This is a genomic window from Congregibacter sp., assembly GCF_965660375.1.
Taxonomy (GTDB): domain Bacteria; phylum Pseudomonadota; class Gammaproteobacteria; order Pseudomonadales; family Halieaceae; genus Congregibacter.
Genome location: NZ_CBFHZO010000032.1, coordinates 1 through 55873, shown reverse-complemented (window position 1 = coordinate 55873; position 55873 = coordinate 1). Strand labels below are relative to the sequence as shown.

General features: G+C 57.9%; 56 protein-coding genes (1 of these 56 cut by a window edge). 31 read left to right on the top strand and 25 right to left on the bottom strand.

The genetic code is table 11. The features are described from left to right. On the top strand, nt 1-114 hold the 3' portion of the coding sequence (locus ACTG3T_RS02940) for a hypothetical protein (RefSeq protein ID WP_439100775.1). It extends 234 nt beyond the left edge of the window; the window shows 114 of its 348 coding nt (coding positions 235-348); its start codon lies beyond the left edge, outside the window; the stop codon is at nt 112-114. A 13-nt stretch (nt 115-127) separates the two neighbouring features. Here ACTG3T_RS02940 and ACTG3T_RS02935 read toward each other — a convergent pair whose 3' ends face one another. After that, nucleotides 128-850, bottom strand: a complete 723-nt coding sequence (locus tag ACTG3T_RS02935) for a TetR/AcrR family transcriptional regulator (protein ID WP_439100774.1) — start codon at nt 848-850, stop codon at nt 128-130. 125 nt (nt 851-975) lie between these two features. On the opposite strand from ACTG3T_RS02935, the gene ACTG3T_RS02930 reads away from it, so the two are divergent. From ACTG3T_RS02930 to ACTG3T_RS02915, 4 genes are read left to right on the top strand one after another with little or no spacing between them, the layout of a single operon-like run. Then, on the top strand, nt 976-2796 hold the full coding sequence (locus ACTG3T_RS02930; RefSeq protein WP_439100773.1) for an acyclic terpene utilization AtuA family protein: 1821 nt from the start codon (nt 976-978) through the stop codon (nt 2794-2796). A gap of 18 nt (nt 2797-2814) precedes the next feature. Further along, entirely contained in the window at nt 2815-4449 is a 1635-nt protein-coding gene (locus ACTG3T_RS02925; protein WP_439100772.1) for an acyl-CoA carboxylase subunit beta, read from the top strand. 29 nt (nt 4450-4478) lie between these two features. Then, nucleotides 4479-5297, top strand: a complete 819-nt coding sequence (locus ACTG3T_RS02920; protein ID WP_439100771.1) for an enoyl-CoA hydratase/isomerase family protein — start codon at nt 4479-4481, stop codon at nt 5295-5297. Beyond that, the gene (locus tag ACTG3T_RS02915; RefSeq protein WP_439100770.1) at nt 5294-7291 is read left to right on the top strand and encodes an acetyl/propionyl/methylcrotonyl-CoA carboxylase subunit alpha; all 1998 of its coding nucleotides are present in this window, start codon (nt 5294-5296) and stop codon (nt 7289-7291) included. The genes ACTG3T_RS02920 and ACTG3T_RS02915 overlap by 4 nt, the downstream gene beginning before the upstream one ends. A gap of 46 nt (nt 7292-7337) precedes the next feature. Here ACTG3T_RS02915 and ACTG3T_RS02910 read toward each other — a convergent pair whose 3' ends face one another. Next, nucleotides 7338-7871 (bottom strand): homospermidine synthase, encoded by a 534-nt coding sequence (locus tag ACTG3T_RS02910; RefSeq protein WP_439100769.1) that lies wholly within the window; start codon nt 7869-7871, stop codon nt 7338-7340. A 146-nt stretch (nt 7872-8017) separates the two neighbouring features. On the opposite strand from ACTG3T_RS02910, the gene iscR reads away from it, so the two are divergent. From iscR to ACTG3T_RS02870, 8 genes are all read left to right on the top strand, one after another. Continuing rightward, nucleotides 8018-8500 carry a Fe-S cluster assembly transcriptional regulator IscR gene (gene iscR / locus ACTG3T_RS02905; RefSeq protein ID WP_439100768.1) on the top strand — a complete coding sequence of 161 codons (483 nt, stop codon included), beginning with the start codon at nt 8018-8020 and terminating at the stop codon, nt 8498-8500. Between the two features lie 31 nt (nt 8501-8531). Then, nucleotides 8532-9971: a Fe-S cluster assembly protein SufB gene (gene sufB / locus ACTG3T_RS02900; RefSeq protein ID WP_439100767.1), complete on the top strand. Its 1440-nt coding sequence runs from the start codon at nt 8532-8534 to the stop codon at nt 9969-9971. A gap of 38 nt (nt 9972-10009) precedes the next feature. Further along, a complete protein-coding gene (gene sufC / locus ACTG3T_RS02895) occupies nt 10010-10759 on the top strand; it encodes a Fe-S cluster assembly ATPase SufC (RefSeq protein WP_439100766.1) in 750 nt (249 codons plus the stop codon). After that, on the top strand, nt 10759-12063 hold the full coding sequence (sufD, locus tag ACTG3T_RS02890; protein WP_439100765.1) for a Fe-S cluster assembly protein SufD: 1305 nt from the start codon (nt 10759-10761) through the stop codon (nt 12061-12063). The genes sufC and sufD overlap by 1 nt, the downstream gene beginning before the upstream one ends. Further along, nucleotides 12060-13313 carry an aminotransferase class V-fold PLP-dependent enzyme gene (locus ACTG3T_RS02885; protein WP_439100764.1) on the top strand — a complete coding sequence of 418 codons (1254 nt, stop codon included), beginning with the start codon at nt 12060-12062 and terminating at the stop codon, nt 13311-13313. The genes sufD and ACTG3T_RS02885 overlap by 4 nt, the downstream gene beginning before the upstream one ends. Nucleotides 13314-13390: 77 nt before the next feature. After that, entirely contained in the window at nt 13391-13744 is a 354-nt protein-coding gene (locus ACTG3T_RS02880) for a HesB/IscA family protein (protein WP_439100763.1), read from the top strand. Between the two features lie 3 nt (nt 13745-13747). Continuing rightward, a complete protein-coding gene (gene sufT, locus ACTG3T_RS02875; RefSeq protein WP_439100762.1) occupies nt 13748-14290 on the top strand; it encodes a putative Fe-S cluster assembly protein SufT in 543 nt (180 codons plus the stop codon). Between the two features lie 40 nt (nt 14291-14330). Then, nucleotides 14331-14774 carry a SufE family protein gene (locus tag ACTG3T_RS02870; protein ID WP_439100761.1) on the top strand — a complete coding sequence of 148 codons (444 nt, stop codon included), beginning with the start codon at nt 14331-14333 and terminating at the stop codon, nt 14772-14774. Between the two features lie 110 nt (nt 14775-14884). On the opposite strand, the gene ACTG3T_RS02865 is transcribed toward ACTG3T_RS02870, so the two are convergent. The 4 genes from ACTG3T_RS02865 to ACTG3T_RS02850 all read right to left on the bottom strand — a co-directional run bounded on the left by ACTG3T_RS02865 (nt 14885) and on the right by ACTG3T_RS02850 (nt 18767). Continuing rightward, the gene (locus tag ACTG3T_RS02865) at nt 14885-15802 is read right to left on the bottom strand and encodes an HDOD domain-containing protein (protein WP_439100760.1); all 918 of its coding nucleotides are present in this window, start codon (nt 15800-15802) and stop codon (nt 14885-14887) included. A 327-nt stretch (nt 15803-16129) separates the two neighbouring features. Then, entirely contained in the window at nt 16130-16585 is a 456-nt protein-coding gene (locus ACTG3T_RS02860) for an Hsp20 family protein (protein ID WP_439100759.1), read from the bottom strand. 114 nt (nt 16586-16699) lie between these two features. After that, on the bottom strand, nt 16700-17881 hold the full coding sequence (purT, locus tag ACTG3T_RS02855) for a formate-dependent phosphoribosylglycinamide formyltransferase (protein ID WP_439100758.1): 1182 nt from the start codon (nt 17879-17881) through the stop codon (nt 16700-16702). 34 nt (nt 17882-17915) lie between these two features. Further along, entirely contained in the window at nt 17916-18767 is an 852-nt protein-coding gene (locus ACTG3T_RS02850) for a class I SAM-dependent methyltransferase (RefSeq protein WP_439100757.1), read from the bottom strand. A 110-nt stretch (nt 18768-18877) separates the two neighbouring features. On the opposite strand from ACTG3T_RS02850, the gene ACTG3T_RS02845 reads away from it, so the two are divergent. Beyond that, a complete protein-coding gene (locus ACTG3T_RS02845) occupies nt 18878-20641 on the top strand; it encodes a DUF885 domain-containing protein (protein ID WP_439100756.1) in 1764 nt (587 codons plus the stop codon). A gap of 26 nt (nt 20642-20667) precedes the next feature. On the opposite strand, the gene ACTG3T_RS02840 is transcribed toward ACTG3T_RS02845, so the two are convergent. The 8 genes from ACTG3T_RS02840 to ACTG3T_RS02805 all read right to left on the bottom strand — a co-directional run bounded on the left by ACTG3T_RS02840 (nt 20668) and on the right by ACTG3T_RS02805 (nt 28392). After that, the gene (locus tag ACTG3T_RS02840) at nt 20668-22251 is read right to left on the bottom strand and encodes an ABC transporter ATP-binding protein (protein ID WP_439100755.1); all 1584 of its coding nucleotides are present in this window, start codon (nt 22249-22251) and stop codon (nt 20668-20670) included. A gap of 5 nt (nt 22252-22256) precedes the next feature. Next, nucleotides 22257-23144: an ABC transporter permease gene (locus ACTG3T_RS02835; protein WP_439100754.1), complete on the bottom strand. Its 888-nt coding sequence runs from the start codon at nt 23142-23144 to the stop codon at nt 22257-22259. Beyond that, the gene (locus ACTG3T_RS02830) at nt 23141-24076 is read right to left on the bottom strand and encodes an ABC transporter permease (RefSeq protein ID WP_439100753.1); all 936 of its coding nucleotides are present in this window, start codon (nt 24074-24076) and stop codon (nt 23141-23143) included. The genes ACTG3T_RS02835 and ACTG3T_RS02830 overlap by 4 nt, the downstream gene beginning before the upstream one ends. Nucleotides 24077-24114: 38 nt before the next feature. Continuing rightward, a complete protein-coding gene (locus tag ACTG3T_RS02825; protein ID WP_439100798.1) occupies nt 24115-25770 on the bottom strand; it encodes a peptide ABC transporter substrate-binding protein in 1656 nt (551 codons plus the stop codon). A 163-nt stretch (nt 25771-25933) separates the two neighbouring features. Then, the gene (locus tag ACTG3T_RS02820; RefSeq protein ID WP_439100752.1) at nt 25934-26575 is read right to left on the bottom strand and encodes a hypothetical protein; all 642 of its coding nucleotides are present in this window, start codon (nt 26573-26575) and stop codon (nt 25934-25936) included. 9 nt (nt 26576-26584) lie between these two features. Further along, complete coding sequence (locus ACTG3T_RS02815; RefSeq protein ID WP_439100751.1) at nt 26585-27091, bottom strand: bactofilin family protein; 507 nt, start codon at nt 27089-27091, stop codon at nt 26585-26587. A 101-nt stretch (nt 27092-27192) separates the two neighbouring features. Beyond that, complete coding sequence (locus ACTG3T_RS02810; RefSeq protein WP_439100750.1) at nt 27193-27750, bottom strand: hypothetical protein; 558 nt, start codon at nt 27748-27750, stop codon at nt 27193-27195. Between the two features lie 9 nt (nt 27751-27759). Beyond that, entirely contained in the window at nt 27760-28392 is a 633-nt protein-coding gene (locus ACTG3T_RS02805) for a class D sortase (protein WP_439100749.1), read from the bottom strand. A 129-nt stretch (nt 28393-28521) separates the two neighbouring features. On the opposite strand from ACTG3T_RS02805, the gene ACTG3T_RS02800 reads away from it, so the two are divergent. The 4 genes from ACTG3T_RS02800 to ACTG3T_RS02785 are packed head-to-tail and all read left to right on the top strand — an operon-like array spanning nt 28522 to nt 30420. Then, nucleotides 28522-28983 carry an EF-hand domain-containing protein gene (locus ACTG3T_RS02800; protein WP_439100748.1) on the top strand — a complete coding sequence of 154 codons (462 nt, stop codon included), beginning with the start codon at nt 28522-28524 and terminating at the stop codon, nt 28981-28983. Nucleotides 28984-29011: 28 nt separating this feature from the next. Beyond that, complete coding sequence (locus ACTG3T_RS02795) at nt 29012-29560, top strand: sigma-70 family RNA polymerase sigma factor (RefSeq protein WP_439100747.1); 549 nt, start codon at nt 29012-29014, stop codon at nt 29558-29560. Continuing rightward, nucleotides 29547-29969 (top strand): hypothetical protein, encoded by a 423-nt coding sequence (locus ACTG3T_RS02790; protein WP_439100746.1) that lies wholly within the window; start codon nt 29547-29549, stop codon nt 29967-29969. The genes ACTG3T_RS02795 and ACTG3T_RS02790 overlap by 14 nt, the downstream gene beginning before the upstream one ends. Further along, nucleotides 29962-30420, top strand: a complete 459-nt coding sequence (locus ACTG3T_RS02785; protein ID WP_439100745.1) for a periplasmic heavy metal sensor — start codon at nt 29962-29964, stop codon at nt 30418-30420. Before ACTG3T_RS02790 ends, ACTG3T_RS02785 begins: the two co-directional genes overlap by 8 nt. 75 nt (nt 30421-30495) lie before the next feature. Here the strand turns inward: ACTG3T_RS02785 and ACTG3T_RS02780 are convergent, their stop codons facing one another. Continuing rightward, nucleotides 30496-31224: a TorF family putative porin gene (locus ACTG3T_RS02780; protein WP_439100744.1), complete on the bottom strand. Its 729-nt coding sequence runs from the start codon at nt 31222-31224 to the stop codon at nt 30496-30498. 306 nt (nt 31225-31530) lie between these two features. Here ACTG3T_RS02780 and ACTG3T_RS02775 point away from each other — a divergent pair, with 306 nt between their 5' ends. After that, complete coding sequence (locus tag ACTG3T_RS02775) at nt 31531-32001, top strand: hypothetical protein (protein WP_439100743.1); 471 nt, start codon at nt 31531-31533, stop codon at nt 31999-32001. Nucleotides 32002-32081: 80 nt separating this feature from the next. Here ACTG3T_RS02775 and ACTG3T_RS02770 read toward each other — a convergent pair whose 3' ends face one another. Next, nucleotides 32082-32675, bottom strand: a complete 594-nt coding sequence (locus tag ACTG3T_RS02770) for a DUF4136 domain-containing protein (RefSeq protein ID WP_439100742.1) — start codon at nt 32673-32675, stop codon at nt 32082-32084. A gap of 158 nt (nt 32676-32833) precedes the next feature. Between ACTG3T_RS02770 and ACTG3T_RS02765 the strand changes: the two genes are divergently transcribed. The 5 genes from ACTG3T_RS02765 (at nt 32834) to ACTG3T_RS02745 (ending at nt 37397) form a co-directional block, all read left to right on the top strand. Continuing rightward, the gene (locus tag ACTG3T_RS02765; RefSeq protein ID WP_439100741.1) at nt 32834-34381 is read left to right on the top strand and encodes a long-chain-fatty-acid--CoA ligase; all 1548 of its coding nucleotides are present in this window, start codon (nt 32834-32836) and stop codon (nt 34379-34381) included. Nucleotides 34382-34397: 16 nt separating this feature from the next. Continuing rightward, complete coding sequence (locus ACTG3T_RS02760) at nt 34398-35012, top strand: DNA-3-methyladenine glycosylase family protein (protein WP_439100740.1); 615 nt, start codon at nt 34398-34400, stop codon at nt 35010-35012. A gap of 69 nt (nt 35013-35081) precedes the next feature. After that, entirely contained in the window at nt 35082-35573 is a 492-nt protein-coding gene (locus ACTG3T_RS02755) for a DUF2269 family protein (protein ID WP_439100739.1), read from the top strand. Continuing rightward, entirely contained in the window at nt 35570-36820 is a 1251-nt protein-coding gene (locus tag ACTG3T_RS02750) for a TAXI family TRAP transporter solute-binding subunit (protein ID WP_439100738.1), read from the top strand. Before ACTG3T_RS02755 ends, ACTG3T_RS02750 begins: the two co-directional genes overlap by 4 nt. A 22-nt stretch (nt 36821-36842) precedes the next feature. After that, a complete protein-coding gene (locus tag ACTG3T_RS02745) occupies nt 36843-37397 on the top strand; it encodes a GNAT family N-acetyltransferase (RefSeq protein ID WP_439100737.1) in 555 nt (184 codons plus the stop codon). Here ACTG3T_RS02745 and ACTG3T_RS02740 read toward each other — a convergent pair. Then, nucleotides 37366-37779, bottom strand: coding sequence for a nuclear transport factor 2 family protein (locus tag ACTG3T_RS02740; protein ID WP_439100736.1), 414 nt, complete (start codon nt 37777-37779; stop codon nt 37366-37368). The two genes, ACTG3T_RS02745 and ACTG3T_RS02740, sit on opposite strands and share 32 nt — an antisense overlap. A 162-nt stretch (nt 37780-37941) precedes the next feature. Between ACTG3T_RS02740 and ACTG3T_RS02735 the strand changes: the two genes are divergently transcribed. Further along, on the top strand, nt 37942-39897 hold the full coding sequence (locus tag ACTG3T_RS02735) for a putative bifunctional diguanylate cyclase/phosphodiesterase (RefSeq protein ID WP_439100735.1): 1956 nt from the start codon (nt 37942-37944) through the stop codon (nt 39895-39897). A 16-nt stretch (nt 39898-39913) separates the two neighbouring features. Here the strand turns inward: ACTG3T_RS02735 and ACTG3T_RS02730 are convergent, their stop codons facing one another. Both ACTG3T_RS02730 and ACTG3T_RS02725 read right to left on the bottom strand, forming a co-directional pair. Next, on the bottom strand, nt 39914-40825 hold the full coding sequence (locus tag ACTG3T_RS02730) for a hypothetical protein (RefSeq protein WP_439100734.1): 912 nt from the start codon (nt 40823-40825) through the stop codon (nt 39914-39916). A gap of 165 nt (nt 40826-40990) precedes the next feature. Continuing rightward, nucleotides 40991-42079: an HDOD domain-containing protein gene (locus ACTG3T_RS02725; protein WP_439100733.1), complete on the bottom strand. Its 1089-nt coding sequence runs from the start codon at nt 42077-42079 to the stop codon at nt 40991-40993. A gap of 251 nt (nt 42080-42330) precedes the next feature. Between ACTG3T_RS02725 and fusA the strand changes: the two genes are divergently transcribed. Continuing rightward, nucleotides 42331-44415, top strand: a complete 2085-nt coding sequence (fusA, locus tag ACTG3T_RS02720; RefSeq protein ID WP_439100732.1) for an elongation factor G — start codon at nt 42331-42333, stop codon at nt 44413-44415. 54 nt (nt 44416-44469) lie between these two features. Here fusA and ACTG3T_RS02715 read toward each other — a convergent pair whose 3' ends face one another. Further along, nucleotides 44470-45285: a VOC family protein gene (locus ACTG3T_RS02715; protein WP_439100731.1), complete on the bottom strand. Its 816-nt coding sequence runs from the start codon at nt 45283-45285 to the stop codon at nt 44470-44472. Nucleotides 45286-45432: 147 nt separating this feature from the next. On the opposite strand from ACTG3T_RS02715, the gene ACTG3T_RS02710 reads away from it, so the two are divergent. After that, nucleotides 45433-46911, top strand: coding sequence for an SLC13 family permease (locus ACTG3T_RS02710; protein ID WP_439100730.1), 1479 nt, complete (start codon nt 45433-45435; stop codon nt 46909-46911). Between the two features lie 11 nt (nt 46912-46922). After that, nucleotides 46923-47825 (top strand): phytanoyl-CoA dioxygenase family protein, encoded by a 903-nt coding sequence (locus ACTG3T_RS02705; RefSeq protein ID WP_439100729.1) that lies wholly within the window; start codon nt 46923-46925, stop codon nt 47823-47825. A gap of 13 nt (nt 47826-47838) precedes the next feature. Here the strand turns inward: ACTG3T_RS02705 and ACTG3T_RS02700 are convergent, their stop codons facing one another. From ACTG3T_RS02700 to ACTG3T_RS02690, 3 genes are read right to left on the bottom strand one after another with little or no spacing between them, the layout of a single operon-like run. Then, entirely contained in the window at nt 47839-49146 is a 1308-nt protein-coding gene (locus ACTG3T_RS02700) for a DUF3422 family protein (RefSeq protein WP_439100728.1), read from the bottom strand. A gap of 59 nt (nt 49147-49205) precedes the next feature. Further along, on the bottom strand, nt 49206-50246 hold the full coding sequence (locus ACTG3T_RS02695; protein WP_439100727.1) for a DUF3080 family protein: 1041 nt from the start codon (nt 50244-50246) through the stop codon (nt 49206-49208). A 23-nt stretch (nt 50247-50269) separates the two neighbouring features. Then, entirely contained in the window at nt 50270-50890 is a 621-nt protein-coding gene (locus ACTG3T_RS02690) for a glutathione S-transferase family protein (RefSeq protein WP_439100726.1), read from the bottom strand. A 152-nt stretch (nt 50891-51042) separates the two neighbouring features. Between ACTG3T_RS02690 and ACTG3T_RS02685 the strand changes: the two genes are divergently transcribed. Then, nucleotides 51043-51495 (top strand): c-type cytochrome, encoded by a 453-nt coding sequence (locus tag ACTG3T_RS02685; RefSeq protein WP_439100725.1) that lies wholly within the window; start codon nt 51043-51045, stop codon nt 51493-51495. 106 nt (nt 51496-51601) lie between these two features. On the opposite strand, the gene ACTG3T_RS02680 is transcribed toward ACTG3T_RS02685, so the two are convergent. Together ACTG3T_RS02680 and ACTG3T_RS02675 are read right to left on the bottom strand one after the other, a co-directional pair. Continuing rightward, nucleotides 51602-53095, bottom strand: a complete 1494-nt coding sequence (locus tag ACTG3T_RS02680; RefSeq protein ID WP_439100724.1) for a YifB family Mg chelatase-like AAA ATPase — start codon at nt 53093-53095, stop codon at nt 51602-51604. A 181-nt stretch (nt 53096-53276) separates the two neighbouring features. Beyond that, the gene (locus ACTG3T_RS02675; protein ID WP_439100723.1) at nt 53277-53543 is read right to left on the bottom strand and encodes an accessory factor UbiK family protein; all 267 of its coding nucleotides are present in this window, start codon (nt 53541-53543) and stop codon (nt 53277-53279) included. Between the two features lie 313 nt (nt 53544-53856). On the opposite strand from ACTG3T_RS02675, the gene glnK reads away from it, so the two are divergent. Together glnK and ACTG3T_RS02665 are read left to right on the top strand one after the other, a co-directional pair. Then, nucleotides 53857-54195 carry a P-II family nitrogen regulator gene (gene glnK / locus ACTG3T_RS02670; protein WP_439100722.1) on the top strand — a complete coding sequence of 113 codons (339 nt, stop codon included), beginning with the start codon at nt 53857-53859 and terminating at the stop codon, nt 54193-54195. 59 nt (nt 54196-54254) lie between these two features. Next, nucleotides 54255-55496 carry an ammonium transporter gene (locus ACTG3T_RS02665; RefSeq protein ID WP_439100721.1) on the top strand — a complete coding sequence of 414 codons (1242 nt, stop codon included), beginning with the start codon at nt 54255-54257 and terminating at the stop codon, nt 55494-55496. Nucleotides 55497-55873 lie beyond the last annotated feature (377 nt).

The window sequence follows — 55873 nt, the reverse complement described above, 5'->3', positions numbered from 1 at the left end:
GCCAGCGGCGGATTTTTCTGGACTCAGGTGCAGGAACAACCGCGGGGGACCAAGGTGTATGGTACCCAGAGCGTCGCGGCGGAGTCCCTGTTTTTACTGGTGGAACCTCGCTGAGTTTTTCTTCGGGCTAACGCCCCTCCAGAGCCTCGGCGCTGCGCTCCAGGCGCAGGCTTACCGCCTCTAAACGCTCCGCGATTAGCGTTGCGTCGCTGCCTTTTTGATCCGTCTCCCGCAGCCCTTCCCACAAGGGATCCAGAAGGGTGTCCACGTAGTCAGCGAGGCCTTCGGTGCCGCGGTGGTACATATGCGTGCGCAGGCCATATTCCAGGGTGCCAAAGAACAGATCACGAAGGGGACGTATTTGCAGATTGTCGCGCAGGTCGCCGCGCTCCATACCTTCGCGGACAGCGCGGTCGAGGTGCCCTACATAGTCGCGATTGAGGCTGCGCAGCGGTGATTGTTCGCTCTGTCCCAGAAACTCCAGATCCACACCGACGTAAACCTGGAGGAGACGCATCATCAGGGCACTGTCTGCCGCCAGGGATGAAACATGGTGCAGGGCGAGGGCGCGCAGACGCCCCCGGGTATCCATCACGGTATCCAGTACCTCCGCCGCCTTTGGGTTGAGCACCTCGTTGTAGAAGCGGTCCAGAATGCCCAGCATCAGCTCATTCTTGCTGCCGAAGTAGTGAAATACCGTACCTTCAGACACACCGGCCGCCGAGGCGATCTTGCGTGTGGACGTGGCGTGAAACCCCGCGGTGGCAAAGAGCCTGGTAGCTGCATCAAGGATGACGCGCTCCCGCTCCTCAAGGCGTTCCCGGGATCGTTTTCGGGCAGTATCAGTCATGGTTTTTCCAGCGGTTTCTCACAGACCGCATTATAAGCCGTGAAATGAAATATTGAGCAACACTTGATAATTGTTGAGTGTTGCATAATTATTCTTCTCTGGTCTCGCAGGGGTAGACAATAACGATGACAGTTAAAGCACAGATACGCATCGGTGGTGCCTCGGGCTACTGGGGTGATGCCGCCCCGGCGACCCCGCAGCTGCTCGCGACGGGAGACCTCGACTACATTGTTTACGATTACCTAGCTGAGGTCACCATGTCCATCATGGCCCGCGCCCGCGCCGCCGATGCCAGTAAAGGCTACGCCACGGACTTTGTGACCGCCGCCATGGGACCAAACCTTCGCGCCATAGCTGAGCAGGGCGTAAAGGTCCTCGCCAATGCCGGCGGCGTTAACCCCCGGGCCTGCGCCGAGGCCCTGAGAGGACTCATTGCCGAGCAGGGATTGAATCTTCGGGTCGCGGTGGTGCTGGGTGATGATCTTGCAGACCGTGCGGATGAGTTCAGCGATGCGAAAGAAATGTTCTCCGGCGAGAATTTCCCTGACCCGTCGCGTATTGCCAGCATTAATGCCTATCTGGGCGCTTTCCCTATTGCCGCGGCACTGGATGCCGGTGCCGATATCGTCGTCACCGGTCGCTGCGTCGACAGTGCGGTGACCCTTGGGGCAGCGATTCATGCCTTCGGCTGGCAGCCCAGCGACTATGACAAGCTGGCACAGGGCAGCCTTGCCGGACATATTCTCGAGTGCGGTACCCAGGCGACGGGGGGCAACTTTACCGATTGGGAGTCCATCGTCGACTCTCTGGGTTCTGCCGGTTATCCCATTGCATCGCTGTCTGCCGATGGCAGCTTTACCGTGGGCAAGGCTGCCCATACCGGCGGTTTGGTCAGCGTGGGTACCGTGGGAGAGCAGATGCTTTACGAGATCGGCGACCCCGGTGCCTATGTGCTCCCCGATGTGATCTGCGACTTCACCCGGGTGGAGCTGTCCCAGCTGGGCCCCGATCTTGTGGGCGTAAGCGGCGCCCGGGGCCATGGGGCGCCCCCGGAGTACAAGGTGAGTGCGACCTGGACCGATGGTTTTCGGGCCGGGCAGATCTGGACCATGATTGGCCGGGACGCGCCCAAGAAGGCACAGCACCTGGCCCAGAGTGTTTTTGCCCGCACCGAGCAGATGCTCGCGCAGGCCGGCCTCGAACCGCTGCAGGAAACCAGTGTCGAGGTACTGGGGGTGGAATCCCACTTCGGCGCGGCGGTGCGTTATTTCCGAAGCCGTGAGGTGGACGTCAAGCTGGCGGTAAAACACGCCAGTCCCAAAGGGGTGGGTATTTTTCTTAAGGAAATGGTGGGTCTCGCCCTCACAGCCCCTCCCGGCCTTGCCAGCTTTGCCGGGGCCAGGCCCAAGCCCACGCCGGTGGTGCGTCTGTTTTCCCTGCTGATTCCCAAGGATCAAGTGGAGATTACTGTGGAGCTGGAGGGTGAGGCGCTACCCCAGCCCGCTTTAGAAGCGGGAACCCCGAAAGATCTGCCCGCGCCCATCGCGCCCCCGCAGGCCGAGGAGGCGCCGGAAGACCGCGTTGCGGTACCGCTGGAACTGCTGGCCTTTGGGCGCAGTGGTGACAAGGGCGATAAAGCCAATATCGGCGTCATAGCGCGACATCCGGACTACCTGCCGTGGATTGCCGCCGCGCTGACTCCGGAAAAACTCGCAAGCTACTTTGCGCACTTCCTGAAGCCCGGCCAGTCCGAGCCGGTGGAGCGTTTTTATCTTCCCGGTACCCACGCCTTAAACTTTCTGCTCCATGAGGTACTGGGAGGCGGAGGGGTTGCCAGCCTGCGCGCCGATCCTCAGGGCAAAGCCTATGCCCAGCTATTGCTGACGGAGCGCATCGAGCTACCCCGAAGCCTGGCGGAACTGCATCAACTACCCATTAGCGAATAACGCCGAGAGAGTAATTCCATGGCCTATCAGTCACAGCCTTTTCGCTCATCCATCAGCACCGCGGCGGATAGCTTTGCGCGCAACGAAGAGGACCACCTTGCGCTCATCGAAAAGATGAACAGCATTTTGGAACGCTCCCGTACCCTGTCTGATGCGGCGCGGCCCCGCTTTGAAAAACGCGGTCAGCTTCTGCCCCGGGAGCGCTTAAGCCGGCTTTTGGATCCCGGTTCGCCTTTTCTGGAAATCGGCAATATGGCGGGTTATCTCCTGGATGATACAAATCCGGAAACCTCTGTACCCGGTGCCACACAGATCGCCGGCATCGGCTACGTATCCGGCACGCGGTGCATGATTCAGGTGGACGACTCAGGCATCAATGCCGGCTCCATGACACGCACCTCCACCCGTAAGGGTTGTCGGGTTATGGATATTGCCATTGAGCAGAAGCTGCCCTTTGTGCATCTTGTGGAAAGCGCCGGGGCAAACCTTCTCGAGTACGAAGTGGAAATGTGGATGGCCGGTGGCGGGATCTTCGCCCGCCTGGCGCGGCTCTCCGCTGCGGGGCTTCCTGTCATCACCGTGCTCCATGGTGCGTCGGCCGCCGGCGGTGCCTACATGCCCGGCCTCAGCGACTATGTTGTCGGGGTGAAGGATAACGGCAAGGCCTATCTTGCCGGTCCCGCTTTGCTCAAGGCCGCCACCGGCGAAGTGGCGGATGATGCACAGCTTGGCGGCGCGGCAATGCATTCTCAGGTCACGGGGCTGGTGGAGTATCTGGCGGAGGATGACGCCCATGGGGTTCAGCTCTGCCGGGAAGTTCTGGCGCGCATCAACTGGAACAAACGCTGCCCTTCGCCACCGGCAAGTGACTTTGAGGAGCCCCTGTATCCACCGGAGGAGCTTCTCGGCGTTGTCCCCGTGGACTATCGCCAGCCCTACGACGCTCGGGAGGTCATTGCACGCTTGGTGGATGGCTCGAGCTTTCTTGAATTCAAACCGGCTTACGGTATTACGCTGCTGTGTATGCAGGCCAGTATCCATGGCATGCCGGTGGGGATCTTGTGCAATAACGGACCCATCGATCCTGACGGCGCCACCAAGGCGGCTCAGTTTATTCAGCTCTGCGATCAGTCTGATACGCCGCTCCTGTTTGTGCAGAACATCACCGGTTACATGGTGGGCACGCAATATGAGCACGCGGGCATGATCAAACACGGTGCCAAAATGATTCAGGCGGTGACCAATGCGCGGGTGCCGCGTTTAACGCTGATGATTGGTGCCAGCTTTGGCGCAGGAAATTACGGCATGTGCGGCCAGGGCTACGATCCGGATTTTGTTTTTTCCTGGCCAAATATTCAGATCGGCGTTATGGGTGGCGAACAGGCGGCAAAGACCATGTCGGAAGTTTTTCGGGCGGGCGCTGCGCGCAAGGGCCGGGAAGTTGACGAGGCCATGCTCAGTGCCCAGGAAGAAAAAGTCATTGCGCACTATGACCGTCAGTCAGACGCTTTTTATACCTCCGGCCGCATGCTCGATGATGGCCTCATTGATCCCAGGGACAGTCGCCGGGTAATCGCCATGGCGCTGCAGACCTGCTGGGAAGGTCGCCACCGGATCGTCAGCCCCAATGCCTTTGGCGTGGCGCGGATGTGATATCCGCCTTACAACAATAAGGAATGCCCATGTTACCCGCTGTTGAAAACCTGATCCTCGAACCCCGGGGCGATACCCTTGTTATCTGGTTCAATCGCCCCGAAACCCGCAATGCTCTGTCCAGCGCTATGGCTGATGAGTTGGCCGCGGTGCTCGAGGCACTCCCCGGCGCGCCCTATCGCTTTGTTGTATTGCGTGGCAAGGGTGGCGCGTTCTGCTCCGGGGGTGATTTAAAGATGTTCCGGAACGTTTTCCAGGCGGGTATGCCCCGGGATGAGATTGTCGCGTTCAATGCGGACTTCGGTCGCATGATGGTCGCCATCCGCCAGTTGCCTCAGCTGTTTATTGTGGCTATCGAGGGCGCGGCCATGGCCGGAGGTCTGGGCATTGCCTGTCTCGCCGACGTGGTGGTCACCACTGCCGATGCCAAGTTCGCGCTCACGGAAGTCACTCTGGGGATTCCCCCTGCACAGATCACCCCGGTGGTGATCGCCCGCATCGGTGCATCCCAGGCGCGGAGGCTGCTCCTTACCGCTCAGCGCTTCGACGGCGTGGAGGCGCATCGCTTGGGCTTTGCGCATTTCGTGGAACCGGACCATGAAGCATTGGAGTCCCGCTTGCGCTCGGTGCTCAGTGATGCCCACCGGGGAGCACCGGGTGCCATTGCCCTGACCAAACAGATCATCTCTGCCACGGAGCAACTGGAAGGGCCCGAGCTGGTGCAGTTTGCGGCGGAACGATTTGCCGATGCCATGTTGGGTGACGAGGCGCGGGAAGGTATGCAGGCCTTTGCGGAAAAACGAAAGCCGGAGTGGGTGGCCACAAAAAACAGCGGGAGCGGCTCATGAGTCATCACTTCGATAGTGTTTTGGTAGCAAATCGCGGGGAGATCGCGGTTCGCGTCATTCGCAGCGCCCAGGCGGCAGGCTATCGCACCATTGCCGTGTACTCCGAGGCCGACGCAGATGCACCGCATGTGGCCCTTGCCGATGAGGCGGTGCTTATCGGTCCGTCATCGGCAAAAGAGTCCTATCTGGATCCCCAGCGGATTCTCGATGCCGCCGCTCGAAGCGGTGCCCAGGCTATTCATCCGGGCTACGGCTTCTTGTCGGAAAACGCGTCCTTTGCTGCGGCCTGTGTTGATGCCGGTCTGGTGTTTATCGGCCCCTCCGCAGAAGCCATCGAGCTCATGGGTAACAAGGCGGCCGCGAAGCGACGGATGCTGGATGCCCGGGTGCCCTGTATCCCGGGCTATCAATCACAAGACCAGTCGGATGATGCGCTTACCGCGGCTGCCGAGGACATGGGCATGCCCATCATGGTCAAGGCCGCGGCGGGCGGTGGTGGCCGGGGTATGCGTCTCGTGACTGCGATGGCAGATTTTCCCGCGGCCCTGGCATCCGCGCGCTCCGAAGCACAGAACGCCTTCGGCAGTGGCGAGCTAATTCTGGAAAAAGCTGTGACGCAACCTCGGCATGTCGAGGTGCAGGTGTTCGGCGATGCCCACGGCAACGTGATTCATCTGGGAGAGCGGGACTGCTCCGTGCAGCGGCGACATCAAAAGGTGGTAGAGGAGGCTCCCTGTCCGGTGATGAATCCGGAATTGCGCGCCGCCATGGGCGCAGCCGCCGTGGCCGCTGCAAAGAGTATCGATTATGTTGGTGCGGGCACCGTGGAGTTTCTTCTCGACAGTGATGAGCAGTTTTATTTTCTCGAAATGAACACCCGGCTGCAGGTGGAGCACCCCGTGACCGAACTGGTTACCGATCTGGATCTGGTGGATCTGCAGCTCCATGTGGCCCAGGGAGGGCGGCTCCCCTGTGCCCAGGAAGATGTGCATCTCAGCGGCCACGCCATGGAGGTGCGCCTCTACGCGGAAGACACCGTGAACGACTTCTTACCCGCCAGCGGCCAGGCGCTTGCCTGGGAGCCACCGGAGGGCGTCGGCATCCGGGTAGATCATGGTTTGTTCCCGGGGCAGATGGTGTCGCCGTTTTACGATCCCATGATCGCCAAGATCATTGCCTTTGGGGATGATCGAGATACTGCGCGTCGCCGCCTGCTCCGCGCCCTGAGGGAAACCGTGCTCTTTGGCATTACCAGCAATCGGGAGTTTCTTATTGAGGTGCTGGAGCGGGAAAGCTTTGCCCGGGGGGAGGCAACCACAGCCTTTATCGAGGAGGAGTTTCCCGAGGGTGTTCAGGCGAATACGCCTGACGAGGAGGGCCTCTGTCTCGCTGCGCTTCTTCACTACCTGCAGGCAGAGGAGGGCGGTCTGGAAGAGCGGGTTTTTGACGATGCCCTGCTCAATGGCACCACCGGTGTCCGCACCATGGCCAGCAGCTACGCCTACGCGGTGAACGATGAGTCTCAATTACTGAACGTGGTGTCCCTCGGAGACGATCGCTTTGCCGTTGTCTTGGGTGACGCGCGGCGGGAACTGCTGTTGATCGACAGCGATGAGGACGGGTGGCTGCGCGTGGCCATTGACGGTTTGCAGCGCGACGTCGCCTACTGTTTTGTGGATCAGAACACCGTTGCGCTGCAGTCCCGGGGTCGCATGTTTCTCCTTGCGAACGAACTTGCGCTTTCTGCGGGGGATCGGGATGCCGAGGGCTCCGGTGCAGTCCTGGCCCCCATGCACGGCAACCTTTTAACGCTGCGTGTTGCGGTGGGTGACACGGTGTCCAGGGGGGAGGAGCTGGCGGTAATGGAAGCCATGAAGATGGAACACCGCTTGCTGGCTCAGATCGACGGTGTGGTCACCGCTGTGCACGGCGTGGAGGGTGAGCAGATGGCTGCGGGCGCCGTGGTGCTCGATATCGAAGCTGCGGAAGGCTAAGGAAAGTTAAGGAAAGTTAAGGAAAGCTTAGGCCATGCGTCGTTAGCTAGTCGTTAGTTTCCGAACGCCAGTGCTCGTCGCTGGTATCACCCAGGAGGTTCTCCAGAAAGTCCACCGCGGAGGTGATGCTCGCATCAACACCGGGGGCGATATCCCCCGTCGACTCCTCGCTGGGCATGGGCAGAGTGAGACGGAAACTGTTGGGCAGAGTCCGCTTTCGACTCAGGGTGGTCAACGCGTGCAAAACATCACCGGGAATCACTGCGTCAGCGACGGGCAGTATGGGCGCTTCGCCCTCACCGGTGATTTCCGTGAACTCAAAAGGGGCTTTCCCGTGGAGCTGCGTATCGATGAAGATCGCGAGATCGTTGGGCTGCAGATCCAACGCATGCTCCAACCTGAGGGCGTCATCCTCAATCAGGGTTAGCCACCAACTGTCGGAGATGGTGCGTTCACGAAGCCTTTCCAGAAGCGTGGTGGCGACCCGCGAGTCGGCATCAGCGGCTCTTCCATAGGCAATGATAAGTATGCGGCGCAACTGCTTATTAGCGTTATGTGCTGCGTCGTTGCCTGCACTCATGCGGCAGTCCCCTAACAACAACGAACGCAGAGTATAGACCAAGAAAGACCCGTAAAAACCCAGTAATGCAAAGGGTCTTATACTTGACTAAATTAGTAGGGAATGAAACACTTTGCGTCCCTCGCAGAGCACCCGAGACCTGACCTATGCGCCTGACAACAAAAGGACGATATGCCGTTACAGCCATGCTGGATCTGGCCTTGAACGAAGCACGAGGCCCCATCCGTTTAGCCGCTATTTCGGAGCGTCAGGGTATCTCGCTGTCCTATCTGGAGCAGCTTTTTGCACATTTGCGGCGTCAGGATCTGGTGCGCAGTGTGCGTGGCCCCGGCGGTGGATACCGACTCAAGCGTGGCGCAGAAGACATCAGTGTTGCCGACGTGATTGCGGCGGTCAACGAAGATACCGACGCAACCCGCTGTCGCGGTAAGGGGGACTGTCAGGAGGGCGATACCTGCCTGACCCATCACCTCTGGATGGACCTGTCTGATCGCATCAAAGAGTTTCTTTCCGATATCAGCCTGGCGGATCTCGTTGCCCGCCGTGAAATTCAGGATATTTCCGACCAGCAGGTGCGACGTAATCCGGCTTCAGACCAACTCGCCGGTATTCTCGTAAGAACCGCCTGACGTCGGCGTTAGCCCAGAAAAGGAACACAGCATGTCTCAGGAAGTAATCGACAGCCGCATTGAAAAAGAGTACTCGGCGGGTTTTATCAGTGATATCGAGTCCGATACGCTGGCGCCGGGCCTTGATGAGGACGTCATCCGTTTTATCTCGGCGAAGAAGGGCGAGCCCGAGTGGTTGTTGGAGTGGCGTCTCGAAGCCTTCCGGGGCTGGCAGGAAATGGAAACGCCGGAGTGGGCCCATGTTCATTACCCGCAGATAGATTACCAGGCGCTGTCTTACTACTCCGCACCCAAGAGCATGGAAGATGGCCCTCAAAGTCTCGATGAGGTGGACCCGGAGCTGCTGGAGATTTACAACAAGCTGGGTATTCCCCTCCACGAACAGGAGATGCTGGCGGGGGTTGCCGTAGACGCCGTGTTTGACTCGGTATCGGTGGCCACCACCTTCAGGAGCAAGCTGGCGGAGGCGGGCGTGATCTTTTGTCCGATTTCCGAAGCGGTACACGAGTACCCGGAGCTGGTAAAAAAGTATCTGGGCACCGTGGTTCCCAAGCGGGACAACTTTTATGCGGCGCTTAACAGCGCGGTGTTTACCGATGGCTCCTTTGTGTATATCCCCAAGGGCGTGCGCTGCCCCATGGAGCTGTCCACCTATTTCCGTATCAACGAAGCCAAGACCGGTCAGTTTGAACGGACCCTGATTATCGCGGACGAGGCGAGTCACGTGAGTTACCTCGAGGGCTGCACCGCGCCCATGCGTGACGAGAACCAACTCCACGCCGCGGTCGTGGAACTGGTGGCCCTGGATGATGCGGAGATCAAGTACTCCACGGTACAGAACTGGTACCCCGGCGATTCCGAAGGCAAGGGCGGTATCTACAACTTTGTCACCAAGCGCGGCGTGGCGCACACCAACAGCAAGATCTCCTGGACGCAGGTAGAAACCGGCTCGGCGGTGACCTGGAAGTATCCCTCGTGCATCTTGCGCGGCGACAACAGTGTGGGTGAGTTCTACTCCGTGGCCCTCACCAACAACATGCAGCAGGCCGATACCGGTACCAAGATGATTCACCTGGGGAAAAACACCCGTTCCACCATCATCTCCAAGGGGATCTCCGCTGGCAAAAGCTCCAATGCCTATCGAGGTCTGGTGCGCATGAGCCCTCGGGCGGAGGGGGCTCGGAACTACACCCAGTGCGATTCCCTGCTCATTGGTGATCGCTGCGCGGCGCATACCTTCCCCTATATCGAGAGTCGCAACCCCAGCGCCGTCGTGGAGCACGAGGCGACCACCTCAAAGGTCAGCGATGACCAGATGTATTTATGCCAGCAGCGCGGATTGGACGCAGAAAAAGCCGTGTCTATGATTGTGAATGGCTTTTGTAAGGAAGTGTTCCGGGAGCTCCCCATGGAGTTCGCCGTGGAAGCCGGAAAGCTGCTGGAAGTGAGCCTGGAAGGCTCAGTCGGATAACGCGGCACCGGTGGGTGTCGTCTAGGAGTGTTAAGAACATGTTGAAGATCGAAAACCTGCATGCGCAGGTCGAAGGCAAGGAAATTCTCCGCGGCCTGAATCTGGAAGTGGCGCCGGGAGAAGTGCACGCCATCATGGGGCCCAATGGGTCGGGCAAAAGTACCCTGGGGCATGTGCTGGCCGGGCGTCCCGGTTACGAGGTCACCAAGGGCAGCGTCACCTTCAACGGTGAAAATCTGTTGGAGCAGGATACGGAAGAGCGATCCCGCGCGGGACTTTTCCTGGCGTTTCAGTACCCCGTGGAAATCCCGGGGGTGAGCAATATGGAGTTTCTCAAGGCTGCGGTAGATGCGGTGCGGGAGCATCGTGGTCTGGAGGCTTTGGACGCGGTGAATTTCATGAAGCGAGCCCGGGAAGCAAGCAAGGCAGCCAATCTGCCAGCGGATTTTTTAAAGCGGGGAGTTAATGAAGGGTTTTCCGGTGGCGAGAAAAAGCGTAACGAGCTTATTCAGATGATGTTGCTGGAGCCCAGTCTCTGCCTCATGGACGAAACGGACAGCGGCCTTGATATTGATGCTCTGCAGGTTGTGGCCCAGGGTGTTAATGCAATGCGCAGCGACGACCGAGCCTTCATCCTTGTGACTCACTACCAGCGTCTGCTGGATTTTGTGGAGCCTGATCACGTGCACGTGCTGTCTGAGGGTCGCATCGTGCGCTCCGGCGACAAGGATCTGGCGCTCCATCTCGAGGACAAGGGCTATGCCTGGCTTGAGGACGAGGTCGCCTGATGTCGAGCTTTATGCAACAACCCCTCGCCGAGGCGAGCCGACAGGTGCCGCACTGGTTGCAGTCGGTGCAGGCGCGCGGTCTGTCCTTCTGGAAAGAGGCGGATTTGCCCACGCGGCGCACGGAGAACTGGAAATACACCGGTCTCAAGGCCCTCCGGGACGACTACCAGCTGGCAGACGGCAACCTTATCCTGGATGCGCTTCCCGAACCGTTGGTCCAGGGTTTTGGTGGCGCTCGCCTCGTTTTTGTCGATGGCGTGTATCAACCCGCTCTGTCAAATACATCATCTGTCGAGGGTGTCAGCGTTTGCCGCTTCGAGGATGCGGACGAAATGCAGTCAGCCAAAATCGCCGAGCATCTCAATGGCGGTCTGAGCGTGGAAGACCATCTGTTTGCCGCTCTGAACACCGCGACCCTTCGTGATGGCGTTCTGGTGGAGATCGCTGCTAATACTGCGGCTGATGCCCCCGTTGAGTTTTTGTGGCTGGTCAGTGCCGCCGATGCTCCCACCGCGGCGAACCAGCGCTTACTGGTGCTGTCGGAAACGGGCTCGTCGGCCACCGTTGTGGAACATTTTGCCTCTTTGGAGAATGCACGGGACAGTTTCTGCAACGGGCTGACAGAACTGATGCTGGCGCCCAACGCGAAGCTCTCCCACTACCGGATTCACGAAGAGTCCGGCAGTGCCGTCCATATCGGTGGCGTGCATGCGCGACTGGACCGTGATGCGCAGCTGGAGAGTTTCCATCTCGCATTGGGCAGTGTGCTCAAGCGCTTCGACTTGGTGGTGAACCACGCCGGGCCCGGCGCCTACGCATCGCTCAATGGCGTGTATCTGCCCCGGGGTGATGAGCACATCGACTACCACAGCACCATCGAGCATGCGGTGCCTCACTGCAGCTCCGATGAAATCTTTCGGGGAATCATTGCGGATCAGGCGACTGCGGTGTTCAACGGTCGCATTCATATCCATCCCGATGCTCAGAAGACGCGTGCGGAGTTATCCAATCGGAATCTCCTCACCAGTCCTGAAGCAACGGTAAACAGCAAGCCCGAGCTGGAAATCTATGCCGACGATGTGCAGTGCGCCCACGGCACCACGGTGGCGCAACTCGACGAAACAGCAATGCACTATATGCGCACCCGCGGCGTTTCCCAGGCCGAGGCCGAGGTGATGCTGAGCTTTGGTTTTATCAACGAGCTTATTGATGGCCTCGGGCTGGAGTCATTAAAAAGTTACCTGCGCCCCCTGCTTGCCGCGCGCTTTGCCCGAAACTCCGAGTTGTCGAGGCATCTGTTATGAGCACCCTTAAGGCTGTGACTACCCCCAGCTTTGATGTGGATCGGGTGCGCGCTGATTTCCCTATTTTGGGGGAGATGATCAACGGGCAGCCGCTGGTTTATCTGGATAACGCCGCCACCACGCAAAAGCCCAATGCGGTGATCGATGCCATCGCCAATTACTATCGGCATGACAACGCCAACGTGCACCGTGGCGTGCATACGCTGTCTGATCGTGCGACGCGTCATTTTGAGGATGCCCGGGAGAAAACCGCACAGTTTTTGAACAGCCCGTCGTCGCGTCAGATCGTCTGGACCCGGGGCACGACCGAGGCGGTGAACCTGGTGGCCTATAGCTGGGGAGCGGACAACCTGAAGGCCGGCGATAAAATCCTTGTGTCCTGGCTGGAGCACCATTCGGATATCGTACCCTGGCAGCTTGCTGCCGCCCGGGTCGGTGCAGAGGTGGTTCCCATTCCCGTCACTGAGGATGCAGAAATTGATATGGATGCCTTTGACGCGCTCCTGGATGAGCGGGTCAAGCTGGTTGCGGTAAATCATGTGTCCAATGCCATCGGTACCGTAAACCCCATCGAAGATATCTGTGCCAAGGCCCATGACATGGGCGCACTGGTGCTGGTCGATGGTGCCCAGGCCGTAGGCCATTGGGATGTGGACGTGCAGGCGCTGGACTGCGATTTCTACTGTTTCTCTGCCCACAAGCTGTTTGCGCCCACAGGTATGGGCGTACTCTGGGGTCGGGAAGCGCTGCTGGAAGCGATGCCCCCCTTTCTGGGCGGTGGTGAGATGATTGAAACGGTCAGTTTTGAGGGCACCACCTTTAACAGTCTGCCCTTTAAATTCGAGGCCGGCACCCCCAACATTGCGGGAGCCGTGGGCTTGGGCGCTGCCATAGATTATTTGTCATCCATCGACCGAGGCGCCGCGGCCGCTCACGAGGATGCCTTGCTCGCAGCGACGCTGGAGGCCGCATCGGAGATACCGGGTGTGCGGCGTATTGGCGCTCCGAAGCGCAGCGCCGGTATTTTTAGTTTTGTTATGGACGGCTGTCATCCCTCAGATGTGGGTATGTTGCTCGATGAGCAGGGTATTGCCGTGCGTACAGGGCATCACTGCACGCAGCCCTTGATGTCGCGCTTTGAGTTACCCGGCACCGTGCGCGCGTCGTTCTCCATGTACAACACCCTGGATGATGTCGACAGATTGATCGCGGGACTGAAAAAAGCACAGTCCCTCTTTGGTCCTCGCTAGATGGTGAAAACCACGCTTGCCTCAATGAGTGTGAGTAGCCGCTCAGCGGATCAAAATGCGAATAGGAGTAATACATTGTGACTGTAGAAACATTTGAAGTAGAAGGTCCGCTGCGTGTTACCGACGCGGCCTCCGAGCACTTTCGCAGCAGCCTCTCCTCGGCGGGGAAGTCGGCAGTGCGTCTCAGCGTGCAGGAAAGCGGTTGCACGGGATTCAAATACGTTATGGAAGAGGTGGATGCCGGTGAGTCCAGCGATACACCGCTGGCCCTCGATAACGGTGTGAAGGTTTTTATTGCTGCCGACGCGCTGGAGTTTCTCCGTGGCACCGAGGTGGACCTCAGCCGAGAGGGCATCAACAAGGTACTGAAGTTCAATAACCCCAACGTGGTCGCCGAATGCGGCTGCGGCGAAAGTTTCAGCGTAGGCTAAAGCATGTCATCTCAGGAAAGAACGCTGCTCACGGTGCGCCGCGAGGTGCAGGGGCGCCTTGTTCCTGTGGGCGATCCGGTCACTGTGCCCGCGGACAGCTTTGTCACCCTCACACAATCGCTAGGTGGTAATTACACCATCGTGCACAACGGCAACATGGTGCGGATCGACGGCACCGATGCCGACGCCCTGGGATTGGAGGGCTTGTCGCTAACATTCACACCACCGGACGACGGTAAGGTCAGTGAGGCGCAGGTCTGGGAAGCCCTGCACACGGTTTTTGATCCAGAGATCCCAGTAGATCTTGTAAATCTGGGGCTTATCTACCGTGTGGAGATTGACCAGGACGTAAAGCGCGTTGATGTTGCTATGACACTTACGGCGCCTGGTTGCGGTATGGGGCCGGTACTGGTTGGCGATGTAGAGCACCGTCTGCGAATGGTGCCCTTTGTGAAGAACGTGAATGTTGACCTGGTTTTTGATCCACCCTGGCACCGCGACATGATGTCTGAAGAGGCGCAACTGGAAACAGGCATGTTCTATTGATGTTTCTGCTTCGAAAGAACGTGCACGGAATAAGCAGCCTATGACCGCCGGCCCAAATCCCTTTGGTGTGTCTATCACCGTAGACGACATCATCGAGAATCTCGGATTTTTTGACAGCTGGGAGGATCGTTATCGCTACATTATCGATCTGGGACGGGAGCTGCCTGATATGCCGGCGGAACTTCGCAGCGATGATCGCCTGGTGCGAGGTTGTCAGAGCCAGGTTTGGATCGACGTAGCTGAAGCCGCCGCAGGCGATAAAAACCACCTGCAGCTGAGCGTGGACAGCGATGCATTTATAGTTAAGGGCTTGCTTGCAGTGGTTCTCGCTGCGTTCAATAACAAAACGCCTGCCGATATTCTGGCGTTTGATATCAATGCCTATTTCGAGGAACTGGGCCTCATGCGCCATTTGTCACCGACCCGCGGAAACGGTCTTCAGGCTATGGTGGCGCGTATTCGCGAAGAGGCCGCACGGCGGTAATAGATTTCTGCGATAACCGATCGGGTATGGGCAAAAATTTTTGTCCCGGTTGTCTCCGTTCTGACCAGGGGCCGCGTAGATCCCTAAACGGCGGCGGAATAGGCTTGCTATTACTTTGGGATAGTACTCATGCAGTTGATGGGCGCTTTTCCCAGCTGTAAGTGCGTAAACTCTTTTTCCGCGGCGTCGATCATCGTTGTGAGAATTCCATCGAGTACTTCCTGCGGGGGGGATAGCTTGTGCAGGTACACACTTTGTTTTTCAAAGAATGCCTGACACAGTCGCTGGAATGTATGAGGATCGTCCCCTCGCGAACGCATCGCGTGCATTGATATCTCGTCGGCAAACTTCACGACTTCAATAATCTTGAGATTTTCTTCCCTGATCGAGACGGCCCGTAGATCGGAATGATGATGCTCTATCGCTCCGATTATATAGTCCGGAAGAGACCAGGCATTGCCAGCGATCGAGCCCAGTTGTACATGGTTGTGTCCGAAGGCCTGAGCCTCGGCAAGGAGAAGTGACGAGGGATCTTTGTAGCCCACCCTGTCGACCTCTGAGGGTGATTTAGCCAAACGCTCAAAGTCGACTAGCCGTCCCATGTCGTGCAGGAGTCCTGCCAGATATGCCCTGTTCCGACTGATTTCAAGGGATCTGAACGACCGCGACAATTGCTCGCTGGCAATGGCAACCTGAATGAAGTGCAGCCACATGCAGGTTTCTGCGTGAGCGGTTGGCACAAACACCTGAACCGAAGAGCGCCTTGTTACTAACTCTTTGAGAGAAGCTGCGCCGATACGTATGAGGGCTTTTTTCAGTGAGCTGATAGTGACGGAGTTGCGACTTTTGACGCGAAGAATCCGTAAAATTTCAACCGTCAGGCCAGGGTCAACTTTTGCCAGCTTTAAAAGCTCTGAGAACGCGTTATCGTCATTGGGATCGAGGCTCAGCAACGTCGTGACTACAACCGGAAGTACGGGTAGTGCCGTCGCTTTTCGCGACCAATTGCTGAGCGTTGCTCCCGTCATATCAGTGACTCTTTAGCGATTCTTTAGTGATTCTTTAGTGATTCTTTAGTGACTCTTGTGCCTTTCACTGCATAGGTGTTTTTGTGCCTTGCTTCCTTTCTAGACTCGATGACTCCCGCATAATAATAATGTCGAAATGTGAAGTTGCCTCCACTGCAAGCTAGTGGAATATCAGGGAAATGCAATATCTGTATTTTGATAGACAAGCTGCGCCGATGTCCACCTGGTGTGTCTGTCGCACATGAGAATTCGGATGCATAAAAAAGCCGGGCTGATTTGCCCGGCTCTCTCGGTAGGAAGTGGGCGTGCTGGCGCACGCCCCAGGCCTTATGCGGCGTTTTGTTCTAAGCAGCCGCTCATGCCCGCGCCTTCGATGGCGATTTTTCTGGGCTTCATGGCCTCGGGAATTTCGCGCTCCAGAGAGACGTGGAGGAGGCCATTCTCAAGCTTTGCAGCGACGACCTTCACATGCTCTGCCAGCTGGAACTTGCGCTCAAAATCCCGGTTGGCGATACCGCGGTGCAGGTAGTTGCGGTTTTCGCTGTCACCCTGGCTCCGTCCGCTAATCACGAGACTGTTCTGCTCACTGGTGATCTCAAGCTCGTCTTCCGTGAATCCGGCGACGGCCATGGTGATCCGGTATTGGTTCTCTTCTACCTGCTCAATGTTGTAGGGCGGGTAGCTGGGTTTGCTGTCTCGCGCGACGGAATCCAGCAGAGACGCCATACGGTCAAAACCAATAGCGGAATGGTAAAGAGGGGAAAAATCTATTGTGTTACGCATAATCATATTCTCCATTAGAAGCAATATTGGTACATCGGGCCTCCCAATTGAGCACCCGTGTTTTAGATATGCGGACCCATAGACATTTTTCAAGGGGGGTCTTTGAGCTAAAAGCTAGAGGGTGATGGTCACCGCAGCAGCAGCCTTGCGCGCTTTGCTCCGGGCATTCTCCGTATCCTCGCCTCGGGCAAGAGCTACACCCATACGCCTGCGCCCGCTAAGCGTTGGTTTTCCGAATAGCCGAAGATCGGTATCCGGCTGGCCCAGTGCGACGGCGAGATTGCCGTACTCGAGATTCTCTGAGTTGCCCTCCGGCAGGATGACTGCTGATGCCGATGGGCTGTACAGGGTTACGGAGGGAATAGGCAGGCCAAGGAACGCGCGAACGTGAAGGGCAAACTCCGACAGGTCCTGGGAGATGAGCGTTACCATCCCCGTGTCATGGGGCCGGGGTGAGACCTCGCTGAAGTAGATATCCTTGCCACTGATAAAAAACTCCACACCGAAGAGGCCCTTGCCGCCCAGGGCGCCGGTGACGCGGGCAGCGATATCCTCGCACTGTTGCAGCACCTCGGGGTCCATAAAATGGGGTTGCCATGACTCCCGGTAGTCGCCGTCTTCCTGGCGGTGACCGATGGGTGCGCAAAAGCTGACTCCGGAAATATGCTGCACCGTGAGCAGCGTGATTTCGTAGTCAAAGTCCACTAAGCCCTCGACGATGAGCCGGCCGGCCCCAGCGCGGCCACCCTCCTGGCCAAAGTCCCAGGCAGCCTGTACGTCTTGAGCTGTGCGCACCACGCTCTGGCCCTTGCCCGAGGAGCTCATGATGGGCTTCACGACGCAGGGCATGCCGATCTCCTCGATGGCCGTCTCGAAGGCCTCCCGGGTGTCCGCAAAGCGATAGGGCGAAGTGCGTATGTCGAGAGATTCTGCCACCAGTCGCCGTATGCCTTCACGGTTCATGGTGAGCTGCGCGGCGCGGGCCGAAGGTACAACATTGAATCCTTCGTCTTCGAGGTCGGCGAGAGTTGCGGTATCAATCGCTTCGATTTCCGGGACGATAAAATCCGGTTTCTCCATTTCGATGACAGCCCGAAGACGCTCGCCGTCAAGCATGGGAAACACATAGCTTCTATCCGCGACCTGCATCGCCGGCGCGTTGGCGTAGCGGTCACAGGCGATGACCTCGATGCCCAGGCGCTGGAGTTCGATGGCAACCTCCTTTCCCAGTTCTCCTGCACCACAGAGAAGTGCCTTGGTTGCTGAGGGGGCGAAGGGTGTTCCAATGGTCGGCATATCGAGAGGTACCTTTGTCGTTTGCGAATGGGTGCTAAGCGTTTTCTGCGGTCACCAGCCACACCGCCCCGGGTAGGGAGAGCTGCACATTCTGGTAGTAGGGCGCCAGGATATCCGCCGCGGCAGCGTGCACAGCCTCGCGAGTTTTGTCATCGACATCGACGAGTAAGCGTCCTACGGGGCCGGTATTGACCAGCTCCCGAGCAGTCGCGTCAAAACCACCGCTGCCCTCCCAGTTCATACTGACCTTGTGTGGGGTCACTGCGATGTTTTTCCATCCTGCGTCACCAAGGAGGGTTTCAACGTAATCGGATTCGGCAAAGGCGAAGGGACCGGGGCTCCGGGGCTTGGGTGGCGGGGGTGGTGGCAACACGGACAGGGCCGCCTTGAGGGGCAGTGCGGTCCAGGGGTTATTACTCAGGGACTGCCAGCAAGCGAAGGCCAGACGACCGCCGGGCAGCATGGCGTTTCTGAGATGCGTAAAAGCGGCGGTGGCATCATCGAAGAACATCACGCCAAAACGCGAGAACAACAAATCAAACCGCGCTTCGCCAAAATCGTGGCTGGACGCATCCGCCTCGAGAAAGGCGACACCCTTACCGGCGTCACCCAGGCTAAGCAGTCCCTCCCGGGCTATCTCCAGGAGAGGGGCCGAAACATCCACACCCAATACACAGGCTTCCGGTCCGAGGCGCTTTGCCAGCATCAGGGTCTCGCTGCCACCGCCGCAACCCACGTCCAGAACAGCACGGGCAGCATCCACCTCGGCGTGATTCATCAGGGCTTCGGCCACCGGTGCCAGCATGCGCGACATCATGGCGTCCCGCTGAGCCCACTTACGACCCGCATCGCCATTCCAGTAGGCAATTTGCTCTTCATTACTCATGTTCGTTCTCCAGTAAATACGCCAAGTGTAAACCGAACCAGGGAGCGATTGAGAACAGTGGGTTCCTGACGTATCGTGAAAAGCCTTGCTGGTAACCGAGTCAATCCCCCATGAAGATAATTGCCGTGTCTTTTGCATTGATGTTCCTCACCGCCTGCAGTGCCAGCACCGGGCAGCAGTCGGTCTCCGGTGGCAGTGCTGATGCACAGCTCTCCGCGCTTTATGAGAGGGAGTGGGAATGGCGGCAGAAGGAATTTGGTAAGGAGAGGGACGGAGAGGGCAATTGGGTAAAAATGGGCCGCCTGCCCGATGTGAGCGCTGGGGCCCAGCAGCGACGCCTGCGCTATTGGGAGGGAATACTGGGGGAACTGAATGGGATCGCCATTGACGATTTGAGCCCCGAGGAAGCCATCAACGCAGCCGTTTTTCGTCAGATCATAGAAACGCTGGCCAATGATGCCCGCTACAAAACCTATGAAGCGCCGCTTAACTCCGACAGCTTTTTCTGGAGTGGACTGCATCCGCAAAATTCGGGATTTAAAGACGCGGAGAGTTACCGGCGCTACCTGGGTCGGCTGCGGGATCTCCCACGATTTTTTGCCCAGCACAGCGCCAATATGCGTGCGGGTATGGCCCGGGGCTACACCGTGCCCGCCGTGAGTCTTAAGGGGCGCGAAGAGTCTATCGAGGCCTATCTACTGCCGGGTAGTGAAAATCCCTTCTGGATCCCCCTGGAGACGTTTCCTCCCATGATGGATGAGGAACAACGCGCCCGTCTCCGGGCGGAGGCCCGGGAAGTGATTGCCACACAGGTGGTGCCGGCATACACAGCGCTGCTGAAGTTTATGCGTGACGACTATCTTCCCGGTGCGCGCGGGACCCTTGCCGCGCGGGATCTCCCCAATGGCGAGGCGTTTTATCAGTCCCAGATCAAGGGGTTTACAACGCTGGACCTGACCGCCGAAGAGATTCACAACAAGGGGCTCAGCGAGGTGGAGCGCCTCCGCGGTGAAATGGAGCTGATACTCGCGGAGCTGGAGTACGACGGCGACATGGCGGAGTTCTTCCATTTCCTTCGCACGGACCCACAGTTTTACGCCAGGACACCCGATGAGCTCATGGGGGTTTCCGCCTACGTGGCCAAGCGCATGGATGGCAAACTGTCGGAGGTGCTCGGGTTTTTGCCCCGCCGACGCTTTGCCATTAATCCGGTACCGCCCGCCATTGCACCGATCTACACGGGAGGGCGTGGAGGCCTCAATGCCTGTCTTATGAACACCTACAATCTGCCGGCACGGCCGCTGTACACCATCCCGGCGCTAACCCTCCATGAATGTGCCCCGGGGCACGCCCTGCAGGCGGCGATCTCTTTGGAGGCTCCGGGTGAGATACCGGAGTTTCGGGCACAGAACTACTTTTCCGGCTACGGCGAAGGCTGGGGCTTGTACACGGAGTGGTTAGGGGGCGAGATCGGCATCTACCGCACCCCCTACGAGCGCTTTGGGCAGCTCACCTATGAGATGTGGCGTGCCTGTCGTCTGGTGATTGATACGGGCATTCACCAATACGGTTGGAGCCGGGAGCAGGCCATCGCCTATCTAAGTGATAACGCCGCCATGTCCGAGCATGAGATTAGCACCGAGATCGATCGCTATATTTCCTGGCCAGCCCAGGCCCTGGCCTACAAGCTGGGTGAAATGCTGATCCGTGAAAAACGCGCGCGTGCCGAGGAAATTCTGGGGACTGACTTTGATCAGCGCTATTTCCACGACAGGATCCTCGGCCTGCGCTCGGTGCCCTTGACAGTCCTGGCATCAGAGCTCGATGCCTGGATAGATGCGGGCGGCCCGAACCCCTATCCGGACCTGGAGTAACGCAGGAGGCCCGTATCAGTGCTTTGCTACAGCAGTGTGCGACCGGGTATCGCCTGCAGCAGCTGCTGCGTGTAAGCCTGCCGGGGCGCATTGAACAGGGACTCTCCCGTGCCCTCTTCCACAATCTTGCCCTGGTAGAGCACGATGATGCGGTCGGCCAGGTGCTTTACCACCGCCAGGTCATGAGACACAAAGAGCATGGTGAGTCCGTACTCCCGGCCCAGCTCCAGCATCAGGTCGAGTATCTGCGCCTGGATGGTTACGTCCAGGGCGGACACTGGTTCGTCGGCCACAATAAACTCCGGTCGCGTGGCCAGCGCGCGGCCAATGGCGATGCGCTGGCGTTGGCCGCCGGAGAACTCGTGGGGGTATTTGCGTACAAAGGCCCGGGCGAGGCCCACATCATCCATCAGTTTCAGCACGCCCTCGGCAACGCTGCGCCGATCTTCAATCCCATGAAGCAATAGCGGCTCGGCCAGGGTATCGAACACGGTCATGCGCGGATTCAGCGATGCAAAGGGATCCTGAAATATCATCTGCATCCTCCGGCGCATGGTTTTGAGCGCCGGCCCCTCCAGCGCTGTGACGTCGGTGTCATCAAAACTCACCTCGCCATCGCTGACCGGCACCAGGCGCAAAAGCGAACGTCCGATGGTGGACTTGCCCGATCCCGACTCTCCCACAAGGCCCAGAATTTCACCCCGGTGGATGTCGAAGCTCACGTCGTCTACTGCTTTTACCGTCTCACCCTTGGCGACTTCGAACCAGGTTTTAAGATTGCGCACGCAAATCAGCGGCTCTGCGTCCTGCGCCTGGGCGGTTTTGGTTCCCGCGGGAATGGCAGACAGCAGTTTCTTTGTATAGGGATGCTCCGCGTTACTGAAAATAGCGGCGCGATCACCGGCCTCCACAATTTTCCCCTGCTGCATCACGCAAATTTCATCGGCGATGTCCGCCACCACCGCCAGATCGTGGCTGATAAAAATGACACCGATATCCCGTTTGCGCTGAAGCTCCGCGATGAGCTCGAGAATCTGTGCCTGAATGGTGACATCCAGTGCGGTGGTGGGCTCATCGGCGATCAGCAGCCTGGGCTCATTGATAAGCGCCATGGCAATCATGACCCGTTGCCGCATGCCACCAGAAAACTCATGGGGAAAACAGTCGACGGTGCTCTGGGGATCCCGGATACCCACCTCGCCCAGGAGTTCGATGGCCCGGGCCCTCGCCTCCGCCTTGGCTACACCGTTGTGATAGACGATGGGTTCTACCATCTGCTTGCCTATGGTCATATGGGGATTCAGGCAGGTCATGGGATCCTGAAAGATCATCGCGATGTCCCGGCCCCGGGTTTTACGCAGCTGCCTTTCAGAACACTGGAGCAGGTCCTTGCCGTCAAACAATGCCTGCCCGCCATCAATGCGGCCGGGGGGCATGGGGATCAGTCCCAGCATGCTGTAGCAGGCCACGGACTTGCCGGAACCGGATTCGCCGATGATGGCGGTGATCTTCCCGGACTCCACGGTAAAGGAGATATCGTCCACGGCTTTGTTCACACCGTTACGGGTTACAAAGCTCACCGCCAGGTTGTTGACTTCGAGGAGGGCCATAGCGATCAGTCCCTTGAGCCGCGGACGTCCAGCGCATCGCGCAGGCCATCCCCGAGAAAGTTCAGTGAAAAGAGCGTCACGGTAAGCGCCAGCCCCGGAAAAATGAGCAGCCAGGGATACTCCTCCATGGTCTCAGCACCGTAGGAGATGAGCAGTCCCCAGGAGGTTTGCGGAGGTTGTACGCCAAGACCCAGAAAACTCAGAAAAGCCTCTAGGAGCATAACGCTGGGGATGGTCAGCGTGGTGTAAACGATAATGGGACCCAGCGCATTGGGGATCAGGTGGCGGCGGATAATAGTGCCGGGAGACAGACCCAGAGATATGGCCGCCTCCACAAACTCCTGCTGACGAAGGGACTGCACCTGCCCGCGCATAATTCTTGCCATGGTGAGCCATTCCACGGCACCGATGGCGAGAAAGAGGAGTAAAAGATTGCGCCCGAACACCACCATGAGCAGGATGATGAAAATCATAAAGGGCAGGGCGTAGAGAATATCCACCAGCCGCATCATCACCGCGTCTACGCGCCCCCCGGCGTAACCCGCGATGGCGCCCCAGGTGATGCCGATAAGCAGCGCGACGGCGGTGGCGATAAAGCCCACCGCCAGGGATATACGGCCGCCATAGAGGATTTGTGTGAGCATGTCCCGTCCGAAGATATCGGTGCCCAGCCAGTGCGCTGCGGAGGGAGGCGTGGCGCCCAGATCAAGATCCTGCGCATCGTAGGCGTAGGGGGCAATCAGTGGTGTGAGGAGCGCGAGCACGATGCACACCAGCAGGACAGCCAAGCCAATGATCGCCAGGCGGTTTTTTCGCAGGCGCAGCCAGGCGTCCCTCCACAGAGAGGTGCCTTCCTCTGCCGCTGCAATATCTGTGAGTACAGTCGTATTCATGATGCGCCCCCCAGCTGGTGCCGGAGTCGGGGATTCATCCAGGCTGCGACGATGTCAGACAGAAGGTTGAACAACACAATAAGCGTGGAGAGAAATACGGTGGTTCCAAGGATCATAGTGTAGTCACGATTGAATGCCGCCTGCACATAGAATCGGCCCAGGCCCGGTATCTGGAAAATCGTCTCCACTACAAAAGAGCCAGCGAGAAGGCCGGCAAAAGCAGGCCCCAGGAAGGTGACTACGGGCATGAGCCCACCGCGTAGAGCGTGTTTGCTAACGACCTGCCATTCCGGCAAGCCTTTGGCTCGCGCGGTCCGGATGTAGTCCTGGGACATGACTTCCAGCATGCCGGCCCGGGAGAGGCGGGCGATGTAAGCGGCGTAAGCCGCTCCCAGGGTGACACTGGGAAGAATTTTGTCGCCGGGTATGTCTCCCCAGCCGGACACCGGTAACCATTCCAGTTCGATGCCAAACAGCAGCACCAGGAGCGGCCCCAAAAGAAAGGAGGGCATGCAGATGCCGATCATCGCCAGACTCATGGGGATGTAATCCTGCGCGGTGTTTGGCCGGAGGGATGCGATGACCCCCGCGAGACCGCCGATAAGCACAGCGACAAGGAGGGCATAGAATCCCAGTTCTGCAGTGACGGGCAGGCCGGCACCGATAAGCTCGTTAACACTGCGCCCGGGATACTTGAAGGATGGCCCGAAATCTCCCGAGGCCAGATCACCCAGGTAGGCGGTGTACTGCTGGAAAAGCGGCAGGTCCAGCCGGTACTGCTTTTCCAGGGCAGCTTTTACTTCCGGTATCACCGCTTTCTCGCTGTCGAAGGGCCCACCGGGGGCCATTCGCACCAGAAAAAATGTCACAGTGATTACCGCGAGTAACACCGGTATCGCCTGCAAGAGTCGGATGCTGATAAATCGCCACATAAATTAGGTTTCCGGTGATTGCCGGTCCACGCGACGTTTCATTTTACGCACGGCTCGGAAACGCTGCTGCGGTCAGGATCCAGCCAGACATAGCGGAGGTTGAGAGAGTCCATGAGATTGGGAGACAGCCCGCAAACACTGGGGTGAACAAGGTGCTTACTGGTGTAGGTGTAGATGGGAATGATGGGCATCTCTTCCATGAGCTTTTTTTCGGCTTCGTAGAAAACAGCAAAGCGTTCCTCGCGGGATCGGGCTTGAGGTGCTTTCAAACGAATCAACTCGTCGTAGTGCGGATCGGCGTAGCCCGTATTGTTGTTACCCCCATCGGTGAGATACAGATCCAGGAAGTTTTGCGGATCCACAAAGTCGCCAATCCAGCCGCGGCGCGCCAGATCAAACTCCATGTTGGTCACGGAGTCGAGATAGACCTTCCATTCCTGATTTGAAATGGTCACATCGATGTTGAGAGCGTCCTTCCACATTTGCTGAAGAGCAACGGCGATTTTTCGATGAGCCTCCTGCGTGTTGTAGACAATTTCCATTCCCGGCCAGCCCTCTCCCCCGGGATAGCCCGCCTCGGCCATTAACTGCCGTGCTTTATCCAGATCGTAGTCAAAGGTCTTTGGGGGTACGTAGCCCAAGGCCCCCGGCGGCGTAATGCTGTAGGCGGGGACCGCGGAGTTTTGCAGCACGGACCGGATGAGGGTTTCGCGATTGACACTCATTGCCAGGGCACGACGCACGCGGACATCGTCCATGGGCGGGCGCTTGGTGTTGATGAGATAGAAGTAGGTACCCAGATAGGGGTCCTGACGATAGGGAGAGTCCTCCATGGCCTGATAGACCGGAATTTTGTCCAGGGGCAGCGTTGCGGTGATATGCAGCTGTCCCGAACGGAATCCCCGCTCTTCGGATACCGCATTCTCCGTAGGGTAAAAAACCACCTTGTTCAGACTGACACGATCACGGTCCCAGTAGGTATCGCTCTTGCGCATGGTGATGCGACGATTCAGCAACCACTCTTCCAGCTGGAACGGACCGTTGCTGACGATGTTGCCTTCGCGGGTCCATTTGGTGAAGCGATCGGTAAACTTTCCGTACTTCTCAATGGTGGGCCGGTGCACCGCGAAGGTGCTGTAATGGTCCATCAGCTGTAGAAAGTAGGGCGTAGGTTCTGTGAGAGTGACTACCAGGGTCAGCGGGTCTGGCGCTTTCACCCCCACTTCAGAGAAATCAGAAATCTCCCCGCTAAAGAATGCCTCGGCGTTTTTCACGGGAAAGAGCATGTAAGCGTAAAGATTACCCATCTGCGGATGGAGGGCGCGCATCCAGCTCCACAGGTAATCATCGGCGGTAACCGGGTCACCGTTGGACCAGCGGGCTTCGGGGTTTATGTGGAAGGTGATCACCCGGCGGTCATCGCTGAACTCCCAGCTCTCGGCAACGCCGGGCTCTGGCTCCAGGGTGGCGGGATTTTTAACGGCGAGTCCTTCAAACAATGCCCGGATTAGTATGTTTTCCGGCACGCCGGTCACGACATGGGGATCCAGCCCCTGCGGCTCGCTGCCGTTCCCCATATGGAGCACGCCCTCGCGGTTGCCTCGTTCGACGTTCGATTCTCCACTACCACAGCCAGTGAGTAGGGCCGTCAGACAGAGCGTAGGTAGCGCGCAGTTGCGAAAGATCGATGCCAATTGCGTCAAACAGGTATCCAGGATGATGTTCGAAAGCGAGGTGACGGAGAAAGATCGATTCAAGGGTTGTGACCGGAAGCAACCAATTAGCGGTGGAGTATACGCAATGGTGAAACGGCTGCCTAACGCCCGAAAGATATCGATGGAGAACCCGGGGCCAGCCCTAAGCGGAATTACTCACCAGGAGAAATTCGAGGCGCCCGTCGCCGTGGAGTACGCCCTGGTCGATGCGTAAGTCACTGCCCAGGGCGTCGTTCACTACCTTACGATTATGGGGGTAGAGCGTCGTTTCGCTTTGGCTCTGTACCGCGATGAGGTTATCGCCGGCCATACCCATATGCCGGAGCACCTGTTCCGTACCCCGTTTATGCAGCATGAATCCGTGTCCCCGGCAGTCGGGGGTGAGGTAGCGTCGCAGAAGTCCGGAAAACGCGGGCAGGGCTTGTTCGTGCAGGTGATTCAGTGTGTCCCAGAAGAATACAAGGTCGTAACGATGCGCGCCCATGGATGACAATAAACCGCTGAGTTCAAGCTGCATCTGCTGATCTGAGGGCGGGTCCTCCCTGCGGGCTTCGAGGCCTGCGGACCATTCGAGAAGACAGTCCGCTGCATCCAATACGCAGAGCCGACAGGAAAATTGATTGAAAAATTCCAGACTGCCGCTGTTGGCGCGGCCGAAGTCGAGAATGTTCAGAGTGCCGAGGGAGGCGAGACGTTTCTCGTCAAGCATTACCGGCAGCAACCGACTGGTAATTGCCGCCGGTGGATCGCCGCGATCGGACTTCTTGCCGGACAGACCGACCACGGGGTTGGCTTACCCTGCTTTGTCGATACTGTGCACTTCGGGTTTTGCGCCGGCGGCGGGTTTTGCAGCCGCTGCGGCGGGTTTGCTGCCGCCCATGTCGATGCTGCCCTTGAAGCGACCACCATCTTCGAGCATTACCCGGGGAGAGCTCACATTGCCCTGCACATTGCCAGAGGCACAGATAACGACACGCTCACTGCCATCGATGTCGCCTTTGACTTCGCCTTCGATGCGAACGGTTTTAGCGCTGATATTGGCCTGTACGCGACCCGAAGAGCCGATGACCAACTCATTTTCCGACAGCGTGATGGTGCCTGTCACTTCGCCCTCAACCAGCAGGTCTTCGCTACTCATGATGTCGCCGTTAACTTTGACCTTGGATCCGATCACTGCGTTTACTCCTTCTGTGCGTTTAGCCGGTGTAGTTGGTTTAGCCACGGCGGGTTGCTCCGGCGCGGTGCTTGCAGCGGGACTTGGGTCCGGCGTCTGCGGTTTGCTGCTTTTGCGTTCAAACATGGTTCTGCTCTTTGGTTTATTGGTTGCCCACCCTGGTCAGCTTGCGTGCTGCAGGTGGCAGGTGTACATCCACAGGTGGTAAATCAATGGCTCATCCTAGTTCAAGCCCTTGCGCGCCGCAATCGGCGCCGGGCGGTCATTGCGGCACCTAGTCCAAGAAACGCAATACCCGCGGCCAGGACAGCGTAGAGCTCAGAGGCGGTCTTCGGCATGGTGACCACCGTCGCCTCCTCGATGCTTATCAATGCTTCGTCACCATCGAAAGCACCATCATCCACGGCCAGGGCAAAGCGGTCTTCGGGAATATAGACACTGAGTTCCTGACCGGGGAGCAACTCGCTGGCGCGATAGTCCCGCCCCTGGATGTTCGCACGCCAGCTGCTGTCAACGGTGATGCTGCGCTGCGCACCCTGGGAACCGTCTGTGTGTTGGGGGCGAAAGGTCAGTCGATTACCGCGCACTCGGGTCAGCTCGATAATGACTTTGGCGTAGAGTTCATCGTTGCGGGCGTATACGCCCTGGCAGGACAGGGCTATGTCGGGGTTGGCGGCCAGTACCTGGGCTGACCATACAAGGTCGTCACAGCTTGGGGGTTCCTGCGCCAGAACCTGGCCGCTGAGTACCAGCGCGATTGATGCTGCAATGAGCGGCTTTTTCATGTGTTACTCCTATGAGGAAGAGTGGCCCGTGGTCGACGGGCCTTGCACCGGCGCGGCGCGAACAAGGAAACGTTGGGGGGCATTCCCGGCGAAATAAAAGGGATAGCAGGTAACAATGGTAAGGCGCGGGTCCCCGTTGTCCTGGAGGTACTCTATTTCCTCGGGCTCAATAATACGCAGGTCCTCGACGACAAAATGGCGTTCGCCGTAGAGGGTGTCCAGGACCAGGCGGTCACCGACGGTGACATCTTTGAGAGCCCGAAAATACCCGTCGCGGTGCCCCGCAATACCGATATGTCCCGGTTCGTGGGGGTAAGCCATACCGTCTATTACGCCAGCCCCCCGGTCCATGTTCAGCTTATTGGCGCTGTCATATACAGGTACCATCAAATTCAGAACGGGGACGCGAAGTACCGCCAAAACCGGCGCCTCCAGCGCATCCATAGCGTGGAAGTAGGCCTCTTTGCGCCCGGGGGACCACAGCTGCATATCGGGGAGGGCATCGAGAGCCTGTGCCGTACGTACTTCACTGCGCAGCATTGCCGCGGCGACAAAAGCCAGAAGCAGGCCGCCGGCAAGATAACAGGCGATCTCCACCAATCGGCGGGCGTGGTCCGGTTTAGTCGCTGTCCTGCTGGTCATAAGCCTAAACTAGACCCGGAACGCGCTTAGCTCAAGTCATAATTTGCTGGCTTTGTCCCCGACGGATTTTCCCTGCAACCGCGTATGACGGGAGGAACTTAACGATCATTGATGTCTTGGAGTAGTAGCATGAAAAAAATACGATTGGTTCTTTTGGGTGGCGCGGCGGCATTGCTGTCAGCAGTAACATTGGCGCAGCCCGGGGGTGGCATTCTGATGATGGACGCTGATGGCGACGGACAGGTGAGTCGCCAGGAGTTTCAGCCACCGGGGGGGCGGGGTGGGCCGAAGATCTTCAAATGGGCAGATGCCGATGGTGATGGCTCCATCACCCGCGACGAAATGCTTGTGGCGGTGAAGGTCTCTGAAGAACGGCAGGCTAAAATGCAGGCACGTATGACCGGAATGTTTGATGCGATGGATGCCGACGGTGATGGTACGGTCAGCGCGTCAGAAGCACAGGATCATGCCTTTAGCCGGATGGATGCCAATGGTGATGGCTTTGTGAGCGAAGAAGAAGCAAAGGCAATGCATGACAAGCGCAAAGGGTGGCGAAAGCGACATGGTGACGAGGGTTCCGGGCAATCCTGAGCCCGGTTGCGCTTAGCCCCCGGTCTTTATGGAGAGAGACCAAGAGGCATTGCTGGTCGCCCGCGTCGCCAATGGCGATCGGGGCGCTTTTGGCGAACTGCTGAGAAATCATCAGCAGCCTCTGTCCCGCTATGCGCGGCGCATGCTCTCGGACCACAGCGCGGCAGACGATATTGTTCAGGAGACCTTCCTTCGTTTGTGGACCCGTGCGGGCAGCTTCAAAAGCAGCAGCGCCCGTCTCACCACCTGGCTACACAATATCGCGCACAATCTCTGCGTCGACAGCTTTCGTCGCAATTCCCGGCTGTCATACACCGACGACGAGGGCCAGCTCGAATCGCCGACGGCGGGTCCGGACAGGGTGGCGGAATCTGCAGATAACGCCCGGCGTGTGCGTGATGCGCTGCAAGGCCTGCCGGAGCGCCAGAGAAGTGCGTTGCTCATGTGTCATTACCAGGGGCTGTCCAATCGGGAGGCGGCGAGTGTGCTGGACGTTTCCGTGGATGCCTTGGAATCCTTGCTGGCCAGGGCACGATGCCGTTTAAAAGAGGAGTTGTTAAACCATGATGAGTCCTGAGCGACTGGAGGGATTGTTGGATAGCTACGGTAGCAAGGAGGAATGCTGGCCCGATGAGCAGCGTCAGCAGATGCTCGCCTGCCTCGAGAGCTTTCCGCACCTTGCGCGGCAGCTTTCTGAAACTCGGGATCTGGATGTGATGCTGGACAGTTACCGGCCGGATCCGATTAACCTCGAGCAGAGGATCTTTGCGGCCTTGCCGGTCTCTGTGAGCGATCGGATTGTGCGCTGGCTCTTTCCCTACCCACCACAGCTGTGGTGGCGTCCGGTGATGGCCGCGACATTCCCGTTGCTACTCGGCCTTGCTATAGGCATGGAATCGCAGAGCGTGACGTCTGTGACTGACTGGGCGCTGCAGGAGCAAAACCTGTTGCTGCCGGTTACTACCGAAGAGGCCTGGTATGAATAAAAGTAACCTGATTGTTATCGCATTATTGATGTCTGTCGCGATGAACCTGCTGATTGCCGGTGTTTTTATCGGTAAGAAACGGGGGGGGCCGGGAGAGCCGCCGCCCATGGCCTGGATGGCGGAGGAGTTATCGCCAGACACCCGGCGCAAGGTTCGGCGACAAATGCGCGAGCAGTTTCCCGAGGTGCGTCCCCTACGGGAGGAGATGCGCACAGCCCAGCGTGCTGTGCGCGAGGCTGTAGCAGCGGAAACATTTGATCCTCGGGCACTGGCGTCTGCCCTGAAATACTCCCGAGATGTCGCGGCCCGATATCAGGCCCTTATTCATAAAAACCTTTTAGAGATCTCGGCGGACTTACCGAAGGACCAACGGGTAGCCCTGGCGAGAGCGGCCTTGCACCGCGGCCAGAAAGAAAAAAGGCCGCCGAGGGCACCGTCTACTGTCCGGTGATCTGGGCGGCCAAGAGTCTAAAACGCCGAGTCCGTTGCTGAGTTGGAAGCCTGGCTTGGAGCCCGGCGGCGAATCTTAGAGCTCGATATCGACTGAGTAAGAGACCACGACCTTGTATTGATCGTTGTCATAACCGCCGTCAGCGGCAGGTCCCGATACGTTGGTGTCGGTGAACATGAAGCCAAAACCGCCTTTTGACAGGCTGATGTTGTAGTCGTAGTAGCCGCCGTCAGAGCCGTTGAAGGCCTCGGCGAAGTCGCCATCGTGATAACCCACGTGTAATCCAATGCCAATGCCGTCACCCACTTCAAAGCCGTAGTCGGCGGAGACATAATAGGTACCGCCTGCGCCGAAGTCCTGGCCGAGGCCCTCATCAGCTTCGGTGTTGGTCAGTACATAGGCTGAAGCACTGAAGCCACCGATACCAACGGTTGCATATACCTCACCAAAGTCGAAATTGGCTTCCTTGTCGTAGTTGTAATAAAGGTAACCCACATCCCAGCTCACACCGCCAGCCTCGAAGGCGTAGCCTGCGTAGAGGTCATGCTCGTAGGAGTAAACGTCGGAAGGCCCGTAGTTGACGTTTGATACCCAGGTTCCGGCATAAAAACCGCTGTCTGCGGAGTAGTCAATGCCACCCTGGACAGCAGATTCGTTTTCGGTCTGCGTGAGGCCACGCCATATGTAGTTGTTTGTGACGGAGGCGTTAGCGCTTAAGTCCCCGGCATGTGTCGGCGCAGCAATTGCACAGCCGGCCAGTGCGGTCAGCGCGGCAAAACGCTTAAGATTTTGCATGTTTTGCATGGATGTGTTCTCTCCCCTTGAATTTGTGTTCGGCGCGTTGCCATGCGGGTCCTCAAGAAACCGCAAAGCATTCGCCCGGAGGTCTCTCAGCAAGAACCAGACCAGATTTGGAATTGAGCCCTGTTGCCGGCGTTTGCGGGGACAGGGAGTTAGGAAGCGAACGATTCCTTTACCGAGTATTTCGAGGATAAGGCTGCTTTAGGGAGCGCCTTGCGTCATTTTGGTGCGTTTTTGCTGCGGTTTATCCGGGGTTTCGAAGCGCCCGCCCTCGACTATACTTTCATCCCCTTTTACTGGAATTTCATCATGAGAATTGCTCTGACACTAACCGTGGGTGCTTTAATCTGTCAGCCCCTTACCAGTTTTGCCGACCCCTGCATGGACGTGGTTGCGGACACCGTTGCCGAAATGCGCGCAGGTGCAGACGGCTGGTGGAACGAGGATATTGAAGGCCTGGTGCGTGCAGCTGCGGGCTCCGCCTGCATCAAGGCCCAGTCCAAGCGTTACCGGGCGGCAGGGGATGTCCTGAGCAAAGAGGAATCCGTGAGTAGTCTGGCTGCTCCGTCACAGGCATCGGATACTTCAGGGGCGCAAAACGCATCCGGCCCTACAGGGGAAGCGGCTAATGCGCAAGAAGAAGATGACGGCAGTTGGAGTATTGGCGGACTGACGATTCGCAGCATGTCCGGTTCTCCCTCGCAAAAACCCTACGAGCGAGCGCGACAGACCAAGCAGGCTGATCTGGAACAGGAAAACGATAGCGGGAGAGAGTGGTAACTATCGCTGAGGGGGGGCGGTCAGCGCCCCCGTTCAGGAAATAGAATATTCGGGGGTTTGCCCCGGTGTTCGTGTCCGTTTCAGGGGGCCATGGACCCGGGAGGGAATCCCTCAAAGATTTCATTGACGATTTCCGTGAGTGATTCGTCGGGGTTCCTGCGCATCTTATCGGTGATACGCTTCGTAGCGACGCCATGCCAGGCAGGCTTATGCTCTCCTACATCGTAGATGTCGATGGCCAGCGTGCCTTCCACATACTGTTGAACGTCAACATTTGATCCACCGCCATAGCCGCCACCATAGTAGGGGGCGCCCCATCCGCCCCAACCGCCGTAGTAAGGTCGATAAGGCTCCGGATAACTGTTCACTTTGATTTTGTCCCGCGCGCCCGAGGTGAAGCCGATGGCAAAGTCTGCCGCCTCAGGGTTGTCGACTATTCGATAACCTTTGGCGTTCATGTTGTTTTCCGTGATTCGCATGAGCCGGCCTTCCAGGAGGGGAGAGGCCGCCGTCGCCCCCTCGCCACGCATCAGAGGGTGGTCACTGATAAACGCAAAGGTCTTGTAGCCGGAGAAATCAATGCTGTTGTCATAATCGATTACCGGGCCGCTGGAACTGCAGCCTGTAAGGATCGCCAGTACCATCGTGCCGAACATCAGGAAGTTTGTTTTCATTATCGGAAGCTCAAGTGACTTAAATGGAGGTTGGAAGCGGCAACACAATATCATGAGCCGCTGATGACTAAAATGTGGCGCCCCAGTGTAAAAGGAGTCGGCCCTGGTCTACGCTAGTCAGCAATGCGGGTCAAAAACACAATAAAGGACAGCACAGCATGAAAGCAGATATGAACATTGGTCACTTTTTGACGACCCGGGCACGCGTGAGTCCCCAGCAGGAGATGCTCTTTGACGTCAAGGCAGAGCGGCGCTTTACCTTTAGCGCGGTGAACGATCGTGCAAACCAGCTTTGTCATGCCCTGTCGGGCATGGGGTTGGAGCCGGGGGACCGTGTTGCTTTGTTGGCCTACAACGGACATCAGTTTATTGAGAGCTTTTTTGGTCCTGCGAAGGCGGGCCTGGTGATCATGCCTCTGAACTGGCGCCTCACCGCCGATGAGCTGGCGTTTATCCTCAAGGACGGTGGCGCAAAAGCGTTGCTATTCGATGCTGACTTTACCCACCTTGCGGAGGATCTTCGCGCACGCGGTGCGGCGGGGAGTGATGTTGAGCATTGGATCGCTGTTGGCGCGGAGGCGCCGGATTTTGCCCGCCATTACGAACGTTTGCTGGCCCAGCAACCGACGGATGAGCCCAAAGCGATGGCCGCCCCCGAGGATAACCTTTTCATTATGTATACCTCGGGAACCACCGGCTTGCCCAAAGGTGTGGTGCACTCCCACGAAACTGTGTTCTGGGCCATTATTACAATGGTCAATACCGGTGACATTCGCGGTACGGATCGCTATTTGCTGTTGCTGCCCCTTTTTCATGTGGGCGCTCTGACTCCGATGATTGGCGCGGTCTACCGAGGCAACAGTGTGGTTATTCTCCGCGATTTCGATCCTCTGAAAGTCTGGCAGCTGTTTGAATCCGAGCGCATCGACACGAGTCTTGCTGTGCCCGCGATGCTTAACTTTATGCTTCAGGTCCCGGAATATGAGCAGTACGATTATTCCAGTGTGCGAAACATTGTCTGCGGTGCGGCACCGGTGCCCGTGGCAACAATCAATGCTTTTATCGACCTCAATATCGAAATCCATCAGGTTTACGGCCTCACAGAGAGCGCAGGCCCCGGGTGCCTGATCGTCGGTGAGGACTCCCTAACTCGCGTGGGGTCCGCAGGGCGGGCATTTTTTCATACCGAGACAAAAATCGTGGATGGTCATGGACAGACGGTCCCTGCGGGCGAGACCGGAGAGATTCTCCTCCGGGGTCGTCACATCATGAAGGAGTACTGGAGTCGTCCCGATGCCACGGCCGAAACGCTGAAAGACGGCTGGCTTTATACCGGTGATATCGCCACCATGGATGAGGAAGGCTTTGTCACGATCTGCGACCGCAAGAAGGACATGATTATCTCCGGTGGTGAAAACGTGTACCCGGCTGAGATTGAGAACGTGCTGATGCAGCATGAGGGTGTTGCGGACGCGGCGGTTATTGGTTTGCCCAGCGAAAAGTGGGGGGAGAGCCCCCTGGCCGTCATCGTCTCTGCTGATGAAACCCTGAAAGACACAGAGATAATCGCTTTCTGCCAGGGCAGGCTGGCGCGATTCAAGCAGCCGACAGCGGTGTGCTTTGTAGAGAGTATTCCCCGTAATCCCAGCGGGAAGATTCTCAAGCGACTGCTGCGCGACCAGTTTGCGGCAGATACAGCTGAATAACGCGGCAACCCCGCTTATGGCTCGACTCACAAAAGCCCGCTATGCCGAGGCGGTAGAGACGCTCATTGCCGCTGATCGGGACCTTGCGCGCGTTGTAGCGCGTCATGGTGCGCCAACGCTTCAGTCCCGGCCCGCCGGCTTCCCCACGCTGGTGTATATTATTTTTGAGCAGCAGGTGTCCCTGGCGTCGGCAAAATCCACCTACGACAAAGTAGCGGCCTTGCTCCCCGTGTTCACCGCACAAGCCTACCTCCAGCTTTCTGATAAGGCATTGCGATCCGCCGGTGTCAGCCGCCAGAAAGCCCGCTATACCCGCTTGGTCGCCGAGGCGATTATCGCCGGGGATTTGCCTATTCGCTCCCTGGGGCGCAAACCCGACGACGAGGTTCGTGGTTTGCTTACAGCGATTACGGGTATCGGCAACTGGACTGCCGATGTTTATCTGATGATGGCGCTGCGGCGACCGGATCTTTGGCCCGTGGGCGATCTTGCCCTGGTGAAAGCGGCAGGGGCGGTAAAAAGCGGTCCGGAAAAGCCGGACAAGTTATGGCTCGAAAATCTCGGGGAGCGCTATCGCCCCTATCGCAGCGTGGCAACGGGCATTTTTTGGCGACATTATCTGCATAGCTAATGGGCAACGCTTGGTGCTCCCCGGGGTGCTGGCTATGATGTAGGGACAGGTCGATACGGTTTACCTTTTATGCGCAAGGCACTGAAATTTTTGCACACCATAGGCAGCATCGGTATCACCGGCGCCCTGGTGGTGCAGTTTCTAATGCTGCAAAACATGCCGCCGGTGGAGTCTCTGCAGGCCTATGCTACCGCTCGCGAGCAGATGGGTTTGATTGCTCAGTGGATACTGTTTCCGTCCCTGGGTCTGGTGTTGGTAAGCGGACTTCTCTCCATGGCTTGGACCGACGCCTTTCACAGTCAGGGCTGGGTCTGGATGAAACTGGCGCTCGGGGTTTCTGTCTTTGAAGGTACGCTTATAGCTGTAAAGGGGCCTGCCACTCAGGAAGCGGCGCGGGCAGCCCAGGCTCTGGCAGGGGAGCTTGACCCGACGCTTCTCGGCCTCACAACCGTCTCTGAGTGGAAGTCCACCCTGGTCATTCTTGGGGTTGCGATTGCTAATGTGGTGCTTGCGGTTTGGCGCCCCCGTTTTGGCAAAAAACAACCCCGGGGGACGTCTTGAACAGATACTGGCGATTTGTCGGGTTCCTGCTCCTGAGTGGATTATCAGCAGCCGCATGGTCCACTACTGCGCTTCGTTTGCACCCACCGGACAGTCAGCAGCTTAATTTTGCGGCGCTGTCGGCCATCGTCTGCGAGGAAACGGGGATTCGTCTGGAGCCTGACGCGAGCTACGGTGACGGCGATGATCCTATTGAGTCGCTGCTTGATGACTCTGCGCAGCTGGGCATTATAGAAAACACCCGCTCCTTTGTGTCGGGTGTGCGCACCGTTTTGCCCCTTTATGAAAGCGTTGTGCACCTGGCCGCCCGCAAAGATTTGAGTATTGATGACCTTGCGCAGGCCGAGAGACCATTGAGGTTGAAGCTTGTGCACAACTCTTATACCGCCCGACTTGTTCTTGATTTGTTGTTCGAGCGGGCTGAGTCGCTTCCCGAAAGCTATGAGCTGTGGAAGGAAGGGGATGCTGGTCGCCCGGACCTGTTGTTCTATGTGGGCCCCATCAACCCTCACAACACCGAGTGGTTTCCCCAGGGTTTTAGTCTGGTGCCGCTATCAAAGTTTGATGCTGCCGGTGCGGAGTTTTACATCGACGGCATCAGCTTCCTGGTGCCGCAGCTGCGCTCCACACGGATTCCTGCATTGACCTATTCCCTGCCGGGGAATGAGGTGGGCATCGACGCGTTGGCGGTAGATATGCTGCTCGTTGCCCACAAATCCACGGATGAATCCCTGATTTATGAACTTACTCGCGTTCTACTGGAGCAAAAGCCACGTTTCGCCGCTGCAGAGCCCGCACTTTTTCGCTGGATGAGGGCGGATTTCGACGTGCAGGATCTGACCTTCCCGCTCCATCGCGGTGCCCGGCAGTATTTTGACCGCGACGAGCCGGGATTTTTGGAGCGCTATGCCGAGACCCTGAATCTTCTGGTTTACCTGGCGGCGTTGTTGGTTACCGGTGCCGTGGCCTTTGGACGCTGGCGCGCGCGCCGTCGCAAGGATCGTATCGATGACTTTTATCTCCGCGTGCTCGAATTGCGTCGGGGCGCGGGCTTTGATGATCCTGCAAGGCTCCTCGGTGAACTTGAGAGCATCGAGAACGAGGCATTTACCGCGCTTATCGACGAGCGTCTCGCCGCGGATGACAGCTTCAGGATTTTCACCGAGCTGGCCGAGGGTTTGCGTCGGGAGCTTAAGGCCGCGCCCGAAGCGGGTCATCATTTAAAAGCGGCAGAAAATAGCGGGTAACAATACCTATCTGGAGTCATCAATGGCGATGGTGCCGCAGATTTTAACGGAGCGTCTGTGTTTACGGGGGCACCTGGAAAAGGATCACCCGGCAGCGACGGCTCTCTGGCAGCATCCGGATGTGTACGCCTTCATCACAGGCGCTCCGTTAAGCTCCCAGGATGTCTGGATGCGCCTACTGCGCTACGGAGGCCTGTGGGACATGCTGGGCTTCGGTTACTGGGCGGTGGAGGAGCGCGCTACCGGTCGATACATCGGACAGCTGGGTTTTGCCGACTTCAAACGGGGTCTGCTCGGTTTTGACGGGCATTACCCCGAAGCCGGATGGGTATTGCATCCGGGCGCAGCCGGTAAAGGCTACGCGACCGAGGGTATGGTTGCAGCCTGCCAGTGGCTTGATCAGCAAGAAGGCCGGGAGCGCAGTTTTTGCATTATTTCCGCTGACAATCCGCGCTCAAAGAGGGTGGCGGCAAAAACAGGCTATCGCTTTGCGCTGACGACCAGCTTTGGTGAGGAAGAAACTGCAGTTTATTTTCGCGAGCGTTCTACTGTGAGGCCACCGGCGCCGCCGACTTGAGCTGTTCCAGCATGGCCGCCATTTTCCCGTGGAGCATCTGCATCGCTTGCATTGGCCGCACCATCACGCGGAATTCGCAAATGCGTCCGTCATCGGCAAAGCTGATGATGTCCACGCCGTTGATAAGAATGCCATCTACCGTGCACTCGAATTCCAGCACCGCGTGGGCGTCTGTGACCACCTCTTTCGTGTAGTGGAAGGTCTCATTAAAAACGTTCATGGCGCCGGTGAGGTAGAGCGCGGTGATCTTGCGTCCTCTCTGGGGGGTATGCACCACCGGGGAAAGGAAGATGCAGTCTTCCGTGAGGATGTCAGACAGCCCCTCATGATTTTGATTGAGGACCATCTGGTGCCAGCGTTGTAACGTATCCATCGAATTCATAGAAGTAATCCTGCGCTCGGGTGTGTACAGTTCAGGGTATGCGATACCAGAAACGTTGATGCGTTACTGTATAGTCAAGATCGCACTCAGTAAAAGATCGGTTTTGACGACCGGAACACCCGCCTGAGAAATGTTTGGGGGCTATAGCTTACGGTGACGTGTGTGGCAGAAGATGATCAGGTTTCAGACGACTTAAAGCATCGGGTTTTTCTCGAGCGTCTGAACATTTTTTACGAGAGCCTTTCTGTTTCGGTCTTTGCCGTGGTGCTAAACACGCTGCTTCTGTCCTTCCTCCTCTGGACTCCAGAGAACAGCAGGTGGGTTTTAAGCTGGTGTGTGGCTACGCTCACCATTGCCGTTTACCGCATCGCCTGCACACTGCGCTACCGGAAAAGGTCGGAGGCAGAGCGGGAGGCATCGGCAAAACGCTGGTATCGGGAGATGATGCTTGGCGTGTTGCTGTCGGGACTTGCCTGGGGCGCAGCCGGGTTCCTTCTTTATGACTCCCAAAACATGCTGAACCAGTCACTGTTGGCCTTTGTGATTGCCGGCATGTGCGCCGGGGGAATCGTCAGCGTGTCCGCTTTTATCGAGGCTGGCGCTACTTTTCTGGCAGCATCGCTCCTGCCTTTTACCGTGCGCTTGCTGATGGAAGGATCCCCGGAAACCCAGGTAATGGCACTCATGGCCATGCTTTATCTCATCATGATGACTGCCTTTGCGCGGCGGGTGAATCTCACGGTGATCGGTGGTTTGGAGATGACCTATCTGCGTTCAAAGGCCGAAGACACTATTGAGCGTCAGGCCCTGTTTGACGAGCTAACAGGCTTGCCGAACCGGCGTCTTCTCCAGGATCGCCTGGGGCAGGCCCTGGCGCGCGCCAAGCGTAACAACACCCAGGCCGCACTGCTCTTTCTTGATCTGGATTTTTTCAAGCGGGTGAATGATTCCCTGGGTCACAGCGCCGGAGACGAACTTCTTGTGGAAGTTGGCAAACGCCTGAGTAGCTTTCTCCGCGAAGCCGACACGGCGGCGCGCCTGGGAGGTGATGAATTCGTTCTTCTACTGACCGATATAGAGGGTGGTAGCGAGCATATAGTGTCGGTGGTTCGCCGTCGGGGCGAAGCCCTGCTTCGGGCTATCGAAGCACCGATCAATATCAAGGGCAATGAGGTACATATTACGGTGAGCATAGGCGTCAGCCTGCTCCCCGATGACACCAATGATGTGGGTGACCTGCTCAAACACGCAGATATGGCCATGTATCGCGCCAAAGACGATGGCCGAAACACCTTGCGATTTTTTGTACCCGAAATGCAGGCGTCGCTGGCGCAGCGTATGGATATGGAGCGTCAGTTGCGGGGGGCGCTGGACGCAAACGAGGGGTTGGAGCTGTATCTGCAACCGCAATACACCAATGAGGAAGCGATCTGCGGCGCAGAGCTACTCATCCGATGGCAGCACGATGGGAGCTTTGTTCCCCCTGACGTGTTTATCCCCGTGGCAGAGGATTCGGGACTCATCTACCGTCTGGGTGACTGGGTTATCGAGAATGCCTGCCGAGTGGGTGCCAGCCTCAAGGATGAGCTTAGCGATCGTGAGTTCTCCCTGGCGATCAACGTGAGTCCCCGGCAGTTTCGACAGAAGAATTTTTCAGAAAAGATTTTCGAGGCCATGGAAAGGCATCAACTGCCTCGGGGGCTCGTTGAGCTTGAACTCACCGAGGGACTGCTCATTGAGGACGTCGATGACACGGTGTCCAAGATGTTGTCTCTCAGAGAGCGCGGCGTACGTTTTTCTATCGATGATTTTGGAACGGGCTATTCATCGCTGCGCTATCTCAAGTCTCTGCCCCTGGACACCTTGAAGGTCGACCAATCCTTTGTCCGCGACGTGCTCACGGACCCCGGCGATGCCAGCATCGTCCGGGCGATTATCTCCATGGCCCGGACCCTGGATCTGGAGGTGATTGCAGAAGGGGTGGAGACCGAGGACGTGAGGGACTTTCTCATCAGTGCCAACTGTCTGCGGTTTCAGGGCTATCTGTATTCCCGCCCCCTGCGCCTGGGTGATTTTAAAAAATTGCTGGAGACCGAACGGGATCGGGTGATCGTGTAGGCCGGACGGCCGACCTCTAATCGGATTCCTTTGTAGCGGTAAGGCTGCCAAGACTCTCGCGGATAGCACCTGGAGCGCCAGAGATTTTCATGAAGGTGCCCATTCCCAGATCGGGAAAGGCCAGGGCGATACGAAATTTCCCGGCCAGTGCGTAGACATCTGTTCCGGACACCAGCAAGGCATAGGGAAGATGGGCAGTATGTTTCATGGTCCCGGTATCGGTGGTTGCCATGACGTCTTTGTCATTCCCGTCGCCACTGCCTATGCCAACACCGAAGAGCACCTCCTCGGTGCCCGGTACGGCCACTTCAAACACCTGCGTGAGGTTGTCGGGGTTGTTCGCTAGATTTGACCGAATGGTGGTGAGCGCCGCTGCATGACTGGAAAAGCTTCCCAGCTGGTCGTGATCTTTGAACCGCGGCATCATCATCATGTAGCGATAGGAGGCGAGCTTTTTGCTGCTGAGGCCCTTTTTTGAGCCAAAGGGTTCGCCCGGTCCCAGCAGATCATGGAGCGCGGTACTCACGGCGTCGAGGGGGGCCACCTGAAAGGCTTCGCCCCAATACGCCGGATTTGCGTAGCTTCGCTGCACTTCGTCCCCCACCTGGCTTAGTCCGATGCGGAGCACGGCGGCGTAGGCACCAAATTCTCGAGCAGACGCCGCTCTCAGCAGCGCAGGGTGGGTAATCGCGACAACCGTAGCCCCGGGGTAGGGGCTGTATTGCCCGACAATCTCGAAATCGCTGTTTCCCAGGGTGTCACGCAGCGCGTCAAGCTGCTGCTTGAGAGAGCCTTCCCCGGCGTTGAGGAGCAGGTAGGGTCGAAGGGGTTCCTCTGCGTCAGCAAGGGAGGTAAAGCCGGCCACGATAAAAACGAGAGCTTGCAGCAGCTTGGATACAGGGTGCTTGGATAGAGGTAGCCTGAACATAAATTGTGCTCTTTTAGTATTAATTTATACTAATACACTAATATATAACGGCTCCCGTGTACACGCGGTCCCGCGGCCGGGGAATTCAAGCGGCGCTTTGGACGATCTGGGTTTGTGCTGCGGTTACTTTTCTGGGTTTGAGTCCGGGATCGAGCCGTTGCCCGCCTAAGCGCCAAAGGTGTCGATAATCTGTTGGACGCGACGACCGTGACTGCGATCTGCCAGTGTCCGCAGCAAGCCGCCCAGCTCCAGCCGGCGCAGATAATCCGGTAAATAGAAGAAGTCCGGTGATTCCTCAGCAAGGAGATCAAAATCCGCGACGTCCTTGAGTCCACCGTAGGCCACGGCGTCGCCGATGCGACAGGCAAGATAGACCACCACGTCCTCCCGCTGTCTGTCGACACTGCGCTCGTTGCTGTCCGGCGCCCAGGTGAGGGGCGTTAAGGAATGGCGCAGGGATTCGCAGAGGTCCTCGGGAAGACCCCACTGGCGCACGAGGAGAGAGCTCAGCACGGCGGAATTCGCCATGAAGTCCTCCTGCTGCGCCTCAACCTTCCCCAGGAGATCGGTTTTTGGCGCATAGATCACCGATAGTTCGGGGCGGGCGGAGATCAATGCCAGATCACCGATATTCACCAGCAGCGCCCTCGTGGCATGCACCGAGGGAGGTTCAAAGTTCAGCGCGCTGGCGTAGGCCTGAGCCGCGGCGCTTGCGACATAGCTGGACCGCCATATACGCATATAGGCGGCCTTCTGGACATCAGTTTCGAAAGCCATGACCTGGCCTACGGCGCTTTGCAGGACCAGACCTCTCACCATGGTCGTCCCCAGATAGGCCACGGCGTGCTCGATGCTCGATATGGGGCTATTGAGGGCAAAAGCGGCGGAGTTGACGACAGGAAGCACGTCAGCGGACAGCGTCGGGCTTGAAAGAATCGCCTCCCGCAGCTCTTCCGGGTCGTCCAGGCTGCTGCTCAGGAGCTCAACCAGCGGCGGCGGCTGGCGCAGCGTTGCCACCAGTAATCGAATGTCTTCCAGTTCCAGTTCGTTAAGGTGCTCTTCCATGACCAGGAACAGGTCTGCCAGGGCGTCCGGCGGCTTGCGTTCGGCGAGGTTTTCCAGACATTCCCGATCCCCGGGGCTGGTCTCAACGGGGTTTTGCGCAGACGTGGCGGCGGCCGCAGACGTATCCGCCTGGAGTGCTTCCGGCGGCGGCGCACTATTCTTTTTGCCGCTCCGCTTAAACCAACTCATAGAAAACTCCCGATTCCCGCGTGCTGCAAGGCGTTACTGGGTAACTTGAGCCGCGATAGTAATTGAAGGAATGCTCTCGTGCACTGCGCTCCCGCGGGGCCACACCGACGGCGTATCGAACCATGGACCCTTCGGAGGCATTACTCAGGGGTTTTAAAACTACCGCTTTTACCCTCCCAATGTGGGCGGTTTTCCTGTACCCTTCCGCAGCAAATTTTTGCCCCCCAAATTCAAAATCCTTGAGAACCACCATGGCTGACTTATCGCTTTACAGAAACATCGGCATTTTCGCGCACGTTGATGCCGGCAAGACCACAACTACCGAGCGTATCCTGAAGCTCACCGGCAAGATCCACAAAACCGGTGAAGTGCATGACGGCGCGGCAACCACTGACTTCATGGAACAGGAGCAGGAGCGCGGTATTACCATTCAGTCCGCTGCAACGACCTGTTTCTGGAAAGACCACCGTCTAAACATCATCGATACTCCCGGGCACGTTGATTTCACCGTTGAGGTTTATCGCTCCCTGAAAGTACTGGATGGCGGCGTGGGCGTATTCTGTGGTTCCGGCGGTGTAGAGCCTCAATCCGAAACCAACTGGCGCTATGCCAACGAGTCAGAAGTGGCACGAATCATCTTCGTGAACAAGCTCGACCGCGTGGGCGCGGACTTTTTGCGCGTTGTCGACCAGGTAGAGAATGTGCTGGGCGCCAATCCTCTGGTTATGGTGCTCCCCATCGGTCGTGAAGATGAGTTTACGGGCATCGTCGATTTGCTCACGCGTAAGGCGCACGTGTGGCCGGATCCCGACGATCGCGAGCGCTTTGAGATCAACGATGTCCCCGAAGACATGGTGGACACGGTGGAAGAGTGGCGTGAAAAGCTCATCGAAACTGCCGTGGAGCAGGACGACGAGCTTATGGAAGCCTACCTCGAGGGCAACGAGCCTTCCATGGAGGACATCAAGCGCTGCATCCGCACCGGTACCCGGAAGCTGGACTTCTTCCCCACCTACTGTGGTTCGGCCTTTAAAGACAAGGGTGTTCAGCTGATTCTGGACGCGGTAGTGGATTATCTGCCCAATCCTACGGAAGTTGATCCCCAGGAACTCACCGACGAGCTGGGCGAACCCACGGGCGAAGTGGCGCTGGTGTCTACGGAAGAGCCCCTGCGTGCACTGGCGTTCAAGATCATGGACGACCGCTTCGGCGCTCTGACCTTCGTACGGGTTTACTCGGGCGTTTTGAATCGTGGTGAGACCATCCTCAATTCCTTTACCGGCAAGACCGAGCGTATCGGCCGCATGGTAGAGATGCACGCCAACGACCGTAACGAACTGGAGCGGGCCCAGGCCGGCGACATCATCGCCATTGTGGGCATGAAGAACGTACAAACGGGTCACACGCTTTGCGATCCCAAGCACCCCTGTACGCTGGAAGCGATGGTATTCCCGGAGCCCGTGATCTCCATTGCGGTTGCCCCCAAGGACAAGGCCGGCGCCGAGAAGATGGCCATCGCCATTGGCAAAATGGTCGCAGAGGATCCATCGTTCCGCGTCGAAACAGATGAAGACTCCGGCGAGACCATTCTCAAGGGCATGGGCGAGCTTCACCTGGACGTGAAGGTCGATATTCTCAAGCGCACCTATGCGGTCGAATTGGACGTGGGCAAGCCTCAGGTCGCTTACCGCGAGACCATTACCCAGGAAATCGATGATTCCTACACGCACAAGAAGCAGTCTGGTGGTTCTGGTCAGTTCGGTAAGATCGATTACCGCATCCGCCCCGGCGAGCCCGGCTCCGGCTTTGCGTTTTCCACTTCAGTCGTGGGTGGTAACGTGCCCAAGGAATTCTTCCCGGCCATCGAGAAGGGTTTCAAGAGCCTCATGAACGAAGGTACGGTTGCGGGCTTCCCCGTGCTGGATGTTGAAGTCGAAGTTTATGACGGTGGTTTCCACGCCGTTGACTCCTCTGCCATTGCCTTTGAACTGGCCGCCAAGGGCGCCTTCCGTCAGTCCATGCCCAAGGCCGGCGCGCAGCTTATCGAGCCCATCATGAAGGTGGACGTGTTCACACCGGATGATCACGTCGGTGATGTCATCGGTGACCTCAACCGTCGTCGCGGCATGATCAAGGATCAGGATCCCGGCCCCACGGGAGTTCGCATCAAGGCTGAGGTTCCGCTGTCAGAAATGTTTGGCTACATCGGTACTTTGCGCACCATGACTTCTGGCCGCGGTCAGTTTTCCATGGAGTTCTCGCACTACCTGCCCTGTCCTGCGAACGTTGCAGAGACCGTGATTGCAGAAGTGAAGGAGCGCAAGGCCAACGCTTAATCGCTGGTAGCTTGTGTTCCTGATAAAGGGCCGGCAAATTGCAGGCCCTTTTTTTTAGCTTTTGGGTAGTTCAATGAGCAGAGTAGCCACGCCTGCGGTCTTGTTCCTGACCGTAAGCACGCGGGAGCCGGGCTTTCGCCCCTTGCGCACCCCTGAGACATCAAAGCCTGCATCCCTGAGTCGCATGTGACTTGCGTCAGCGTCAGTAACACGCCAGGTGAGCCCGTAAAAACTGTCCCCCGGTAACACCGAACTGTCCAGATCCCTGGCACCAGCAACGGCCTCGTCCTTAAGCTGTTCAAAGACCTCCACGATGAGATCGTCGCAGCGAAAAAACATTAAGCGGGCATTCCATTCCGGGCGGCTCATATCCATACGCAGGTCCAGCCCCAGCTGGCATCCCAGTAAAAATGCCGTGCTCTCGGCTTTTTGGGACGCGATGACAATGTGATCAAGCCCATTGCCGAGACCGCGATCGTCGGTTCTGCTGCGGTGGGTTTGCTCTATAAATGACAGCTGAATGTGCCGCGTGGTTGCCGGGTCGGCCACAATCACCGGGTGATGGTCTTCGGAACCGTGGGGATCATGCGCGATGTCTTCCTCAGCGGCGATTCCCACCTGGCTCAAACGTCTTTTCATCCTGGGCAGCGTGTCACCGGCAAAGCATATACCCTCCAGCCCCAGGGGTTTGCCTGACTCATGGAGGTGCACGGCAATGTTCCCGGTTTGGAAAACCGCTGTTTCTTTTCCATCTCGCTGACCCTGGAAAACGGGCGGTGTCGCAAAGAGCGTCGCGTAGTGGTTAGCGTCCGCCTCGAGATCGGCCACGCTGATGGTGACGTGATCTATCGCCCGAATCGGTGATGCCATGATGCTGTTCCTGAGTCCTGTGAGAGTCGACGATTCTCACACAAAACTACCTGGCCTTTGAGGGCTTCCGTCAACCGCGGCCAATACTGTGTTTATAAAAACTCGATTTTTCTGGTAATGCGCGCGAGCACGGTTAAAGTGAACCCCATGAACGATACATCGCCAACACCAGACGCTGGTCTGGCTACCTATCAGCGCGTGGGCCTGGTGCTCGGCCCGGCCCTCTGCGTGGGAATGCTGATCTTTGGCGCCACGCAGACCGCCATGCCCCCTGCCGCCTGGAAAGTCGCTGCTGTCGGGCTCTGGATGGCGATCTGGTGGGCCTCGGAGGTGGTCCCCGTAGCGGCGACCGCATTTTTACCGCTGGTGACCTTTGACCTCCTGGGTATTGCGCCCATGAGCGAGGTGGCGCCGAGCTATGCGCACCCCATTATCTATCTCTTTCTTGGCGCGTTTATGCTTGCCATCGCGGTGGAAAAGTGGTCCCTGCACCGCCGCATAGCACTTTGGATTCTCGCGCGCACGGGGACCGACGGGAAACGTCTTATTCTGGGGTTTATGCTCGTGGGGGCTTTGCTGTCCATGTGGATGACCAACACCTCTACAACCATGATGCTCCTGCCTATTGCGGCCTCGGTGGGTGCGCTCATCGCCGAGCAGGCCGCTCCGGAGCAGGACGGCGATATACGCGAATTTCAGATCGCCCTGATGCTCGCCCTCGCTTATTCCACCACTATCGGCGGGCTTTCGACGCTGGTCGGTACGCCCCCCAATGTGTTTCTGGCGGGGTTTCTCGAGGATACCTATGGCATCCGCATTGCCTTTGCGGACTGGATGATGATTGGTGTGCCTCTGTCCATGATGCTCCTTCCCCTGGGTTGGTGGGTGCTGACGTCCTTCGTGTACCGGGTCAACATCCCGGCGAGCTCGCAAACGCAGGATGTGATTGCCCGGATGCGGGACGACATTGGCGCCATGAAAGCGCCAGAAAAGCGTGTAGGTCTACTGTTTCTGGCGGTCATTTTGTTGTGGATGTTCCGCTCTACACTGTCGGGACTGTCCGGTTTAGAAGGACTCAGCGACGCGGGCATTGTCATGGCGGCGGCGCTGTTATTGTTTGTAATTCCCAGCGGCAGCGTGGGGGGAGGTCCCCTCCTGCAGTGGCCCGATGTGAGCCGCCTGCCCTGGGGGGTGCTCATACTCTTCGGCGGCGGGCTCAGTCTGGCGGCACAGGTGTCAGGATCCGGTCTGGCGCTGTGGTTGGGTGAAGGTTTATCCGGACTGGGGTCCATGGGGCTGATCGTGATTGTTCTGGCCGCAGCGGGACTGGTGGTGTTTCTGACGGAGCTCACCAGCAACCTTGCCACCGCGGCGACCTTTTTGCCGGTGGTGGCAGCCATCGCCCTCCAATCGGGTATTGATCCCCTGGTGCTCTGCGTACCGGTGACCCTGGCGGCAAGCTGCGCCTTTATGCTCCCCGTGGCAACACCGCCCAATGCGATTGTCTATTCCTCGGGGGTGCTCCGTATCCCTGATATGGTCCGTGCCGGGTTTGTGATGAATCTCATTGCGCTGGGTTTGCTCACTGTCGTTGCGGTATGGCTGGTGCCCGCGGTGCTTAGCTAGGGGGCACAGGGATGGCAGGCGAGAAAAGTGGTCGCGAGGATCCGAAGTTTCGGCATATCGACAGCTTCCAGGATTACGTTGACGTGGATCTGGCCAGGACTCACGGGTTCTCCCGAAGCAGCGCTGCAAAGAACATCGATCCCCAACTCCTCGAGTCACAGCATGCGCGACTTCTGCGGGACGGCTTTGTCATTATCGAAGACCTGGTGAGTGCCGGGCAATTAGAACGGCTTCGCACGGAGGCCACAGCGTGGCTGGATAAACCCGGGCGAAACTCCTTCGAGGGTGAACGAACCCAGCGACTATACGGTTTACCTGAAAAGTGCCGCGCGGCCGATGATTTTATTGTCCATCCTTTGATCCTGGCGCATCTTGACCGGCTGTTAAAACCCAATTACCTGCTGTCCCAGGCCCAGGTCATTAATATTCTATCGGGATCTCCCGCGCAGCCGCTGCATACCGATGACGGCTTTTATCCCTGGCCCAGTCCCAAACCGGTGCTGAGCGTGGCAACGGTATTTGCCATTGATGATTTCACCGAGGACAACGGTGCCACGGTCGCTATACCGGGGAGTCATCTCTGGGGTGAAGGGCGCTTTCCCAGGGACAGTGATCCTCGGGTGAAGGCGGTGATGCCCGCCGGTTCCTGCATTCTGTTTCTCGGTAGTTTATGGCATGGCGGTGGGGAGAACGACGCGGGAGAAAGCCGCATGGCCTTTACCGGTCAGTACTGTGAGCCCTATCTGCGCACCCAGGAGAACTATTTCCTGTCTGTCTCGAAGAACACCGCCGCGCGGGTATCTGAGGACATGCGCCGGCTTCTTGGCTACTCCATTCATCCGCCCTTTATGGGCATGGTCAACGGCATGCATCCCAAGCGGGAGCTGCCGTCGGCCGATGGTCCCAGCGAGTGAACCGGGTCGTGAGCTAGCGCTTCAGGCGGTTTTTGATGCTGCGCACTGATAGCCAGACGAACGCCAGCACTACGGGAGCGCTAAGGCCGGTGAGCAGGTCCGGGTTGATTCCCAGCCCCAGGGTTTTCCCTGATTTAAACAGGTAGCCCAGCAAGCCCACGGCATAGTAGGTGATGGCGAAAATTGAAAAACCTTCTACGGACTGCTGGAGGCGCAGCTGCAGGTTGGCGCGCTCGGCAAGGCTTTCGAGGATGGCCTGGTTTTGTTTTTTCTGATCCATATCCACCATGGAGTCCAGCAGCTGTGTCGCCCGGGTGACCCGCTGTGCCAGTTCCTGGGTACGGCGCTCCGCGGCTTCGCAGGTACGCATGGCGGGCATCAGGGTTTTCTGCAAAAAGGTGGTGTAGCGCGGCGCGCTGCCTTTTTGTTCCTCGGATAACTCCGCGAGGCGTCGCTCCACAATGCCGTTGTAGGCCCGGGATGCGGCGAAGCGATAGGCATGCGCCGCGGCCACGTGCTCAACCCTGGCCGCTATGCGGGTGATGCGACCGAGAGAAAGCTCCAGCGCCGGATCCGCATCCCGGTGGGTAATCTCCTCGATCACCTCATCCAGTGCGGGCTCCAGTTCGCCCAGGGTACCCATGACGTCCCGTGCGGCGGGAAGTCCCAGCATAGCGAGCATGCGATAGGTTTCCACTTCCAGGATGCGTTGTACCTGGCGTGACAGACGCGCTTCACTGAGTGCACAGTCCATGATGACGATGCGCGAAAATCCCTCGGCATCCAGACGGAAGCTGGACCATAGTTCGCCTTTGCCCTCCGAGATGCTTCCCCCGTAGACCTCCTGCCGTCCCAACAGGGCGCGGATCCGCTGCAGACGGTTTTCTTTCGGGCTGTCCGTGCATGGAATCACCTCTATATGGACACCGAGGAAAAGCTGGTCTATCAACTTTGATCGCATGCTGGCGTCTAAAAAGCTTATGGCCGGCGCCGCAAAGGGGGGCTCCCCATTGCCCGCCACCAGCAGTGTGTAGGAATCTGCCTCGGTATGACCTTCCCATTTAAGCAGGCAGTTACCGACATTCACCGAATGATGACGGCTGTTTTTGCTGGGTCCGCTCTGCCCCTGGGACTCACAAAAGTCTGCGAACTGCTGTCGACGCTCTTCAAGGCTCGTGTCGCCGCGGAGGCACACCATATGGGAGCAGCGCAGAGGGGATGGGAGTGTCAGCAGTGGCCGGGCATGCCACTCATTGCTAAGGGCAATGCGTTCGCTCAGCGTATTGATGGGTATGTCAGACTCCGCATAGGGCTGTGTCATTGTGTGTTTTCCGGCCGATTGTTTTTAAAGAAAGCGCTTCTGCCGTATCACAGAAGGCCTTACTGCGTGGTGTTCTCTCCCTTGGGTGCAAACTCAGCGTAGCAAACGCCGAGGAGGGCTTGCAGCTGCTTGACGTGATTCCTGGGCGCCTCGAGGCCTGCATCAAATAGTGTATCCCGGCGATCACGCCAGCTGACATAGGCATCCGGCAGTGTATCTGCCAGTAATCGCTCCAGCTCACGCAGAGGGCCCATGAGTGCATAGTAACGTTGACCTAGATTGGCCGCCCTGGCCTGCACTTCCCGAATAAAAAACTTGTTGACTACCGTGCGGGCGATGGCCGCGGCTTTGCTGTCGGTGTTTGTCCGGCACAGTGGGCCTTTGTTCATGCGCGTGACGATCACCGCGTTGGCGGCATCCAGGTAAGCCGCCTGGCGAGCCAGTGCTTCCAAAAGCTCACCCCCGTCACCACGGGCGATGTCTGAAAGAGCGAGTTCAAAACCCATATCATCCGCATCGTAATCTTCGGACAGCCAGCGACGAGCAGCAGCGGTAAGCTGCTCCAGAGCAGTTATGACTTCGCTGCTGGTTTGCTCCGGGTAGTTCTGTGCAGACGTTGAGGTGCGCCAGAAGTCCCGGTACTCGCTGTTACCCAGCGTCGCATTGAAGACGAGCGCCGGCAGCTGCGAGTGTTTCAGAGTCACGCTGTCACTGATAGCCGCGGCGAGTTCATCTTTTCCATCGGACCTGAGGGTGTCGATACAGGCAGGAGCATCCCGGAGAAATGCCAGCTCCAGGAGCAAGCGCTGGGACGGGGGCGCTACCCGACCCAGACTGCTGTTGCGTCGCGCCACCGTCTGCTGCAGCGCGCAGCCGCGCAGGCGCAGAAAATCCATACCATCGAGCTTGCTGCCGTCCAGCTCGATGCGCAAGGACTCAGCGCGGGGCGGCATGGGGCTCCGTGCCCTGTCGATACCGGGAGCTTCCATATCCAGCGGGCGCAACAAGCGGCTGAGATAGTTCTCAAGCTCGGCCTTTTGTCCATCGCCGCTACAGGCGGCGAGGAGGACCAGCAGAGGGGTGAGTAAAAGAACGGGCACGAGAGTGCTTGAAGAGCTGTGTTTCAGGTCAGGGCTTCGCGGGTGCGCTCCAGCCAGGCTTCAAGCTTGCTGCAGCCCTCGGGAATGGACTCTTTTACCCAGCGGGCGGTCTCGACGCCGACGAGGAGATCAATGTCCGCAAAGGTCACGGCATCGCCGCACAGGAAGGGCTTGTCGCCAAGTTCCTCGTCAAAAAGTGCCAGGCTTCCACGAAATCGCTTGCGACCCCGTTCCTCCAGTGCGGGTATTTGCTCCACGTCCAGGGGGCCCGGAAGCGCGCGGTTCTCAAAGGCCGGACTGCGGTTACGCAGCATTTCTGCAAATGCCTCAAAAATTGATACAAAGATGCGATGGTCCCAGCTGAGTACCAGGGCGCGCTCCAGGGCCGTGCTACCCATCAGCGGTTTTTCCTGGTGCTGAGATTCCAGGTAGTCGCATATCGCGATAACTTCCGTGAGAAGGGCGCCATCATCGGTGAGCAGCGCCGGCAAGGTACCCAGAGGATTGATCGCCAGGAACTCTGCACCCCGATGCTCGTTTTCCCGCATGTCAATTTGTGTGGTGGGCAGCTCAATGCCCTTGTAATTGAGAAACAACGTCAGTCGACGAGGGTTGGGTGCGGAGTCGTAGGTATACAAATGCATAAATGCGTCCTCGAGGTCTGAGGTGAAGGGTTTTCGAGGACCAGCATGGTAGCAGAGACAGGTATTTTTGCCCCGCGGGATCGTTGCAGATGGCGCTTTGAAGCCGCTACGCCTACAGCTATAATGCGCTCCCACGAAACGGAGGATTTATCGTGTTGACGCGAACATTAGTGCTAGGTCTGTCATTCGGTTTGGCCGCAGCGGCGCAGGCCGTGGAGCTTACTGAGGAGCAGCGGGCTGCCATCGAGGCGCGCATTGCGCCGGTTGGCGAAGTCTGTCTGCAAGGCGACAACTGCGGTGGCGTACCCGCAGCGATGGGCGCCATGGGCGGAACCGCTGGCGACGGCGCGATGGCTGCCATCGATGGCGAGGCGACTTACAACACCGCTTGCCTGGCATGCCACGCTTCCGGTGCGGCAGGCGCCCCCATCGTGGGGAACGCGGACGCCTGGGCCCCGCGTATCGCCAAGGGTATCGATGAGCTGTATAACAGCGGCATCAACGGCATTGCCGGGTCAGGAATGATGGCCAAGGGCGGCCGTTCTGATTTGTCTGATGAAGCCGTCATGGCAGCGGTCGATTACATGGTCGAAAACAGCCAGTAAGTGACTGGATCCGGAGTACTTTGGTACATCCGGAATGAGAACAGGTTTGTCAGAGGACCGTTGCGTGGTGAGCGCAGCGGTTTTTTTGCGCCCGTCGATCGTGTTTTCACTGCGTGGGTCGAAGGGTATCGCGATAGGATAGAGCCTCTTTGAGCGCAGTCACCGTCACTGTGTCCTCACCCCTGAGATCGGCAATGCTCCGCGCCACGCGCAGCAGTCGGTGCACTGCCCGGGCCGATAGCTTTAACTGCTTGGCGCTGCGTTGTATCAAACGCCGCTCTTCGGGTCCGCAGGCACAGCTATCCAGCAGTGCGGATCCACGAAGCTGCGCATTGCTTGTCCCCTGACGCTTGAATTGCCGTTCTCGGGATTGCACTACGCGGCCCTGAACAATGACCGAATCTTCCGCGCCGTGGCCGGAAAACAGGTCCACTGCATCTTCCCGGTCCACGCGAACCTGCAGGTCCATGCGATCCAGCAGCGGGCCAGAAACGCGACCACCATAGCTCAGACGCTGTGCTGCACTGCATTTACAGGGCTTTTCGCTGTCTCCCGCATAGCCACAGGGGCAAGGATTCATTGCGGCTATCAATTGAAAGCGAGCCGGGTAGCGGATGCTGCAGTTTGCCCGGGCGAGGCGGATCTCACCGGTCTCCAGCGGTTCCCGAAGCATATCCAGGGCGTGTCGCGAAAACTCGGGCAATTCGTCCAGGAAGAGAACGCCGCCGTGCGCCAGAGATATTTCCCCGGGCATGGGGATGGGTCCGCCGCCCACGAGAGCCGCGGCACTGGCACTGTGGTGAGGGGCCCTAAAAGCCCGCTGTCGGATTTCCGGAATCTTGCCCTGGAGGTCGTAAAGAGCGCATACGGTCAGCCACTCACGGTCGTCAGGGGGCGGCAGAATGCCCGGCAGGCAGTTAGCGAGAAGACTCTTGCCCGTCCCCGGAGGTCCTGTAAGCACCAGATTGTGTCCACCACTGGCGGCGATTTCCAGCGCGCGTTTGGGTATGTGCTGTCCACAGACTTCCGCCAGATTCGTTGCGGTCGTGACAGGAGGAGCTTCCATGCTCTCAACCTCCGGTGGATCTGCGCGCCCGCGCAGCACGGCGCACAGGGACAATAGATCCGTTGCACAGACCATGTGCGTGCCCGGTATTGACTGACACAACGATGCTGATTCCTGCGCCAATACCATCCGCCGTTTGCATTGGCTGGCGGCCATGGCGGCGGCAACGGTGCCGCGCACGGCTCGTAGCGTACCGTCCAGGGCCAGTTCACCAATGCATTCACTGCTAAGAAGCGCGTCCCCCGGTAACTGACCGGAAGCGCACAGAATACCCAGGGCAATGGGGAGATCAAAACGTCCGCCGCCCTTGGGGAGATCCGCGGGAGCCAGATTGACGGTGATACGCCGGTCGGGAAATTCAAAGTGAGAGTTCAGCAGTGCGCTGCGGACCCGGTCCTTGCTCTCGCGAACCGCGGTCTCGGGCATTCCCACGACGGTAAAGGCTGGCAGCCCGTTTGAGAGGTGTACTTCGACGCGAACCAGTGGGGCATCCAAACCCTGGTTGGCGCGGGAGAGCACCACGGCATAATTCATGATTCACTCATCCTTGAGTTATGGCGCGGGCATCCTTGCCTGCAGCCTTGGTTTCTTATTTCTCAGGCAAAGTCCTGCGATCAGTTTCTTCTGTGTCCGCAGTAGCCAGCCCCGGCAATCCTGAGGGGCTTGTTAAGCGCGCTTCACTTTCCTCGAGCGGCGAGCGCTGTATGCCTGTGGGTCAGCGTGCGGCCTGCTTTTCCAGTTTGTCGACCAGGTCATTCATGGCCGCCAACTCGGACTCCAGTGCGGCCACTTTATTGCGCGTGCGCTCAAGCATTGCCGTTTGCGCGTCGAACTCATCGCGACTGACAAAATCGAGCTTTTTCAACGCTGACTGAATGAGTTGCCGCGCGTTCTTGTCGACTTCATCCGCCAGGCCTGCAGGTCCCACCAACTCGTTTACCTGCTGCATCACTTCACTGAATGGGGGCGGTTTAAGCGCCATAAACTGTACTCCTGCCAAGTGCATCCGCAGTGTAGAGGATGGTGTCACCGGATCACAGCTCAGGTTAGTGCACCAAAACAGATCCAGGCACTAATTTGGTGCGATATCTTTCTGCATCCGTCGCTGATTGACCTGATGCTGAGCTTGGAAAATACCTAAGCCATTGATTCAAATATGGAAATAGTCTGTGGCATATCCATTGCTGATTATCTTTATGGAAACGTCCTGCTGCCCATAGTGTGGAGCAATAAGACGATTAAACGGCTAGCCGAATGGCGCCCATGATGCGCCCTTGTTGAGTCAGGAGAACTACATGAAGTTAATAACGGCCATTGTGAAGCCCTTCAAGCTGGATGACGTGCGCGAGTCGCTGTCAGAGATCGGCGTGCAGGGCATCACGGTTACAGAGGTCAAAGGATTCGGGCGACAAAAGGGCCACACCGAGTTGTATCGCGGCGCTGAATACGTCGTGGATTTTCTCCCCAAGGTGAAAATCGAAGTCGCCGTCGCCGAAGGCATGGTGGATCAGACTATCGAGGCCATCACCAAATCAGCCAATACCGGGAAGATCGGAGACGGCAAGGTGTTTGTTTCGGGTCTTGAGCAGGTGATTCGTATTCGCACCGGCGAAACCGGCGAGGAAGCCATCTAAAAGGCACCTTGTGAAGCACGCTAACTAGTCCCCCCGAATTCAGCACGAGAGACCCTTTCATGGAAAACCAAATTTTTGAACTGAGCTACGCACTGGACACGTTTTATTTTCTCGTGTGCGGTGCCCTGGTTATGTGGATGGCCGCCGGCTTTGCAATGCTTGAAGCCGGCCTGGTGCGATCCAAAAACACCACAGAAATTCTCACCAAGAACGTCGCCTTGTTTGCCATTGCCTGCACCATGTACATGGTAGTGGGCTACGCGATTATGTATCCCTCCCTGGGTGCCAGCCTCCTTGCCGGTATCACCGGAGACGGCGTCGCAGGAGCGGAAGAAGCCGCAACCTACGCGCCATCGGCGGACTTTTTCTTTCAGGTGGTGTTTGTGGCCACGGCGATGTCCATCGTGTCCGGTGCCGTGGCAGAGCGTATGAAACTCTGGTCATTTTTGATCTTCGCCATTGTCATGACAGGCTTTATCTACCCCATGGAAGGTAACTGGACCTGGGGTGGTGACCCCGTGTTCGGTATGTACACCCTGGGGGACCTTGATTTCTCCGACTTTGCCGGATCAGGCATCGTACACATGGCAGGTGCCGCCGCGGCTCTCGCCGGTGTTCTCCTGCTGGGCGCACGAAAGGGCAAATATCGCGTGGACGGATCCGTGGTCGCTATCCCTGGTGCGAACCTGCCCATGGCTACGCTGGGCACCTTTATACTCTGGATGGGCTGGTTTGGCTTCAACGGCGGCTCGGTGCTCGCCACTGCCAGTGTCGAGAATGCCAATGCCGTAGCTGTGGTGTTTATGAACACTAACGCTGCAGCCTGCGGTGGCCTGGTGGCGGCACTCCTTACCGCTCGGCTGCTCTTCGGTAAAGCTGATCTGACCATGGCGCTGAATGGCGCGTTGGCCGGGCTCGTAGCGATCACTGCTGAGCCCTCTACCCCCACGCCGCTTCTGGCCACGGTCTTTGGCGCCGTTGGTGGCATCCTGGTGGTCTTCTCCATCATCACTCTGGACAAGCTGAAGATTGATGATCCCGTCGGTGCGATTTCTGTCCACGGTGTTGTTGGTCTTCTGGGTCTGCTCCTGGTCCCCATGACCAACGATGACTCCAGCTTGAGTGGGCAGCTTATCGGCGCAGCGACTATCTTCGTCTGGGTATTTGTTACCAGCCTCATCGCTTTCTTCGCGATCAAGACCGTTATGGGTATCCGGGTCACGGAAGAAGAGGAATACGAAGGTGTGGATCTCTCTGAATGTGGCCTCGAAGCCTACCCGGAGTTCGTCTCAGCCAAGTAAGCAACAATCTTGCGGGCGCATTATTTCAATGCGTTTTTTTGGGGGCCCTCTGGGCCCCCTTTTTTTTGTCTTAAATCTGAGTAAGGAACGGTAGTGCTACCGACCAGGCTAGCCGGCATGATCTACTTCACTCGCTGGATTGGGGGACGCTCGCTTCGTAGATCATGCCGACTAGCCTTGCGTATGAGCTACGTTCCGGTATCCGCAGACTGCGACAGCAATGGTGGGTTCGACCGCACCACGGGCTGCGGACCTTAGCTACGAAGCTAGCGTCCCCCTGCTCAGCGAGAGGAGTAGTTAAGGTCTGCAGCCCGAGGCCGATGCGAGAGGGCCTTAGCTACGAAGCGAACTCCCCCCTACTCAGCGAGAGAAGTAGT

Coding starts and splice junctions, on each gene's coding strand:
- ACTG3T_RS02935 (WP_439100774.1), bottom strand. CDS start 850: ATGACTGATACTGCCCGAAAACGATCCCGGGAACGCCTTGAGGAGCGG.
- ACTG3T_RS02930 (WP_439100773.1), top strand. CDS start 976: ATGACAGTTAAAGCACAGATACGCATCGGTGGTGCCTCGGGCTACTGG.
- ACTG3T_RS02925 (WP_439100772.1), top strand. CDS start 2,815: ATGGCCTATCAGTCACAGCCTTTTCGCTCATCCATCAGCACCGCGGCG.
- ACTG3T_RS02920 (WP_439100771.1), top strand. CDS start 4,479: ATGTTACCCGCTGTTGAAAACCTGATCCTCGAACCCCGGGGCGATACC.
- ACTG3T_RS02915 (WP_439100770.1), top strand. CDS start 5,294: ATGAGTCATCACTTCGATAGTGTTTTGGTAGCAAATCGCGGGGAGATC.
- ACTG3T_RS02910 (WP_439100769.1), bottom strand. CDS start 7,871: ATGAGTGCAGGCAACGACGCAGCACATAACGCTAATAAGCAGTTGCGC.
- iscR (WP_439100768.1), top strand. CDS start 8,018: ATGCGCCTGACAACAAAAGGACGATATGCCGTTACAGCCATGCTGGAT.
- sufB (WP_439100767.1), top strand. CDS start 8,532: ATGTCTCAGGAAGTAATCGACAGCCGCATTGAAAAAGAGTACTCGGCG.
- sufC (WP_439100766.1), top strand. CDS start 10,010: ATGTTGAAGATCGAAAACCTGCATGCGCAGGTCGAAGGCAAGGAAATT.
- sufD (WP_439100765.1), top strand. CDS start 10,759: ATGTCGAGCTTTATGCAACAACCCCTCGCCGAGGCGAGCCGACAGGTG.
- ACTG3T_RS02885 (WP_439100764.1), top strand. CDS start 12,060: ATGAGCACCCTTAAGGCTGTGACTACCCCCAGCTTTGATGTGGATCGG.
- sufT (WP_439100762.1), top strand. CDS start 13,748: ATGTCATCTCAGGAAAGAACGCTGCTCACGGTGCGCCGCGAGGTGCAG.
- ACTG3T_RS02870 (WP_439100761.1), top strand. CDS start 14,331: ATGACCGCCGGCCCAAATCCCTTTGGTGTGTCTATCACCGTAGACGAC.
- ACTG3T_RS02865 (WP_439100760.1), bottom strand. CDS start 15,802: ATGACGGGAGCAACGCTCAGCAATTGGTCGCGAAAAGCGACGGCACTA.
- ACTG3T_RS02860 (WP_439100759.1), bottom strand. CDS start 16,585: ATGCGTAACACAATAGATTTTTCCCCTCTTTACCATTCCGCTATTGGT.
- purT (WP_439100758.1), bottom strand. CDS start 17,881: ATGCCGACCATTGGAACACCCTTCGCCCCCTCAGCAACCAAGGCACTT.
- ACTG3T_RS02850 (WP_439100757.1), bottom strand. CDS start 18,767: ATGAGTAATGAAGAGCAAATTGCCTACTGGAATGGCGATGCGGGTCGT.
- ACTG3T_RS02845 (WP_439100756.1), top strand. CDS start 18,878: ATGAAGATAATTGCCGTGTCTTTTGCATTGATGTTCCTCACCGCCTGC.
- ACTG3T_RS02840 (WP_439100755.1), bottom strand. CDS start 22,251: ATGGCCCTCCTCGAAGTCAACAACCTGGCGGTGAGCTTTGTAACCCGT.
- ACTG3T_RS02835 (WP_439100754.1), bottom strand. CDS start 23,144: ATGAATACGACTGTACTCACAGATATTGCAGCGGCAGAGGAAGGCACC.
- ACTG3T_RS02830 (WP_439100753.1), bottom strand. CDS start 24,076: ATGTGGCGATTTATCAGCATCCGACTCTTGCAGGCGATACCGGTGTTA.
- ACTG3T_RS02815 (WP_439100751.1), bottom strand. CDS start 27,091: ATGTTTGAACGCAAAAGCAGCAAACCGCAGACGCCGGACCCAAGTCCC.
- ACTG3T_RS02810 (WP_439100750.1), bottom strand. CDS start 27,750: ATGAAAAAGCCGCTCATTGCAGCATCAATCGCGCTGGTACTCAGCGGC.
- ACTG3T_RS02805 (WP_439100749.1), bottom strand. CDS start 28,392: ATGACCAGCAGGACAGCGACTAAACCGGACCACGCCCGCCGATTGGTG.
- ACTG3T_RS02800 (WP_439100748.1), top strand. CDS start 28,522: ATGAAAAAAATACGATTGGTTCTTTTGGGTGGCGCGGCGGCATTGCTG.
- ACTG3T_RS02795 (WP_439100747.1), top strand. CDS start 29,012: ATGGAGAGAGACCAAGAGGCATTGCTGGTCGCCCGCGTCGCCAATGGC.
- ACTG3T_RS02790 (WP_439100746.1), top strand. CDS start 29,547: ATGATGAGTCCTGAGCGACTGGAGGGATTGTTGGATAGCTACGGTAGC.
- ACTG3T_RS02785 (WP_439100745.1), top strand. CDS start 29,962: ATGAATAAAAGTAACCTGATTGTTATCGCATTATTGATGTCTGTCGCG.
- ACTG3T_RS02780 (WP_439100744.1), bottom strand. CDS start 31,224: ATGCAAAACATGCAAAATCTTAAGCGTTTTGCCGCGCTGACCGCACTG.
- ACTG3T_RS02775 (WP_439100743.1), top strand. CDS start 31,531: ATGAGAATTGCTCTGACACTAACCGTGGGTGCTTTAATCTGTCAGCCC.
- ACTG3T_RS02770 (WP_439100742.1), bottom strand. CDS start 32,675: ATGAAAACAAACTTCCTGATGTTCGGCACGATGGTACTGGCGATCCTT.
- ACTG3T_RS02765 (WP_439100741.1), top strand. CDS start 32,834: ATGAAAGCAGATATGAACATTGGTCACTTTTTGACGACCCGGGCACGC.
- ACTG3T_RS02760 (WP_439100740.1), top strand. CDS start 34,398: ATGGCTCGACTCACAAAAGCCCGCTATGCCGAGGCGGTAGAGACGCTC.
- ACTG3T_RS02755 (WP_439100739.1), top strand. CDS start 35,082: ATGCGCAAGGCACTGAAATTTTTGCACACCATAGGCAGCATCGGTATC.
- ACTG3T_RS02745 (WP_439100737.1), top strand. CDS start 36,843: ATGGCGATGGTGCCGCAGATTTTAACGGAGCGTCTGTGTTTACGGGGG.
- ACTG3T_RS02740 (WP_439100736.1), bottom strand. CDS start 37,779: ATGAATTCGATGGATACGTTACAACGCTGGCACCAGATGGTCCTCAAT.
- ACTG3T_RS02730 (WP_439100734.1), bottom strand. CDS start 40,825: ATGTTCAGGCTACCTCTATCCAAGCACCCTGTATCCAAGCTGCTGCAA.
- ACTG3T_RS02725 (WP_439100733.1), bottom strand. CDS start 42,079: ATGAGTTGGTTTAAGCGGAGCGGCAAAAAGAATAGTGCGCCGCCGCCG.
- fusA (WP_439100732.1), top strand. CDS start 42,331: ATGGCTGACTTATCGCTTTACAGAAACATCGGCATTTTCGCGCACGTT.
- ACTG3T_RS02715 (WP_439100731.1), bottom strand. CDS start 45,285: ATGGCATCACCGATTCGGGCGATAGATCACGTCACCATCAGCGTGGCC.
- ACTG3T_RS02710 (WP_439100730.1), top strand. CDS start 45,433: ATGAACGATACATCGCCAACACCAGACGCTGGTCTGGCTACCTATCAG.
- ACTG3T_RS02705 (WP_439100729.1), top strand. CDS start 46,923: ATGGCAGGCGAGAAAAGTGGTCGCGAGGATCCGAAGTTTCGGCATATC.
- ACTG3T_RS02700 (WP_439100728.1), bottom strand. CDS start 49,146: ATGACACAGCCCTATGCGGAGTCTGACATACCCATCAATACGCTGAGC.
- ACTG3T_RS02690 (WP_439100726.1), bottom strand. CDS start 50,890: ATGCATTTGTATACCTACGACTCCGCACCCAACCCTCGTCGACTGACG.
- ACTG3T_RS02680 (WP_439100724.1), bottom strand. CDS start 53,095: ATGAATTATGCCGTGGTGCTCTCCCGCGCCAACCAGGGTTTGGATGCC.
- ACTG3T_RS02675 (WP_439100723.1), bottom strand. CDS start 53,543: ATGGCGCTTAAACCGCCCCCATTCAGTGAAGTGATGCAGCAGGTAAAC.
- glnK (WP_439100722.1), top strand. CDS start 53,857: ATGAAGTTAATAACGGCCATTGTGAAGCCCTTCAAGCTGGATGACGTG.
- ACTG3T_RS02665 (WP_439100721.1), top strand. CDS start 54,255: ATGGAAAACCAAATTTTTGAACTGAGCTACGCACTGGACACGTTTTAT.